The sequence below is a fragment of the Kitasatospora sp. NPDC048194 genome (assembly GCF_043202455.1).
In the GTDB taxonomy this organism is placed as follows: Bacteria; Actinomycetota; Actinomycetes; order Streptomycetales; family Streptomycetaceae; genus Kitasatospora.
In genome coordinates this window covers 1-54563 of the sequence record NZ_JBIDAK010000002.1, presented here as the reverse complement: position 1 = coordinate 54563, position 54563 = coordinate 1, and the positions used below count along the sequence as shown (strand labels likewise).

Here is a 54563-nt window from a genome sequence, read left to right as displayed (position 1 = left end):
CTTCTCCCCGGTCGCGGCCGCCTCCCCGCCGCCTGCGGCCTTCTCCGCGCCCGCGGTGCTTCCGGCGGGTTTCCCGGCAGCCGCCTTCCCCGTGGCGGCCGCCGCCGGGGCGGCCTTCCCGCCCCGGATGCCCTCGACGAACAGCGTCATCACGATGCTCAGGTACGCGACGTAGCCGACGACCTGGAGCACCGTCATGGTGACGGTCAGGTTGAGGGTGCCCTGGACGAGCGTGGCGTACCAGGAGGAGGCGTCCAGGTGCCCGCTCAGGTCGAAGGCGTACGTGCTGCCGCCGCCCACCAGCCCGGACTCCTGGAGGTCGCGCAGGCCGTAACCCAGCACGCCGGCCGCGACGATGATCAGACCGACGCCGGTGACCGTGAAGAACCGGGTGAGGTTCATCCTCAGCGCCCGGCGGTACAGCCCCCAGCACAGGCCGGCGGAGAGCACCAGACCGACGGCGGCACCGATCAGCGGGCCGGTGGACTCCCCGGCGGTGCGCACGTTGGTCCACAGGAAGAGCGAGGTCTCCAGGCCCTCGCGGGCCACCGCGAGGAAGCTGGTGAGCACCAGCGCGCCGGCGCCCATCGCCAGCGAGGCCTGCACCTTCTCCTTCAGGTCGGCGGAGAGGGTGCGCGCCGAGCGGCGCATCCAGAACACCATCGCGGTGACGAAGCCGACCGCGATCAGGCTCAGCACCCCGCCGAAGGCCTCCTGGGCGCGGCCGGAGAGGCTGGCGGCGGTGAAGGTGAGCACCGCGCCGAAGCTGAGGCTGAGGGCGACGGCCCCCGCGACGCCCGTCCACACCTGGGGCAGCCGGCCCTTCTGACCGGCCCGCACCAGGGTGGCGACCAGGATCGAGACGACCAGGCCCGCTTCCAGTCCTTCACGCAGCCCGATCAGAAAGCTGGGAAACGCCTCATCCCACATGCAGCGGGCTCCTCCCCCGGGGCGCCCCGGGTCGTACCTGTCCTCGGCGCTCCGCCGCGATGACGGCGGAACGGCATGGCGAACGCCCCGGACACGGGGTCCAGGGCGCTTCGCTTAGCTTAGGCAAACCTTAGGGTCGCCGGGGTCAACTGGACCCCTATCGCAGGTAAGGATTCGGTATGGGAACACCCATGCGGTCGCCAACCCGGCGCTCCTCGGGGGCGGAGTGAGACCGGCGTCACCCCCACCACTGCTCGGGCGCCTCCGACTCCGGAGGGACCGTCACCGGTTCGGCGCAGCACACCACCAGCGCCCCCTCCTCCGTCTCGGTGACCAGGAACCCGCACTCGCGCAGGACGAGCGCGGCCGCGGCGCGCACCGCCGCCCGCGCCTCCTCGGAGGGCGGCCCGTCGGGTGCGGCGCCGGGCGACCAGCCGACCACCACGCCGTCAGGATGGTGGCCGATCCACAGGGGCGAGCGGCCCGGTCCGCTGTCGAACCCGGCGCGGGCCAGTGCCTCGGTGACGTCCTCGAAGAGTTCAGGGTGATCCGCCATTGGCGCAGCGTAGGCCCCACCCCGGGAGACGCCCGGACGCGGCGCGCCCCGGAGCGGTCCAGCTGCACCCGAGCGCAGCATCGCCGCCCGCCGGGCCGGCCGGCGGCAGCCCGATCGGGCGTCGGCACCCCCCGTCCGGCCCGACACGCAGGGCCGGACGGGCCGATGGACGTGCACAGTCGGCCCCCTGCCGACAGCATGACAGAGTAAGCGCTCCATCACCCTGAGCAACGGGTCCAGCGGAACACCTGGTCCGCGCGCCGGTCAGACCGGCTGGCCCGTATCGAGAGGTCCCATGATCACAACACTTCGCCGGCCGGCGTTCCCGCCGGCGGGCCTCCACCACGGCACGCCGAGAACGCCGGGGAGCCCGTCGTGAGAACCGACCAGCAGTCGCAGCCGGGACCGGTGACCAGCACGCGCGCCAGGCCCGCCAACAAGGCGGAGGCCCTGGCCGACTGGACCGACGGCCGGCTCGGCATCTACGCCCTGGCCAAGTCCAACCTGCGCAAGATCTTCCCCGACCACTGGTCCTTCATGCTGGGCGAGATCGCGCTCTACACCTTCATCATCATCATCCTGACCGGCGTCTGGCTCACCATGTTCTTCAACCCGAGCATGGGCGAGGTCGTCTACGACGGGTCCTACGTCCCGCTCAAGGGCATCCCGATGTCGGAGGCCTACGCCTCGACGATCAACATCAGCTTCGAGGTCCGCGGCGGCCTGCTGATGCGCCAGATCCACCACTGGGCGGCCGTGGTCTTCATCGCCTCGATGCTCACCCACATGATGCGCGTCTTCTTCACCGGGGCCTTCCGCAAGCCGCGCGAGATCAACTGGGTCTTCGGCGCGCTGCTGCTGATCCTCGGCATGTTCGACGGCTTCATGGGCTACTCGCTGCCCGACGACCTGCTCTCCGGCACCGGCATCCGGTTCATGGAGGGCGCGATCCTGTCCGTCCCGATCGTCGGCACCTACCTGCAGTTCTTCATCTTCGGCGGGGAGTTCCCGGGCACGGACATCATCCCGCGGCTGTTCACCGTCCACATCCTGCTGATCCCGGGCATCATGCTGGGCCTGCTGGCGGCGCACCTGATCCTGGTCTTCTACCACAAGCACACCCAGTTCGCCGGGGCCGGCCGGACCAACCAGAACGTGGTCGGCATGCCGCTGATGCCGGTGTACATGGCGAAGGCCGGCGGCTTCTTCTTCCTGGTCTTCGGCGTGGTCGCGGTCATGTCGGCGATCGCCACGATCAACCCGATCTGGGCGTACGGCCCGTACCGGCCCGACCAGGTGTCCACCGACGCCCAGCCCGACTGGTACATGGGCTTCTCCGAGGGCCTGATCCGGGTGATGCCCGGCTGGGAGATCAGTGTCTGGGGCGGCCACACCCTGAACCTCGGGGTGTTCATCCCGCTGATGGTCTTCCCGCTCGTCCTGCTGGTCATCTGGTGCTACCCGTTCCTGGAGGCCTGGGTCACCGGGGACCGCGGCGAGCACCACATCGCCGACCGGCCCCGCAACGCCCCGGTCCGGACGGCCTTCGGGGCGGCCTGGATGGGCCTCTACCTGATCCTGCTGGCCGGCGGCGGCAACGACCTGCTGGCGACGCACTTCCACCTGTCGATCAACGCGATCACCTACGCGGTGCGGGCCGGCTTCTTCGCCGTACCGGTGGTGGTCTTCGTGATCACCAAACGGTGGTGCCTGGGCCTGCAGCGGCGGGACAAGGAGAAGGTGCTGCACGGCCGGGAGACCGGGGTCATCAACCGGCTCCAGCACGGCGAGTACATCGAGGTGCACGCGCCGCTGCCGCAGGGCCGGCTGTACACCCTGACCTCCCACGACCAGCCCCAACCGATGACGCTGGAGCCCGAGGTGGACGAGAACGGCGTGGTCCGCAGGGCCGGGCTGTGGCGGCGCACCCGGGCGAAGCTGTCCCGCGGGTTCTACGGCCGGGGCAGCCAGATCCCCAAGCCGACGGTGGAGGAGCACGAGGAGATCACCAGCGGCCACGGCCACCACTGACGCTCCGCCTCCGCACGGAAGGGCCCGCTGCGCCGGGATCGGCGCAGCGGGCCCTTCGTCCTGCAGGGGGGCGGGCTCAGGCCCGCAGGACCGCGGGGACCACGGCGAACAGCGCCGCCGCCAGGGTGACGGTGAGGCAGAGCGCCGCCCAGCGGGCGCAGATCCGGCGGCATTCGGCCCGGTAGCGGGCGGCGAGCCGACGGCAGCGCTCGACCGCACGGTCGACCACGTCCTCGGCGTAGTTCAACCGGTCGACCAGATAAGCCCGTTCGAGACCCTCCCGCTCGGCGTCCGGCAGCCAGGAGAACTGGGCGGCGAAGGCCCGGGCGTCCCGCTCGGCGGCCGCGACCTCCGCCTCCCAGGCGAGGAAGCCCTCCAGCCGGGCCAGCCCCACCCGGGGGTTCACCCGGCCGGCGCCGCCTGCCCCGGGCCTGCCCTGGCGAGGGGTCCGCGCCTTCGGCGGACGCTGTCTGCCACCCATGACCGCTCCTCACGTCCTGTCGAGTCGTCCCGCCGGAAAACCCGCGGGGCCCGGGCACCCGAGGGGATCGCTCCGCGACCACGCAACTACTACCAGCGACCAACCGCAGGTCGGAGGCGGCTCGCCACGGCGAACCGACCCGGGAAAAACTTGCGTGGCGCGCACTATTGCGCGGCGCGCACGTATACCCCACAGTGGAGTCCATGACGGAGGGACAGCCCGGCCTGCGGGAACGGAAGAAGGCCGCGACGCGGGAGGCACTCAGCTGGGCGGCGCTGCGCCTGGCGGTGGAACGGGGGCTGGAGAACGTCCGGGTGGAGGACATCGCGGCCGCGGCCGGGGTGTCTCCGCGCACCTACAACAACTACTTCTCCAGCAAGGCCGAGGCGATCGTCTCCCGGCACCGCGACCGGATCCTGCGGGCCGCCGAGGCACTGCGGGCGCGGCCCGCCGGGGAACCGCTGTGGGAGGCGCTCACCCACGCCCTTGTCGCTCCCTTCGAGGGGGCGGAGGAGGAGCCCGAACCGGGCTGGGTCGCCGCCGTGCGGGTGCTGCTGCGCGAGCCCTCGCTGCAGGCCGAGCTGGTCCGCGGCGGCGCGCGGGCGCGGGCCGACCTGGCGGCGGCGGTGGCCGCCCGGACCGGCACCGACGCCGAGCGCGACCTCTATCCGAAGCTGGTCGCCTCGGCGGCGCTCTCGGCGCTGCAGGTGGCCAACGAGCACTACCTGACCACCGATCCGGTGGTGCCCTTCAAACCGCTGTTCGCCGAGGCGCTGCGGCAGTTGGCCGCGGGGCTGCCCGATCCGTCGTCCCGCTGAGGCCGCCGCACGCCTCCCGTCGCCCGCCCCGCGGCCGTCACCCGGCGCGCGCACCCGAGCGCACACCGCGCCACGCGCCTGCGGCACCCGCCGCGCGCGCCCACACAGTCTCCTCCACCGGGCGAACCCGCCCCGTGGAGCCACGTGCTGACCACCGTCCCAGAGGGGGGACCCCATGCACGACGTCGTCATCGTCGGCGCCGGCCCGGTCGGGCTGTTCCTGGCCCGCGAACTGGCCCTGGCCGGAGTCCGGCCGGTGGTGCTGGACCGGCTGCCCGGACGTTCCGGCGAGCAGAAGGCCAACGGACTGGTCGGCCAGGTGCTGCGCCTGCTCGACCACCGCGGCCTCCACGAACCGCTCAGCGGCAGCCCGGACGCGCCCCGGCCGGTCCCCCGCTTCGTGTTCGGCGCCTTCCCGCTCGACCTGGCGCTGCTGCCCGGGAACCCGCTGTACGCCCTGCCCGTACCCCAGCAGCGGATCGAGGAGGTCCTGGAGGGCAGCGCCGGAGAGCTCGGCGTCACCGTGCGCCGCGGCTGCGAGGTCACCGGGTTCACCCAGGACGCGACCGGGGTGACCGTCGAGTACCACGGCCCCGACGGCACCGGGCGTCTGCGCGCCCGCTACCTGGTCGGCGCGGACGGGGGCCGCAGCACCGTCCGCAAGCTCGCCGGCATCGGCTTCCCCGGCGTCACCTCGCCCGACCCGGTCTCCCGCATCGCGCACGTACGGCCGCCCGAGGGGATCCGCACCACCGACGCCGGCGAGCTGCTGCTGCCCGGCTGCCCGACCCCGTTCCGCCCGTACACCCACACCCGCACCGAGCACGGCGTGTTCGTGCTCTCCCCCTTCAACCCGGACGCCGTCATGATCGCCACCATGGAGTGGGGCGGGCCGCCGGTGGACCAGGGGACTCCACTCACCCTGGACGAACTGCGCGCCAGCATCCGCCGGGTGACCGGCGCCGACCTGCCACTCACCCCGGCGCGGACCGCCGGCCCGTTCACCCCGCGCCGCACCGTCGGCCACCACACCCGGCTCGCCGAGCGCTACCGCGACGGCCGCGTCCTGCTGGTCGGCGACGCCGCCCACGTGCACGCCGCAACGGGCGGCCCCGGCCTCAACCTCGGGCTGCAGGACGCCGCCAACCTCAGCTGGAAGCTCGCCGCCGAACTCCGGGGCTGGGCCCCGCCCGGCCTGCTGGACAGCTACCACCGGGAACGCCACCCGATCGGCCGACGGGTGTTCATGCACTCCCAGGCCCAGATCGCGCTGATGGCCCCCGGGCCCGGGACCACCGCGCTGCGCGCCCTGGTCGGCGAACTGCTCTCGCACGAGGACAACCTCGCCCGGATCGCCGCGCTGATGGCGGGCAGCGACATCCGCTACGACACCGGCTGCCCCCACCCCGCGGCCGGGCGCTTCGCGCCGGACCTCACCCTGACCACCGCCGACGGGAAGCTCCGGCTCGCCGAACTCGCCCGCAGCGGGCGGCCGTTGCTGCTCGACCTGACGGGCGGCGGCTCGCTCGGGCCCACCGGGCGAGCCGCCGGGTGGCGGGACCGGGTGGACCTGGTGACGGCCGGGTGCGCCGAGCCGCCGGCCGGGGCCCTGCTGCTGCGCCCGGACGGCTACGTCGCCTGGGCCTGCGAGGTCGGCGAGGCGGACCCGGAGGGGCTGGAGCGGGCGCTGCGCACCTGGTTCGGCGCACCGCGCCACTGAGCGCCCGCACCCGGCACCACCGAGCGCCCGCACCCGGGGCCCCGGACCGCGCTCGGATGGCCCGCACCGGATCACCGCCCGGGTGACCCGCTCGGACGGCCCACCCGGATGGCAGCTCCGGATGACCCTCCGGATGACCGGCCGTCAACTATGCTCCTCGCGGCCCGTGCCACCGGGCACGGGTCTCGACCGGACGAACGGGGATGCGGTGCGGATCGGAATCATCGGTACGGGCGTCGTCGGGCAGACGCTGGGCGGCAAGCTGGTCTCGCTGGGCCACCGGGTGACGCTGGGCTCGCGCGACAAGGACAACGAGAAGGCACTGGCCTGGGCCGGGCAGGCCGGTCCCGACGGGCACGCCGGGACCTTCGCCGAGGCCGCGGCCTTCGGCGAGCTGGTGATCAACGCGACCGGCGGGACGGTCTCGCTCGAGGCGCTGCGCGCGGCCGGGGCCGAGCACCTGTCCGGAAAACTGCTGATCGACGTCTCCAACCCGCTGGTGTTCGGCCCGGACGGCGGGGTGAGCCTCGACCCGGTGAACACCGACAGCGTCGGCGAGCGGATCCAGCGCGAGTTCCCCGAGGCCCGGGTGGTGAAGGCGCTCAACACGCTGAACTGCGCGCTGATGGTCGAGCCGGCGAAGCTGACCGGCGAGCACAACCTGTTCATCGCCGGGAACGACGCGGGCGCCAAGGCCGAGACGGTGGCGCTGCTCGGCGAGTTCGGCTGGCCGTCCGAGTGGATCGTCGACCTCGGGGACATCACAGGTGCCCGGGCGACGGAGATGCTGATGCCGTTCTGGCTCCGGATGATGGGCCACTTCGGCGACGCCGAGTTCAACTACTCCTTCCGGCGGGCCGGCTAGCCGGCGGTCCCCGGCAGCCTTCCCCGGCAGCGGGCCCCGGCGGCAGTACCGGCCGCCGGGGCCCGGCCCCGGGTACGCGACGGGGCCGGGCGCCGCGGGGGCCCAGCCGGCGGTGGGGGAGAATGGACGGCATGTCCCGACGTCGTTCCGCGCCCCGCCTCGCCGCCCCGCGGCTGCTCCCCTCCTCCCCGTGCCCCTGCGGCCTGCCCGCCGCCTACGGCGACTGCTGCGGCCGGCTGCACCGCGGCCAGGCGGCGGCCACCACCGCGGAGTCGCTGATGCGCTCCCGGTTCAGCGCCTTCGCCGCCCAGGACGAGGCCTACCTGCTGCGCACCTGGCACCCGGAGACCCGGCCGGCGGAGGTGGACTTCGACCCGGCGCTGCGCTGGACCCGGCTGGAGGTGGTCTCCACCACCGAGGGCGGCGCCTTCCACGCCGAGGGCACGGTCGCCTTCCGGGCGTACTGGACGGAGGGCTCCGAGGAGGGAGTGCTCACCGAGAACAGCCGGTTCGTCCGGCACGAGGGCGCCTGGGTGTACCTGGACGCCCTCTCGCTCGGCTGAGCCCCCGACGCCGGCCGGCTACAGGTAGTCGTCCAGCCGGCCGAGGGCGAAGCCGGCCGCGGTGACGTCGTTGAGCACCTTGCGCAGCAGGTCAGGCATGGTGGCCTTCCAGATGTCGGTGCCCCGGAAGTGGGTCAGGATGATGTCGCCCGGGTGGAGCTTCCGGTCGTCGTAACGCCACTCCATGTGGTCCGGGAAGGCCTCCTCGTTCCACAGCGGCACCGCCTGGACCCCGCAGGACCCCGCCGCGCGCAGCGTGTCGTCGTTGTACTCGCCGTACGGCGGGCGGAACAGCCGGGGGCGGGTACCGATCTGCTGCTCCAGCTGGTCCTGCTGGTTGCAGATCTCGCCGCGCTGGGTCTCGTAGTCGAGGATCTTGAGGTTGCGGTGGTTGATCGTGTGGTTGTTGATCTCCACGCCCTGGTGGTGGAGGTCGCGGAAGTAGCCGTAGTTGTCGCGGGCGAGGTAGTCGGAGACGAAGGCGCTGATCGGGACGCCCAGCTCCTCGGCCATCTTGGAGAACTGCGGGTCCTTCTCGTAGCCGTCGTCGACGGTGAGGAAGACCACCTTGTCCTCGGTCGGCACCCGGAAGACCACGGGCGGGCGGCCGTCCTTCATCTTCACGCCCTGGGCGGGGGCGAGCGCCACCCTGGTCGCCGGGCGGGGCGGCGCCTTCAGCGGCGGGCGCTCCAGGCCCCAGCGCTGGGCGGTTTCGAGCGCGGCGCGGCTCACCGCCTCCTGCCGGGCGGCCGCCTCCCTGCTGCTCTCCTCCTCCTGGCGGGCGAGTCCCGGCAGGGGTGCCGCGGCCGGCGGGCGGCCCGCGGCGCGGTCAGCCGCGGGCGCCCCGGCGGCGGGTGTGGCGCCCGTCCCGGCCTGGACGGGCTTCGGCTGGGCGGGGCCGGCGGGCCCGGCGCAGCCGGCGACGACGGCGGAGAGGCACACGGTGGCCAGCAGGCCGGTCCGCAGTCCGTTCCGCTTCGGCTGACTCCACCTCAGACCCCCACTATTGCGACAAACTGATGGTCCGTTCATAGCTGCACTGCTCCCCCGCCGCGCACCCCCGCCAATCCCCCCGTCACCCGCGCGGGGCAACGCCGCGCCGGTCGCCTTGCCGTTCCTTTGCCGGGGGGCTCCGCCGAACCCTTGCCCCGGGCACCCTTGCCGGGCTTCTGCCGGGGCCCGGGGGCCGAAGCGGCCACTGCCGGGGCGAAAATCCTTTGCGGCGCGGCCACCCCGGAGCGGATCATGCGCCCATGACGAACACCGCGCCCCACCGCACCGACCTCTGGGCCGTCACCCCGGCCGACGTGACCACACCCGAGGCCGGAGAGCTGCTGCGCGACTACTACTACGACGTGGCCGACCGCTACTACCGCCTGCACCTCGGCCGCGAGGGCACCCCGGAGGAGCTGGAGAGCGGCCTGGCCGACTCCCCCAGCGACGACCTCGCCGCCCCGAGCGGCCTCTTCCTGATCGGCCGCTACGACGGAGTCGCCCACGCCTGCGCCGGCCTGCGCCGCTACGACGACACCACCGTCGAGCTCACCCGCGTCTTCGTCCGGCCCGCCCTGCGCGGCACCGGCGGCGGCGGCCGCCTGCTCGCCGCCGTCGACGCGGCCGCCCGGGCGATGGGCGCCGACCGGATCGTCCTCGACACCCGCCTCGACCTGGTCGAGGCCCGCGCGCTCTACCTGCGCAACGGCTACCAGGAGATCCCCGCCTACAACAGCGGGCCGTACGCCCAGGTCTGGTACGGGAAGGACCTCGGCGCGCCGACCCGGTGAGCGGGTCGGCGACTCGGCCCGCGCCGGCGCCTACGGTGCTTCCGGCTGCGGCCGGCGGGCCAACGCCGCCGTGAGCTCGGCGGCCGAGGGCGGGTTCGCCCCGGGCCGGGAGACGGTCAGGGCGGCGGCGGTGACGGCCTGGACGAGGCAGCCGGTGAGGTCGGTGCCGGCCATCCGGGCGTGCAGGAAGGCGGCCATGAAGGAGTCTCCGGCGCCGACGGTGTCGGCGACCGCGACCGGGACGGCCGGTACCTGCCGGCGTCCGCCCCGGCGGCTGAGCCCGAAGGCGCCACCGGCGCCCAGCGTGACGGCGACGACGGCCGGGCCGAGGGCGAGCCAGCGCTCGGCGACGGCCTCGGCGGCCTCGCCCGGGTAGAGCCAGGCGAGGTCCTCGTCGCTCGCCTTGACCAGGTCGCTCAGCGCGACCAGCCGCTCGACCCGCCGCACGGCCTCCGCCCGGCGGCCCATCAGCGCGGGGCGCACGTTCGGGTCGTAGCTGATCTGCGCCCGGCCGCGCCAGCGCTCCACCAGGGCCAGCGCCGACGCCGCCCCCGGATCGGTGACCGCCCCGATCGAGCCGAGGTGGACGGCCGCGGGGGGCGCGTCGAGCTCGGTCGGCGGGAGGGTCCAGCCGATGTCGAAGGTGTACTCCGCCCGCCCGTGCCCGTCCAGCCGGACCACCGCCGAAGGCGTGCGCGCGACCTCGGCGGCGCGCACCTCCACCCCGGCGGACTCCAGGTGGGCCCGGATCAGCCGCCCGTTGGCGTCCGGTCCGAGTTCGGTGAGCAGCACGGCCGGGCGGCCCAACCGGGCCAGGCCGTAGGCGAGGTTGGCAGGACTGCCGCCGGGGTGCACGACGTCCGGTGTCCCGTCCGTGCGGACGATGTCGGCGACGCACTCGCCGATCACCAGGACGGGTGAAGCGGGGCTGGTCACTGCGGCTCCTGGCCTCCGGTGCGAGGGCGTCGTCTCGACCGCCAGCCTACGGGGTCGTCCGGGCCGTCAGCCTGCGGGGCTGACGCCGGGGGCGTCAGGGCATGAAGTACGGCCGCCGGACCTGGCCAGGTTCTCCGACGGCCGTGGCTCCGTCCGTCAGGGGGCGAAGCACTTCGAACCCTAGGCGCCGGGTCAGCGCTCCGCCACCACCGTGCGCCGTCCGGGCGATGTCCGGATGTGGTCACGGTCCTGGCCGCTCGGTCTCCCGTAGCTCTAGCCTGCCTGCGCGGTGCGTCCGGCACGCGCCGTCCGCACCGCCTCCGAGGTGTCGGGGCAGGACCTCGGTGGTTTCCTCACCGACTGGCTGTACGAGCTGCGCACCCCGCCGATGCCGGGGCACCCGGACTGGACGGTCGGGCCGGTCACACCGCCGTCGGCCGCCTCTCGCCCGGCCGGGACGGGAGCCCCGCAGGGCTCGGGGACGGTCTGAGCCCTTTCGTGCCCTCTGTCCTCCTCCACCCGCCCCGTCGCGCCGACGAGTGCGTCCGGGCGCTCCCCGCGCGCCCCTGGCCGGACGGCGCCGAGCGGTCCATGGTGGTCCTCACGGCCCGCCTGCCGCCCGGCCGAGTCCCGGCCGGCTCGCGGGCCGTCCAACGTTCCCGCTCCGACCGGTTCCGCGCCCGTGGGAAGATTTCCCGGCGGAGAGGCAACCCGCACCGCCGCCCATCGCGTTCAGCAGCCGTGAGCACGACACCAACGAGGACGCGGCCCGCCCGGCCGCCACGGCTGACAGGAACGGTGCGGACACCATGGCAAGGGCGGCGGCAGGATGAGGGACGCGACACCGGACTTCGCGGAGTTCGTCGCCGCCTGCGGCCCGAAACTGCTGCGCGTGGCCTGGCTGCTGACCGGCGACCCGCACCAGGCCGAGGACCTGCTGCAGACCGCGCTGGCCAAGGTCTGGCCCCGCTGGGACCGGATCGCCCCCGACCGGCCCGAGGCGTACCTGCGCAAGGTGCTGGTCAACTGCCACATCTCCTGGTGGCGGCGGCGCTGGACCGGGGAACTGCCGCACGGCGACCTGCCCGAGCCGCCCTCGGCGCAGGCCGACCCGTTCGAGGGGGTGGTGCTCGGCCAGGTCGTCGCCGAGGCCGTCCGGGCGTTGCCACCCCGCCAGCGGGCGGTGGTGGTGCTGCGCTTCTTCGAGGACCTGAGCGTGGAGGAGACCGCCGAGGTGCTGCGCTGCACCACCGGCACGGTCAAGAGCCAGACGCACCGGGCGCTGGCCGCCCTGCGCGGAAAGCTGCCGGCCCGGGAACTGCTGTCGGACGGAGGACACCGTGAACGGGGCTGAACCGGCCGACGGCACCGAGGAGATCGAGGAGGAACTGCGCGTCCTGCTGCACCGGGCCGTCCCCGTACTGGCCGAGCCGGAGGACCGGATGGAGCGGGTGCTCGAGCGCGCGGACCGGGCCAGGCGGCGACGACGGGCCACCGCCCTCGGGCTCGGGCTCACCGGCGGGCTGGTCGCGGCCGCGCTGGCCGCGGCACCGGCGCTCGCTCCGGCTCCGGACCACGGCGCGGTCGGACCGGCCGCGCCCGGCCCGGCCCGTACGTCGTCGCCCTCGCCCGGCGCGGTGACGCCCCGCCCGTCCACGGCCACGCCGTCCGTCTCGCCGTCCGTCTCGCCCGCGGTCTCGCCGCCGGCGACCGGGGAGTTCGTCCACTTCCTGCAGATCGGCGGGCTCGCCGTCACCGTGCCGCCCGGCTGGTACTCCGACGTCGCCGCCTTCAGGGACGGGAACCGGCTCCTCGGATACCTGGCCAACCAGCCGTTCGACGTGACGGCCCCCTGCACCCAGGTGATGGGCGTCTGCACACCGATCGGGCCGCTGGCGCCGGACCGGGCCTACCTCATCCTGCGGCTCGTCGACGTCCCCGACCAGGCCAAGGCGGCCGCCGGGGGGACCACCGGCCCGGTGGACGTCGCGCTCGACAAGGAGTGCTTCGGCCACGGCGGGAACCGGGAGACGGTCAGCAGCCGCAACGTCGACGGGCCGCAGGTCACCGTGCGGATCGAGCTGACGGCCTGCGCCCGGGAGCCCTCGGAGGCGACGCTGCGGCAGGTGCGGCAGGTCCTCGACTCGCTCCGGTTCGCCGGCTGACCCCGGCCCCGGCACCGTTCACCTGCAGGCCCCGGTGGATCCGGCGGATCCGGCGGATCCGGAACGGACCGTAACCCTTGCGGCGCAACGTCGTTGGACCGGCCATGAAGAAGCGCAGCATGCTCGCCGTCGCCTCGCTCGCCGTGGGCTTCGTGGCCTCCCTCACCGCACCGAGTGCGCACGCCAGCGCCGTCGGCGGCCAGGAGGGCCTGCCGGGCTCGCTGACCAGTGCCCCGGACGCGTTGCCCGAGCAGGTCGGGGACGCGGGTGGCGTGGTCGGCCACGCCACCGGGTACGTGACCGGGCCGGCGGACGGCCTCGTTCCGGTCACGCCCGCCTAGGCCCTCTCCGGCCGAACCGTCGGGCGGCACCGCGGTCCGGCTGCGGTGCGCCGACGGAACGGCGGTACGGCGGCGGCGCGGTTCGGCGTCGCCGTGGGTCAGGACAGCGGTGCGCCGAGGTCCTGGGTCCACAGGGTGCCGGCGGGGCTCGTGGCCACCCCGACGCCGACGTCCTTGAAGCCGCAGTCGAGCATGTTGGACTGGTGGATGCCTCCGTCCATCCAGTGCGAGAGGACGGCCGACGGGGCGGTCGAGCCCCGGTCGAGGTTCTCGCCCCACTGGGACCAGCGGTAGCCGGCGGCGGTGATCCGGGCGTCGGGGTGGAGGCCGTCGGGGTTGACGTGGTCGAAGAAGTTGCGCGCGGCCATGTCGTCGGCGTGCTTCTGGGCGGCGCTGTGCAGCCGGGGGTCGATCCGCAGCGGGGCGCAACCCGCCTTGGCGCGTTCGGCGTTGACGAGGTCCACCAGCTGCCGTTCCGGGGTGGGCGGCGGTGCTGCGGTGGTCTGCCGGGCGGCCGGCGTGGGGGTCGGGGCCACAGTCTCGGTGAGGGTGGGAGTCGGTGTCGGGGTCGGCGTCGCCGTGGGCGTCGGAGTCTCCGGGGCGGTCGCGACCAGGGTCGGCAGGGCTTCCAGGGCGGCGGCCGGGGCGCTGGGTTCGGGTGCCGTCACGCGCGGGGGCTCGCCGGGGTTCGGCCAGACCAGGGCGAGCGTGGTCACGGCCACCGCTGCGGCCGAGCCGCCCACCAGGACGGCCTTGCGGGCCGCGCTGCCGGCCCAGCCGCCGTGCGCGCCGGGGCCGCCGCCCGTCCCGGTGCCGGTTCCCGCGCCCGCTCCGCCACTTGGGCCCGCGCCCCCTGCACCGACCCCGCCACCCGCACCAACCGCAGTGGCGGTCGAGTGCGCGGCGGTCGTCGCCGCGGTGGCCGCCGTGTGCTGGAAGTGGAGCAGGGCGGGCGAGTCCAGCGGGATCGGGACCAGGACGAGACCGGCGAGCAGTCCTTCGGCCGGGAAGAGGTCGCGACCGAGGCCGTCGCAGCCGGCGCAGCCGCGGATGTGCCGGGCGATGCGCTTGCGCCAGACCGAGTTGGGGGTGCCGTCGAAGCCGGCCGTGACGTCGGCCAGGCCAGGGCAGCGCGGGTACGCGCCGAGGGCGCGGACCACCACCCGGCCCGCCTCGAGCTGCTTCTTCATCCGCTGGACGCGGACGGCGGCGTGCTGGGGGCTCAGGTCGAGGGCTTCGGCGAGTTCCGCGCGGCTGAGTTCGCCGCAGGCCTCCAGCCACCACAGTGCGAGCAGCTCGCGGTCGTCCGGGTCCAGCCACCGGGTGGCTTCGGCCACCTCGCGGCGCTGGCCGGAGAGTCCGAGGCGCAGGATGGTCAGATCGGTGAAGTCGGCACGCGGGTCGGGTACTTCCCAGGTCTCGTCCAGGCCGCCGACGGTGGGCTGCTGCTGCCCGACGGCATGCCGGCGGCGCACCTGGTTCATGGTGATGGCGACCAGCCAGGAGCGGAAGGCCTCCGGATCGCGGAGCCCTTCCAGGCCGTCCAGGGCGCGGATCATGGTCTCCTGGGCCACGTCGTCCACGTCGGCGTGGCCGCCGAGGGCGCGGCCGGCCACGTTGTAGACGAGCGGCATCCAGGCGGCGACCAGCGCCTCCTGGGCCTGCCGGTCGCCGGCCTGGGCCGCGCGTACCAGGGTCGTCCCGGCCCTGTTCTGCACATCAGCGTTCATGGTCCGCACTCCGTCTTGCCGTGTTTCCGTCCGCCGCTGCCTCCTCGGAGACCGGCGGGGAGTGATCAGATAACAACAATGTGCACGGAATCGGAAAATCGCACCGGTTAAGGGCCGGTGACGGGGCCTTGACGGCTGTGCGCCGCCGGGCTGCCACCGGGGACGGTCAGGCCGGTGCGGCGAAGACCTGGGTCCACCACGGGCCGCCGGAACCGGTCCGCACGCCCACGCCGAGCTGCTTGAACGCGCAGTTCAGGATGTTGGCGCGGTGGCCGGGGCTGTTCATCCAGGCGTCCATCACGGCCGCCGGGTCCTTCTGGCCGCGGGCTATGTTCTCGCCCCAGGTGCTCCAGCGGTAGCCGGCGGCCTCGATTCGGTGGTCGGCGTGGTAGCCCTCGGGGCTGGCGTGGTCGAAGTAGTTGCGGTCGGCCATGTCGTCGCTGTGCGACTGGGCGGCGCTCGCCAGCCGGGGCTCGGCGGTCACGGGAGCGCAGCCGGCCTTGGCGCGCTCCGCGTTCACCAGGTCCACCACCTGCTGGGCGTAGGAGGCGGACGGACCGCCGCCGGCCGGAGCGGCCGCCGCACCGGCCGTGGCCCGCTGGGCGGTGGCGGCGGACCCGGCTCCGGTGCCGGCGCCGTTCGCGGCGGTGCGGGTCGCGGTCGGGCTCGGCTTGGCGGTGGCGGTGGCGGTGGGCTGGGCGGTCGCGGTGGCCGTCGGCGTGGGCTGGGCGGTCGGCGAGGCGGAGGCGGTCGCGGTGGGGGCGGCCGACGTGCTCGGGACGGCGGAAGGATCGCCGGCCCCCGGACTGCCCGCCACCGCGACGGCTCCGCCGGCGCCCGGCACCTGGATGCCGTCGTGCGTCCCGAGCTCGGCGGCTATCAGCGCGTCCGCCGCGACCGCCTGGCCGGCGAGGTCGCGGTCGGACTGCTTGCCGCCGTACGCCGCGTACCCGGCGCCGGCCAGCGCCGCGACCAGGCCCGTCCCGGCCACGGCGGCGACGACCGCCGTCACCGGCACCAGCGCGCCGCGCTTCCGGGCCCGACGGCCCCGACCGCCCGTCCGCTGGGCGGCCCGCCGCGCGGCCCGACCGCCCGGGCGGTCGTCCGTCCCCTCGGGGCCGTGGATGCCGTCGGTGTCGTACGTGCCCTGGGTGCCGTGGGTGCCGCCGTTCGGCGGGATGATGATCGTCCTGTCGTCGCTGTTCACGTGGCCACTGCTTCCTGTCCGGGTCGGCGGTGTCGGGGTGCCGACGGTTGGGAGACCTCCCGGAGGCGCGCCGATAACAGAAAGTCCGAACGGATGTCCGCGGGCCAGGTCGCGGCCTCAGTGGGCGGGGGCGTCCGGGGCCGTCTCGTCGGGGGCCATGTCGTAGGTGACGAACATGGTGCGGACGGCCACCTGGTCGTACTTGGCGCGCGCCCGGTGGTTGTCGTCCGCGGTGATCCACCGCACAGTCGTCCAGCCGCGCTCGGCGGCGATCTCCCGCAGCCGGGCCAGCAGCAGGTCCACCGCGCCGCCGCCCCGCACGTCCGGAGCGACGAACAGGTCGTCCAGGAACCCGCCGACGGCGCCGTGCAGCGGCCGGGAGAACGGGCGGAAGTGCGCGAGGCCGACCGGCGTCCCGTCCGCGTCCCGGACCAGCAGGCCCTCCACCTCGTGCGCCGGGTCGGTCAGCCACGACCAGACCAGCTCGGCCTTCTCCTCCGGCATCGGCACCCGGTAGAACGCGCAGTAGCCGCGGAAGAGTTCGCGCCAGGCGGGATAGTCGTCGGCCGTCGGCCCGGTGACGCTCCAGCGGTTCACGGCGGTGGTGGTCAACGCGGTCTCCCTCGGTCGGGCGGGCGGATCCGCCCCAGGATGACGCGCCGTCGACTCCGCCGCCGATCTCCACCGCGGACAACGGCGGTGGCCCGGCGCTCCACTCCGGCGGCTTCCCGGCTGCCGGAGTGGAGCGCGGCGGCGGGCGCGGGAGGCGGGCGGTCAGGACGTCAAACCGCCGATCCCCTCGGTCAGGCCGTCAAGCTGCCGACCACCTTCGTCGGGCTGATGCGGATGACCAACCGGAGCACCTCGGCGGGGAGGTCGAGGTACTCCTTGCCGGCACCGGGGCCCTCGTACTGTTCGGCGAGGGCGACCGCCAGGGACCGGCCGGTGTCCTCGGTGACCGTGGCGAGTCCGCGGATCTCGGCGTAGCGCAGCGGGTCCGCCGGATCGAAGACCGTGAGACTGGCGCGCGGGTCGCGGCGCAGGTTGCGCTCCTTGCGGCGGCCGGCGGCGGTGGAGACCAGGAGGTCGTCCCCGTCGCGGCCGACCCAGACCACCGACGTCTGCGGGCCGCCGTCCGGGTTGACGGTGGCGAGGACGGCGGGGACGGGCGCGTCGAGGAGCGCGCGAACGGAATCGTTCAGCAGGGCTGTCATTCGGGCGAGGCTACCGGCCGCCCGACCGCCCCGCAGCCGGATCCGCCGGTCTCGAGGTCCTGTTCCGGCTCCCGGTCCCCGCCGTCACGGACCGGGAGGACGGCGAGGAGGGGGACGGCGGGGAGAACCGGGAGGGCGGGGCACCGCGCCGGGGCCCGGATGCGGGAGCCGGGGCGGCCGCCGATGCTGGACGGGTGGCGGGGGTCGGGCCCGGCGGAGGAGCGGCGGATGGGGTTGCGGCGGTTGGCTGAGGTGTCGGGGGCCGTGGCGGCGGAGGGCGGGCGGCGGGCGAAGGTGGCCCTGCTGGCCGAGTGCCTGCGCGAGTTGGGGCCGGAGGAGGGGGCGGCCGCGGTGGTGCTGCTCTCCGGTGAGGCGCAGCGGCTGCGGACGGGCGTGGGGTGGGCTTCGCTGCGCGATCTGCCGACGCCGGCCGACGAGGCGTCACTGGGGGTGCGGGAGGTCGAGCGGGAGCTGGAGCGGATCGCCGGGGTGCACGGCGCGGGGGCGCAGGCGGAGCGGCGGCGGCTGCTGGCGGGGCTGTTCGGGCGGGCGACGGCGGTGGAGCAGGGGTTCCTGCGGGCGGTACTGGTCGGTGATCTGCGGCAGGGTGCGTTGGACGCGCTGGTGGGGGACGCGGTCGCGCAGGCGGCCGGGGTGCCGGTGGCGGCGGTGCGGCGGGCGTTGATGTTCCGGGGGTCGGCGCGGGCGGTGGCGGAGGCCGCGCTCGGCGGCGGGGCGCCGGCGCTGGCGGCGTTCCGCCTGGAGGTGGGGCGGCCGGTGCGGCCGATGCTGGCGGCTTCGGCGCCGGACGTCACCTCGGCGCTGGAGCGCACGGGCCCGGCGGCGGTGGAGTGGAAGCTGGACGGGATCCGGGTGCAGGTGCACCGTGCGGGCGGGGAGGTCGCGGTGTTCACCCGCAGCCTGGACGACATCACCGCGCGGGTCCCCGAGGTGGTGGAGGCGGCGCTCGCCCTGCCGGTGGAGACGGCGGTGCTGGACGGCGAGGCGATCGCGCTCGGCCGGGACGGGCGGCCGCGCCCGTTCCAGGAGACCGCCGCGCGCACCGCCTCCCGGCAGGACCCGGAGCGGCTGCGGGCCGAAGTCCCGTTGAGCGTCTACTTCTTCGACCTGCTGCACCGGGACGGCGAGGAGCTGGTGGACCGTCCGGGCCGGGAGCGCTGGGCGGCGCTGGCCGAGGCGGTGCCGGACGGCCTCCGGGTCGCGCGCATCGAGACCGGGGACCTCGACGAGGCGCTGGCGTTCTTCCGCGGCACGCTGGCGCTCGGCCACGAGGGCGTGCTGGTGAAGGATCCGGCCGCCGGGTACGCCGCGGGGCGGCGGGGTGCCGGCTGGATCAAGGTGAAGCCCCGACACACCCTGGACCTGGTGGTCCTGGCCGCCGAGTGGGGCAGCGGTCGGCGGCGCGGCTTCCTGAGCAACCTGCACCTGGGCGCCCGGGCGTCGGAGGAGCCGGGCCCCGGCGAGTGGGTGATGCTCGGCAAGACCTTCAAGGGCCTGACGGACGAGACGCTCGCCTGGCAGACCGCCGAGTTGCTCGCCCGGGAGACCGAGCGGGACGAGTGGACGGTGCGGGTCCGTCCGGAACTGGTCGTCGAGATCGCCTTCGACGGCCTCCAGCGCAGCCCCCGCTACCCCGCCGGCCTGGCCCTGCGCTTCGCCCGGGTGGTGCGCTACCGGCCGGACAAGCGCGCCGACGAGGCCGACACCGTCGCCACGGTACGGGAGCTCGCCGCCGCCGAAGGGCTCTGAGGCGGGGCCGTCAGGGGCCGTCGGGGGCCGCCGGGGCCATCGCGTTACGCCGTTCGGCGCAGTGCTGCCGCCTCAAACCTGTCGGGCCGCGAAAGAGCTCGGACGGGGGGCGAATCGGCCATTCTCGGCAATCCGGCCACCGCGCCCTCCGCGGGCGGATCAGCGGCGGTTAGGTTGGCAATGACAACGAGAGGCGGCCGCCGGGCAGCCGGCGGCGTACTGGCGAGAGGTGCCCGACATGCGGGTGAGCGTCGACCGGGACCGCTGCTGCAGCTCCGGGATGTGCGTCATGAACGTCCCCGACGTCTTCGACCAGGACGACCAGGACAGCCTGGTGAGGCTGCGTCGGACCACTGTCCGGCCCGACCAGGCCGCCGACGTCAGGCTGGCCTCCGAGCTCTGCCCCGGCGGTGCGATCACCGTCGTCGAGGACGAATCCGGGCCGGCGTCCGCCTGAGGCCCACCGCACCACGAACCCGCGCTGTCAGCTAGCTTGACGGACCGTCACCGAGTCGAAGCCCCCCACCCGAGGACACCGCGACGCGAGGAGACCCCGCCTTGACCAGCACGCCCGCCACCGAGGCCGTCCGCCTCCCGGCCCCGCACTCCAGCGGCTGCCCGTTCGCCCCGCCGCCCGCGTACACCGCGGCCGCCGCGGCCGGCCCGGTCACCCGCGCCGACCTGCCCGACGGCCAGTCCTGCTGGCTGGCCACCGGGTACGCCGAGGTCCGCACCGTCCTGTCGGACCGCCGGTTCAGCGCCGACGTGCGCCACCCGTCCTTCCCGCTGCTCGTGGCCGGCCGCCGGGAGCTGATCACCGCCAACCCGAGCTTCCTGCGGCTCGACGACCCCGAGCACGCCCGGCTGCGCCGGATGGTCACCGGAGACTTCCTGGTCAAGCGGATCGAGGCGCTGCGCCCGGCCATCCAGCGGATCGTGGACGAGACGCTGGACGCGATGACCGCCGGCCGGACGGAGGCCGACCTCGTCGCCGACTTCGCGCTGCCGGTGCCCTCGCTGGTGATCTGCCTGCTGCTCGGCGTGCCCTACGAGGACCGCGACCGCTTCCAGGGCCTGAGCCGGACCCTGCTGGACAACCGGAGCAGCATCGAGCAGCTCACCGCCGCGCAGCGCGAGATCCTGGACTACCTGCGCGGCCTGGCCGCCCGCAAGCGGGAGCACCCGGAGGACGACATCCTCAGCCGGCTCGCCGCACGGGACGACCTGACCGTGGACGACGTCGCCAGCACCGGGGTGCTGCTGCTGGTCGCGGGGCACGAGACCACCGCGAACATGATCTCGCTCTCCACCGCCCTGCTGCTGGAGCAGCCCGAGCAGATCGCCAGGCTGGCCGACCCGGCCGCGCTGCCCGGCGCGGTGGAGGAGCTGCTGCGCCTGCTGACCATCGTGCACACCGGGGTGCCCCGGGTGGCGCTGGAGGACGTGGTGCTCGGCGGCCGGACCATCCGGGCCGGGGAGGGCGTGATAGCGATGCTCTCCACCGCCAACCGGGACGAGGCGGTGTTCGGCGGCGGCGCCCGGCCGGTGGACGAGCTGGACCTGGAGCGGGACGCCCGCCGGCACCTCGCCTTCGGCTTCGGCGTGCACCAGTGCCTGGGACAGCCGCTGGCCAGGGCCGAACTCCGGATCGCGCTGGAGACCCTGTTCCGACGGCTGCCCGGGCTGCGGCTGGCCGTCGCGGAGGAGGAACGGGAGTTCCGTACGGACTCCTTCATCTACGGGATGCGCTCGCTCCCCGTGGCGTGGTGACCGGTGGCAGGGTGACCGGTGGCGTGGTGACCGGTGGCGAGGTGACCGCCCTTCGCTGAGGCCCGTGCGGCGGCCGCACGGGCCTCAGGGGCCGGGAGGCCCGCGGGATCGGCGGAATCCGGCCGTTTCCGGAAGGCCCGACGGGTCACCCGGGCGGCCGGCGGGTCACTCGGCTGGCCCTGGCGCCGGGCCGGGGGCAGGCTTGAAGGGCGAAGACAGATCCGGCCTGCCGCGCCCGCGTGCAGGCGCGCCCGGACCGGCCGAGGAGACGGAGCCCCCGATGAGCGACATGAGCCAACGCTCCCAGGTGAGCACCGATCGCGAGGAGGACGTCCGCGCCGCCGATCCCGAGGAGGGCATCACCTCGATGCAGAACCTGCACGCCCAGGACACCTCCCCGGCGGAGGGCGACTCCATGCTGGAGGAGCCCGGCATCGCCGGCTGACCCGTCCGCCACACCGATTCGACCGCCCGGCGGGACCGGGCGGTCACTGCGACCGCAGGTGTCGCTGCCCGGGCGGCGGTCCACCGGCGGGGGAGGATAGGCGCATGACCGAACACGATCAAACGAGCCGGCAGGCCCGGCCGCCCGTCGATCCGCGCACCACGTGGGCGACCTGGACCACCCAGTCGATCATCAGCGGCCCCGGCGGGGTGGCCACCGCCGAGGTCGGCCCGATCTCCGGGGACCTCACCGTCCACACCACCTGGGTGGACGGCGAGGCGCGGCTGACCGTCCAGTACACCGGCGCGCTCGACTGGTACACCGTCTCGGGCAGTCCGGTGCCCGCGGCGGACGAGATCACCGCGCGGGCGATACACCAGGCCATGGTCAACGGCGTCAAGGCCGGGCGCGGGGCGAAGGCGCCGACCTCGCCCGCCGGTTAGGCCGCAGCCGGGACGCCCCCTGCGGACGTCCCGCTGCGGGCCGTCCACAGAGGGACGCCCGCAGGGCGACGTCCGCAGGGGGACGTCCAACCGCAGACCTCCGGCCTCCGACCGCAGAAAGCCCGGCGCCCGACTGTGACTGCAAAAAGGCGTCCGACCGCGGAGGGCGTCCGACGCCGCCCCACGGCCGGCTGCGGTCCGCCCCTCTCCTACCGGACGACCCGGCCTCCGACCGTCGGCCCGGCCGCGGCCCAGTAGCCGCGGTCGGCCGGCGTCCGCGAGCGCAGATCGGCGCGGACCTGCTCGGCCAGCCGCCGGGTGTCACGGCGGTTGACCGTCGCGCCGATGCCCGCGCCGAGCATCAGCGGGGCCACCGACGGCATCCGGCGGATCCAGCTGCGGGTGAGCCGGCGGCGCACCTTGCGGCGCACCTCCGAGCCGAGTGCGAGGGCCGCGAAGCCCGCCGGGCGGATCAGCAGGGTCGAGTCGATCCCCCGGCGGTTCGCCCAGGCGGCCAGGTAGGCCCCGCCCCGCTGGGCGGTGCTCCCCTGCGCCGGCATGCCGTAGACCTGGTGCAGCTCGGCGAGCAGCTTGATCTCCACGGCCGCCACGGCGAGCACCTCGGCCGCGATCTCCACCGGCATCGCGGGCGGCACCGGCAGCATCGCCATCGCGCCGACGCCCGCGCCCAGTGCGCCCGAGGCCCGGGTGGCGCCGGCGACCAGCAGGTCCGCCAGCTGCTCCGGGTCGGCTGCGCCCGGGTGCTGGGCGCGGAGGGTGGCGAGGTCGCGGACCGGGATCCGCGGCGCCGCCCGCACCAACCGCTCGGTCAGGGCCTTGCCACCGAGCGACGCTCCCCGGGTGGCGGCCCGCCCGCCGTCGACGAGCCGCCGTGCCCCGGTCGCCACCAGCGCCCGGCCGCGGCCGCGCTCGGCGTGGTAATCGGCGACCCGCCAGGCGCCGGTCGGCCGCTCGGCGCCCTCGACCAGCTCGGCGAGCTCGTCGGCCAGGTCGGGCGCGGCCGCCGTCTGCGGCCCGCTCCCTGGGGCGGCCGGGCCGGGGTCGACCGCGGGCCCGCCGGCACGGGCGGGCTCGTGCGTGGAGAGCCCGGGTTCCGAGGGCCCGGGCTGCGGACGTTCCGGCCGCTCCGCGCGGCCTTGTCTGCGGAAGAGTCCCATGCGTCTGCGGTTACCCCTTCCGTCCGGCGGTACGCCCCACTCGTTGCGTCCGGCGGTACGCCCCTTCGTTCCGTCCGGCGCCGCGCCCTACTCGGCGATCTCCACCCCGCGCCAGAACGCCACCCGGCCGCGCACGTGCTCGGCCTCCGGCTTCGGGTCGGCGTAGAACCAGGCCGCGTCCGGGTTGGTCCGTCCGGCCACCTCCAAGGTGTAGTAGCCGGCGGTGCCCTTCCAGCCGCACACCGTGGTCGTCCCGGAGGGCCGGAGGAACTCGGCCCGGACCGATTCGACCGGAAAGTAGTGGTTGCCCTCGACGACGACGGTGTCATCGCTCTCGGCGACGACGACTCCCTGCCAACTCCCTGTGGTCATGGCCCGATTGTGCCCCACGAACGGGGTGCCGCCCGCAGGACCGGGAAAGGCCGGGCGCACGGCCGCGGCCCGGCCGCACGGCAACCGGGCCCGCCTCACGGCAGCGGCTCGGCACTGACCGGCAGGTGCGGGGTCTGGTGGCCGCCGCTGGCGAGCATCCGGACCTCGCCCGCGTCGCTGATCTCGGCGCGGACGATCCCGGTGGCGTCCTGGTAGACGGGATGGCCCCCCGGGCCCTTGGCGTCGGTCCGGCTGACCTCGACCACGTCCTGCGGGGCGTGGGTGCCCGGGGTCCCGGGAAAGGTGAGGGCGTAACGGTCGACGGTCTTCATCACCGGCTCCTGATCCTTGTCGGCGGCCCCGCCCGCGATCCTTGTCGGCGGCCCCGCCCGCGATCCTTGTCGGCGGCCCCGCCCGCGTCAGGCGGTGGCCCCGGAGGCCCGGGCGTGCGAGCCCCGGACCTCCAGCTCGGCGAGCAGCCGGGAGGTGGCCTCGGCCACCGCGTCCACGGCCCGGTCGAAGGCCTCGCGGTTGTGCGCCGCCGGGGCGCGGAAGCCGGACACCTTGCGGACGTACTGCAGCGCGGCCGCGCGGTAGTCGTCCTCGTCGGCGTCGGGCGTCACGGGCGGTCGCAGCGTCTTGATGTTGCGGCACATGCCCCCAGTCTCGCGCGCGGGCGCCCCTTCGGCGACCTCCTCCCGTCACGTCCGCCTCACGGGAGCGTCATCCGGCCGGATTAGGATGCCGGACGAACCAATAGCCCGCCACGCGTCCGCACCAGGCGCGGGCACCACACCGGAGTCCCCCTTGCCCCTCGCGCTGGTCGCGCTGGCCGTCACCGCGTTCGCCATCGGCACCACCGAATTCGCCGCCATGGGGCTGCTGCCCCAGGTCGCCGACAGCCTGCACGTGTCCGTCCCGCAGGCCGGCTGGCTGATCTCGGCCTACGCGCTGGGCGTGGTGGTCGGCGCGCCGCTGCTCACCGCACTGGCCGCCGGGCGGCCGCGCAAGGCGGTGCTGGTCGCGCTGGCCGCGCTGTTCGCCACCGGCAACCTGCTGTGCGCGGTGGCACCGGACTTCTGGACGCTGGCCGCCGCCCGGCTGATCACCGGGCTGCCGCACGGGGCCTTCTTCGGGGCCGGGGCGGTGGCCGCCGCCGAACTGGTGGCGCCGGACCGGCGGGCCCGGGCGGTGGCGGTGATGTTCTTCGGGCTGACCGTCGCCAACATCGTCGGCGTCCCGGCCGCCACCCTGCTCGGCCAGCACCTGGGCTGGCGGGCGACCATGCTGGTGGTCGTGGTCGTCGCCGCCGGCGGCACGCTCGCCATCGCACGGCTGGTGCCGGCCCTGCCCTCCGCCGAGCAGGCCGGGCTCCGGCACGAGCTGCGGGCCTTCCGCAGCGGCCAGCTCTGGCTGGCGCTGGCCACCGTGGTGTTCGGCTGCGGCGGCATGTTCGCCTGCTACAGCTACATCGCGCCGCTGCTCACCGAGGTCTCCGGTTTCGCCACCGGCTCGGTCACCCTGGTGCTGGCGCTCTTCGGGGCGGGCATGACCATCGGCAACGTGCTCGGCGGGTTCGCCGCCGACCGGGCGCTTCGGCCGACCGTCTGCGCCGCCTTCGTGCTGCTCGCGGCCGCGCTCGCGCTGTTCGCGGTGACCGCGCACGCCCGCTGGTCGGCGGCGCTGACGGTGGTGCTGATCGGGCTGTTCGGCTTCGCGACCGTGCCGGCGGTGCAGACCCTGGTGATGCAGAAGGCGCGCCGCGCGCCCACGCTGGCGTCGGCGACGGTGCAGGGCGCCTTCAACCTGGCCAACGCCCAGGGCGCGTACTTCGGCGGCCTGGCCCTGGACGCGGGCTTCGGCTGGACCTCACCCACCCTGGTCGGCTCGGGCCTGGCCGCCTCCGGCGCGCTGATCGCGGCACTCGCCTGGGCGGCCGACCGCCGCCGACCGGCACCGGTGGCGGTGGAGCCGGCGGCGGCAGAACCGACAGCCGCGGTGGAGCCAGCCGCGGCCGCGCTGGTCACGGCGCCGATGCACTGAAGCTCGTGCGGAACACCGGGCAGGGGCCGCTCGAGGTGTCGTCCGACCTGCTGGTTCATCCGGTTCGCGCGAGCCCGTGCGTGTGGGCGACGGCCCGCACCGCGTGGTGCGGGCCCTCGCCGTTCCGTCTCCCGGAGGACCGACCATCCAGGCCCTCTGCCGGGTGAGTTCCCGCCGTTTCGGCTCCGGGGTGGCGAGCACGCCATCGCCGAACGGCGCCGACCGGGCTCCGGACCGGCTAGATCTCCCGGTGGGCGTCGGCCAGCAGCAGGTAGCCCTCGCCGTTGAGCTTGATGCCCGCCTTCTCGTCCTCGGTGAGCTCCCGCCGGACCTTCGCCGGGACGCCCGCGACCAGTGAGCCGGGCGGGACGGTCATGCCCTGCGGCACCACGGCGCCGGCGGCGACCAGCGAGCCGGTGCCGATCCGGGCGCCGTTGAGGACGGTGGCGTTCATGCCGACCAGGGTGTCGTCCTCGACGGTGCAGCCGTGCAGGACGGCGTTGTGGCCCACCGAGATCCGCTCGCCGAGCACCAGCGGGAAGCCGGGGTCCGCGTGCAGGGTGCAGTTGTCCTGGATGTTGCTGCCCGCGCCGACGGTGATCGACTCGGCGTCCCCGCGCAGCACCGCGCCGTACCAGACGCTCGCGCCGGGCCCCACCGTCACGTCCCCGACCACCACGGCGTTGGGCGCGACGAAGGCTCCCGGGTCGACGACGGGCACCCGGCCCCCGACTGCGGCGATCATCGGCTCCGCCATGTCTCGTCCTCTTTCTGCTGACGTCGGCCGTGCTCGGCCGTCAGCGTAGGGGGTGGCCGGGACCGGACGGCGACCCGGGGGTGATCGCCGGGGCACCGGCGCCGCACAGGGCGGCGGTGGTCAGCCGGTCCCAGGCCGCGTCGGTCGCGTGCGCGGCCGCGTCCGTGACGTCGTACGCGGTGACGGCGGTGGCGAACTGCCGCCTGCCGTCCGCCGAGCCGAGCACCAGGGTGCGGTAACCGGGGACACCGCCCGCGGCGCCCCAGGAGGTGCCGCACGGGGTGTCCACGCGCAGCAGGCCGAGGCCGCGGTCCGGGCCGTCGCCGAGGCGGGTGGTCCGCTGCATCTCGGCGAGTTGGGCCGGGTGCAGCAGGCGGCCGTCGAGCAGGGCTCCGATGAAGGTGGTGAGGTCGGCGGTGGTGGAGATGCCGCCGCCGGAGGGGCCGGCCTCCGACGGGTCGAGCAGGGTGACGTCCACCGGGCCGGCGTCCGTCCTGAGGTAGCCGTGGGCGTGTGAGCCGGGGACGAAGGGCGAGTCGCCGGGCATCGAGGTGCCGGTGAGGTGGAGCGGGCGGATGATCCGGCGGGTGACCTCATCCTGCCAACTGCGGCCGGTGAGCTTCTCGATGACCATCCCGGTCAGGACGTCGTCGGTGGCGGAGTCCCGCTGATCCTGGCCCGGCGGGAAGGCGGGCGGGTACCTGTCGGCGATGTCGACGAGGTCCTGGAGGGAGTACGGCTCGAAGCGGCGGATCGTCAGCCAGTCCTGGCCGGAGGGGTCGAAGGCCGGGTCCTTGCGGTAGTCGGCGACGCCGCTGGTGTGGTCGAGCAGTTGCCGGACGGTGATCCGGGTGCTGTTCGGGACGACGCCGGGCAGCAGGCACTCGAGCCGGTCGTCCAGGTCCAGCCGCCGCTCGCCGACCAGTTGGAGCAGGGTGGTGGCGACGAAGGCCTCGGTGGCGCCGCCGATCCGGAAGCGGCCTTCCGGGTCGGCGGGCAGTCCGGTGGCGAGGTCGGCGACACCGGTGGCGTCGCGCCACAGCAGCCGGCCGTCCTCGCGGACGGCGGCGAGGGCGGAGGTGCCGTAGCCGTGGCCGGGGCCGGTGAGGCCGGCGAGGGCCGCGTCGGCGGCGGCCCAGTCGGCGCGGCCGGCTGCGGAGTCGGTCCGGTCGCCGCGGTCGGCGGCGGTGAGGTGGACGGCGCCGTGGCAGCCGGAGGCCGGCGAGCGGCCCGCGGGCGCGGCGACGGCGGCCGGGGCGAGCAAGGCGAGCAGGACGGCGGCCACGGCGGTCACCAGGACGGCGAGCAGGGCCGGTCGGCGGTGCCGGGCGGTGCGGTCGGTGGCGGTCATGCCGTCCTCCCCGGTACGGGCGGCCCGGGGCGGTGCGTCCGGCCGCTTCCATGGCTCCGGACACCATGGCAGGCCGGCGGCGGGCCGTCGTCGCCCTGGCGGAGGAGGCGACCCCGGTCGGCCCCGGGGGCGCTACCCCGAGGCGGGTCGGGGTAACGCCCCCGGGGACCGGCCGGTCCCGGGCCCTCGCCGACCGGGCGGCAGCGCCCGGCTGCGGCGGCGGGGCGCCCGGGTCCTAGACTCCTGCTGCCCGTTGCCGTTCGCCTGCCGGAGGAGCCCATGCCGGACCGCACCACCTACCTGATCCTGCCCGGCTACCAGAATTCCGGCCCCGGCCACTGGCAGTCCCGCTGGGAGGCCGCCGAGCCGGAGGCCTTCCGCCGGGTCGAGCAGGCGGACTGGGACCACCCGGAGCTGACGGACTGGGTGGCCCGGGTGGACGCGGCGGTGGCCGGGGCCGCCGCCGAGGGGCCGGTGGTGCTGGTCGCGCACAGCCTGGGGTGCGTCACGGTGGCCCGCTGGGTGGCCGGGGCCCCGGCCGGGCGGACGGCCGCCGTGCGGGGTGCCCTGCTGGTGGCCCCGGCCGACATCGACACGGCCGAGGTGCCGGAGCTGTTCGGCTTCCGCCCGGTGGCGCTGGATCCCCTGCCGTTCCCGACCGTGGTGGTCTCCTCCGCCGACGACCCGTGGGTGAGCCCGGAGCGGGCCCGGGAGTTCGCCCGCGCGTGGGGCGCCCGGCACGTCGAGGCGGGCGCCTACGGGCACCTCAACGCGGACTCCGGGCTGGGTGATTGGCCGGAGGGCCGGAAGCTCCTCGCGGAGCTGTGACGACATGACCGGGGGGACGATGAACGGCCGCGTGGGCAACGGGATGGGCTGCCGCCCGGACGACGGGGCGGGTCGGCGGACACGGCGGGCCAGGCGCGTCCTGGTCCGGGTGCTGGCGGCCTGCGGGGCGCTGGCCGTCCTGCTGTACACCTGGGGGCAGTGGGAGAGCCGCTCGGGCGGGCTGATGCTGGTCGCCGACCTGCTCAACCAGCCGGAACCGCTTCTCGGCGGGGCACTGGGCGCGCTGATCGCCGCCGCCTGGCTGGGCGACCGTCGCACCGCCGTCCGGACGGCCACCCGGACGGTGACGGTGACCGCCGGGGTGGTGTTCGTGCTCGGCGCGCTGGCCGTGCACAAGGTGTCGGCGGCCGAGACCCGCAGCCGGGAGGCGGCGCCGGCGGGGGCGGAGCGGGTCCTGGTGGTGGTGCACCGCTCGTACGGCTCCGGGCCGGAGGCCGGGGACCACTGGCAGGTGCTGCTGGAGAGCGGCGAGGGCTGGTCGGCCCGGCGCTGGCTGCTCACGGACGTCGGCGGCGGGCCGGACGACGCCCGGCTGGTGGAGGCGAGCTGGACCGGGCGGTCGCAGGTGACGGTGGTGACCGACTCCTACCGGCGGGTGTTCAACGTCGACCAGGACAGCGGCGAGCCGGTCGAGGCCCGGTAGCCGGTCGAGGCCCGGTAGCCGGTGGAGGCCCGTTGGCCGGCCGCCGCCCCGCGGCCCTGGGTGGAGCGCCCACCCCGGGTCCGTGCCCGACGGGTTACCGCCCGAAGGGCCGGCGCGCTACGGGCGGTCCCCCACCTGGCGGTGCCCTACGGGTTGGCGCCCGGTGGGTTCGTGCCCGAGGAGTTGCCGCCCGAAGGGCCGGTGGCCGGGGCGCTGGTGCCACGCGGCCGGACCGGCGCCGTACCGGCGGAGCCCGGGTTCGTGGAGCCGGGGTTGGTGCCGCCGGCGCAGGTGGCCTGGCCCGGGCTGCCGCCGGAGGCGCCGCAGCCGAGGTCGCGCCTGATCGGGTCCGGGATGTGGACCGTGGTGAACTCCTGCTCCGGCATGGACCTCACGGCGTCGCTCATCGCGCGCTGCCAGATCGGCCCGGGGCCCGTCGCGCCGAAGACCTCCGGCTGGTACTGGCCGCCGATCCGGATGTTGCGCATCGGCACCTTGGTGCCCGGGCTGCCCAGCCAGACCGAGGCGGCCAGGTTGCCGGTGTAGCCGGTGAACCAGGCCGACTTCTTCTCGTCGGTGGTGCCGGTCTTGCCCGCGATCTGGCGGTCGTCGTCCAGCCGGAGGTCGCGCGCGGTGCCGCCCTTCTCGGTCACCCCGAGCAGCACCGTGTTGATCACGTCGGCGGTGTCCTGGGACATCACCTGGTCGCAGCGGACCGGGCTCACCGGGACGTCCTTGCCGTCCACGGTGGTGATCCGGTTGATCGCCAGCGGTGCGCAGTGGCTGCCCCGGGCGGCGAAGGTCGCGTACACGTTGGCCATGGTCAGCGGGCTGACCTCCTGGGTGCCGAGGCCGAGGGCGGGCACCTCCTGGAGCGGGTCGCCGCTCGCCTTGCCGGTCACGCCCAGCTTGTTCGCCATCTGCTTGACGGCGCAGAGCCCGATCTCCTGCTCCATCTGCACGAAGTAGGTGTTGACCGAGAGGGCCATCGCCTCCTTGAGCTCGTACGGGCCGACCTCGCGGGCGCTCTCGTTGGGGATGGTGCCGTCCTTGGTGCCCTTGTTCAGGTTCTTCCAGGTGCCGTCGCAGGTCCTCATCGTCGGCCAGTCCATCCGGTTCGGCGAGTCGTACCGCTGGGTGGGCGGCAGACCGGCCTCGAGGGCGGCGGCGGCCACGATCGGCTTGAAGTTGGAGCCGGGCTGGAAGCCGATGCCGCCACCCATCGCGGCGTCCACGTTGAGGTTGACGACGGTCTGGTTCTGCTCCTTCGCCAGGCCGTACGGGCGGGTCTGGGCCATCGCCAGGATCTTGCCGGTGCCGGGCTCGACCATGGTCATGGCCGCCGAGACCGGGTCGGAGACGTACACCTTGGTGGAGACGGCGTTCTGCGCGGCGGCCTGCTTGTCCGGGTCCAGGGTGGTGTAGATGTTCAGACCGCCGGTGTCCCAGAGCTTCTTGCGCTCGGCGGCGCTCTTGCCGTACACCGGGTCCTGCTTGACGACGTGCCGCACGTAGTCGCAGAAGAAGCCCATGCCGGCGCGGGCGGTGATGCAGCCGTTCTGCGGCTCCTTGTAGTCGAGGCCGAGCGGGGCCGCCTTGGCCTGCGCGGCCTGGTCGGCGGTGATGTGCTTGTTCTCCACCATCTTGTCGATGACGGTGTCCCGGCGCTTCCGGGCGGCGACCGGGTGCAGCTTCGGGTCGTACTGGGACGGGTTCTGCACCAGCCCGGCGAGCATCGCCGCCTCGGGCAGGGTGAGTTCCCTGGCGGACTTGCTGAAGTAGCGCTGGGAGGCGGCCTCGATGCCGTACGCCTGGTGGCCGTAGAAGGTGATGTTCAGGTAGTTGGTGAGGATCTGGTCCTTGGTCAGGTCCTCCTCCAGCTTGATGGCGTAGCGGAGTTCCTGGATCTTGCGGCCGAGCGTCTTGCGCTGGGCCTCGCGCACCGCGACCGGGTCGTCCCCGGCCATCTCGACGTTGACGTTCTTCACGTACTGCTGGGTCAGGGTGGAGGCGCCCTGGACGGTGGCGCCGCTCTCGGCGTTCTTGGTGACGGCCCGCAGGACGCCCTTGAGGTCCACCGCGCCGTGCTCGTAGAAGCGGGCGTCCTCGATGTCCACCTGGGCCTGGCGGATCAGCGGGGACATCTGGTCGGCGGTCAGGATCGTGCGGTCCCGTTCGTAGACCTTGGCGATCAGGCCGCCCTTGGCGTCGAAGATCTGGGTGGCCTGGGTCAGCGGCGGGGCCTTGAAGTCGTCGGGGATGTTCTGGAAGCTCTCGGCGCCGCTCTTGGCGGCCAGTCCGACGGCGCCGGCCGCGGGGAGCAGCAGGCCCGCCAGCAGTACGCCGCCGAGCACGCAGGAGCCGAGGTAGCCCGCCGCGTGGCGCAGCATTCCGAGGGGGGTCTCACGGCGCCTCGGGCGCGGCACCCAGGTGTCGCCCGGGTCCGGGGAAGGTATGCGGCTCTTCGGTGGCATGGTTCGAACACTAGGGCCGTGAAACCCCTGCGTGGGCGGCTTGTTGGCGAACGATTGTCACAAAATCGCGACGGCTTCGACTCTTCCGCGCGGGCCCGAAGCGGTGTACGCGGAGGCAAGGACCGTTCGCCCACGGCTCGTTCCCCCCGCGTACGGCCCCCCTCGCTGCGCCTCGAACCTCAGCTCGCGGGGCAGAACACGTCGTCGGACGGGCGGCGGCCGGTCACCAGGAAGTCCGTCACCGCCGCGTCGCCGCAGGCGTTCCCGTTCGCCCGGTAGACGTCGTGGCCGCCGGAGTCCACGGTGACCATCCGGGCGCGGTCGCCGAAGGCCTTCCGCAGCTCGAGCGCCCCGCGGTACGGGGTGGCGGGGTCGCGCAGGTTCTGCGCCAGCAGGACGTTCGCCGGGCCCCGGCCGCTCACCCGGACCGGCGGCTCGGCGGGGGCGAACGGCCAGAAGGCGCACGGCATCGCGTTCACCGGCATGCCAGCGGTGAGCGGACGGGCGGCGCGCTCGGCGGCCACGTCCTTGGCGTAGGCGGCCGGGTCGGTCGGCCAGGCGACGTCGTTGCAGAGGGTGCCCGCGGAGGCGGCGATGTGGTTCTGCAGCACCTCGTCGGGCGCCGCCACGGGGGTGGGCAGCGGGCGGCGGCCCTGGGCCGCCAGCATCATCCGGGCCAGGTCGGGGAAGCGGGCGTCCGCGTACAGACTGGTCAGCATGGTCTCGCGGAGCCCGTTGCCGTCGAGTTCGGCCGGGTTGGCGCCGGGCCAGGGCAGCGGGTTGCGGTCCAGGCGGGCGGCGAGGTCGAGGAAGAGCGGGCGGACCTGCTCGGGGGTGTCGGCGACCCGGTCCGGATTGCCGGGCGCCGAGGCCCACGCGGCGAAGTCGGGGAAGCGGTCCTCCACCCCCTGGCCGAAGGCCGCCAGCCAGCCGCGGCCGACCCGCGACGGGTCCGGGTCGTCGTTGCTGTCCAGCACGATCCGGTCGGTCCGCTGCGCGAACAGCGTGGCGTAGACGGCGCCCGCGTAGGTGCCGTACGAGGTGCCCCAGGCGGAGAGGCGGCGCTCTCCCAGGGCGCGCCGGATGCTGTCGATGTCCCGGGCCTCGTTGGCGGTGGAGATGCTGCGGAGCACCGGGCCGCCGTTGCGGGCGCAGGCTTCGGCGAAGCGGCGGCCGTTGGCCAGGTTGGCGTCGATCGAGCCGTCCGCGGCGGGCCAGGGGCGGAGCTTGACCATCGCCAGGTCGGCGTGGTCCAGGCCGCAGCTGACGGGGGTGGAGCGCCCGACGCCGCGCGGGTCGAAGCCGACCAGGTCGAAGCGGTCGAGCACCTCCTGCGGCATCCGGTCGACCGCGCTGCTCGGGCGGTCCAGGCCGTCGTCACCGGGGCCGCCGGGGATGATCAGCAGCACCCCGTGGCGCAGGCCGGTTTTGGCGGTCGCGATCCGGGAGACGGCGACCGTGATCCGTTGGCCGTCCGGGTCGTTGTAGTCCAGGGGGACGCTGAGGTCGGCGCACCGCTGGCGCGGGTCGGCGTGCCCCTGGCAGGCGGACCCGTGGAGGTGGTCCCGGTCGGCGTGCTGCGGTTCGGCGACGGCCGGCAGGGCGGTGAGCGCGGTGACGGCGATGGCGGCGGCCGCGGTGGCGGCGGCGGTTCGGCGGATGCTCTTCGTCATGGCCAGGAGTCTTCCGTGGTGGCGGACTTGGGGCCCATGCGGGCAGCCGGTCGGTCGGGGGTGGGGGAATCCCCCGGCCCCGGGGTGGGCCCGTGCCACCCCGCGGCGCGCCCACGTTCGCGCCCTGCGCCGCAACGGCGGGCCGGGCCCCGATGATTTCGGAGGTCGCGGTGGATCGGGCGCCGCGGCCCGGTGACTGAGGAGGCGTGAGGTGACGACAGGGACGCTGGCGGACGAACGCGCGGGCGGCGACGGCACGGCCGAGGGCCCGGCGCAGGGTGTGGCGGCGGGCGTGGTGGCGGGGCACTCGCACGCCCACGGGCCCGCCGCGCCGGTCTCCGCCAGGCTGCGCACGGTGATCGCGGCCGTGCTGATCCCGTTCGCGGTGGCCGTGGTGGTCGGGCTGGTGCTGCTCTGGCCGGGTGGGGTCCCGGCGCACCCGCACACCGGCCCGGGCCTCGAGCAGCACCTGCGCTCCAGCGCGGTGGACCACGGCCGCAGAGTGCCGCTGGGCGTCCTGGCCGGGCTGTTCGCGGCGATCGTGGTGCTGGTCGGGCGGTGGCGCGGGGCGGCCGCGCTGGTCGCGCTGGTGATCAGCTTCGCGGTGCTGTCGCTGTTCATCCTGCCCGCCGTGCTGCACGGCGCGGACCCGCTGCTGGTGGCGGTCGTCGGCGCCGGCGCCATCATGCTGATCGCGCTCTACCTGTGCCACGGGCTCTCCGCGCGGACCTCGGTGGCGGTGCTCGGCACGCTGGTGTCCCTGGTGCTGATCGGGGCGCTCAGCCTGGCGTTCGCCGCCTGGGCGCACCTGACCGGGAACACCTCGGAGGAGACGGGGCTGGTCCACCTCCTCTACCCCGGGATCGAGACCCGCGGCCTGCTGCTGGCCGGGTTCGTGATCGGCTCGCTGGGGGTGCTGTTCGACGTGACGGTCACCCAGACCTCGGCGGTCTGGGAGCTGCACCAGGCCGACCCGACCATGGGCGCCGGCCGGCTCTACCGGACGGGCATGCGGATCGGGCGGGACCACATCGCCTCCACCGTCAACACCCTGGTGCTCGCCTACGCGGGCGCCGCGCTGCCGTTGCTGCTGCTGTTCTCGATCGCGCACCGGGACGTGGTGTCGGTGGCCACCAGCGAACTGGTGGCCGAGGAGGTCGCCCGCGCCCTGGTCGGCAGCATCGGGCTGGTGGCCTCGGTGCCGGTGACCACCGGACTGGCCGCCCTGATCGCCGCCGCCGACCATCCTCGGACGGCGGCGGACGCCGGGCGGCACCGGCACGGGCGGGAGGACTGAGCGGGGATCAGAGGCCGAGCAGGCCCGGGTCCGAGGCCAGGGCGCGCAGCGGCTCGCGCGGGTCCAGGACCAGCCGGCGCTCCGCCAGGTCGAGGATGCCGCCGACCCCGGTGATCTCGGCGGCGAGCACGCCGTCCTCCCGGACCAGCCGCTGCACCACCTGGAAGGTCTTGCCGTCCCGCCAGGCGAAGGTGCAGGTGATGTCCACGGCGTCGCCGGCGCGCAGCTCCCGCAGGTACTTGATCGTGGTCTCCAGGACGACCGGGCCGACGCCCTTGGCCACCAGGTCCGCCTGCCGGATCCCGGCGGCGTGGAGGTACTCCCAGCGGGCGTGCTCGGCGTACTGGAGGTAGACGGACTGGTTCAGGTGGCCCTGGGTGTCGGTCTCATAGCCGCGGACGGTGACCCGCGTGGTGAAGTCCTGGTCTGTCATGCCCCGCACAGTACTCCGGGGGAGGCGGCGGCACCGCGTGTCGTCCGTCACCCGCGGGGCCCGTGGTGCGCGTGCGGCCACGGCCGGGCGGCGGTCCCCCACCGGTGGCGGGCACGGCCGCTCCACGTGCTACGGCTTCGGCTACGGCTACGGCTACGGCGGGGCACGGCTACGGCTACGGCGGTACCGCGGTCACGGCAGGGTGAGGATGCGCGGGCCGTCCTCGGTGACGGCGACGGTGTGCTCCATGTGGGCGGCGCGACTGCCGTCGGTGGTGCGCAGGGTCCAGCCGTCCGGGTCGGTGCGGTAGTCGCCGCGGCCGCCGGCGGTGAGCATCGGCTCGATGGCCAGCACCAGGCCCGGGCGCAGCGGGAAGCCCCGGCCGGGGCGGCCCTCGTTGGGCACGTGCGGGTCCTCGTGCATCCGGCGTCCGATGCCGTGGCCGCCGAAGCCCTCCAGCATCCCGTACCGCCCGGCGCGGGCGACGGCGCCGACGGCGTGGCCGAGGTCGCCGAGCCGGTTGCCGACCACCGCGGCGGCGATCCCGGCTTCCAGGGCCCGCCGGGCGGCGGCGATCAGGGCGGTGTCCTCGGGCCGGGCGGTGCCGACGGTGAAGCTGACGGCGGCGTCACCGCACCAGCCGTCCAGCACGGCGCCGCAGTCGATGCTCACCAGGTCGCCGTCGCGCAGTCGGTAGCCGTCGGGGACGCCGTGCACCACGGCGTCGTTGACGGAGGCGCAGATGACCGCGGGGAAGGGGACGGGCGCGAAGGACGGCCGGTAACCGAGGAAGGGCGAGCTCGCCCCGGCGGCGGCCAGGACGCCCCGTGCCACCTCGTCCAGCTCCAGCAGGCTGACGCCGATCGCGGCCTCCTGCTGCACGGCTGCCAGCGCGTTGCCGACGACCCTCCCGGCCTCCCGCATCGCGGCGAGGGCGGTGTCCGACTTGAGCTCGACCATGGTGAACCACTCCCTGGATCCAATTCTTATACCGGTATTTGTATCACGGCTCGGAACGATGGAGCCGCGCCCCTCCGGACCCGCCGGGCACGCCGTAGACTCGGCGCCATGGTGAGGACTCCGTTGACCCCGTGGGAGCGCGAGCGCGGGGAGCGCTTCGGTGCGCTGCTGCGCGAGGCGCGTGGTGAACGCAGCATGGTCGAGGTCGCGGCGGTGGCCGGGGTCTCGGCGGAGACGCTGCGCAAGATCGAGACCGGCCGGGCGCCGACGCCGTCCTTCTTCACCATCTCGGCGCTGGCGTACGCGCTGGGCCTCTCCCTGGACGAGCTGGCGGCCGCCTGCTTCCTGCCCGAGGACGGCCAGGCGCTCTCCGCGTGAGGCGAGCCGCCCCGGGAACGGCGAAGCGGCCGCCCGGCGGGCGGCCGCTTCTACTCGGTCGAACCGGTCAGCCGACCGAGCTGTTGTAGCTCTCGATGGCGGGCTGGAGCTCCTTGGCCGCGTCCGCGAGCGCCTGCTGGGCGGTCTTGCTGCCGGCGATGGTCTGCTCGATGGCGGTCTCCACGCCCTTGCGGGCCTGCGGCATCACGCCGAGCAGGCAGCCCGCGGTGGCCGGGGTGGGCTTGGTCGCCTTCAACTGGTCGATCGCGGTCCGGAACTGCGGGTACGCGGCCACCCACTCCTTGTCCTTCGGGTCGTCCAGGGACTTCCGGTTGACCGGGAAGTAGCCGGTGCCGGTGTGCCAGGCGGCCTGCTGCTCGGGGGAGGTGAGGAACTTCTCGAACTCCCAGGCGGCGCGCTTCTCGGCGTCCGAGTGGCCGGGGCCGCTGATCCACAGCGAGGCGCCGCCGATCACCGGGCCGCCCTGGTCGGCGGCGGTGACCTTGGGGAACGCCGCGGTGCCGACGCCGAACTTCGCGGCCTCGGTGTAGCCGCGCAGGACGCCGGTGGACTCCAGGTGCATCGCGACCGTGCCGGCCTTGAAGGCGGCCTGGGCGTCGTCGGTGACCCGGCCGGTGTTGGCCGCGTACCCGCCCTTGACGAGGTCGGCCCACCACTGGACGATCTGCGCGCCCTGGGCGGAGTCGAACACGACCTTGCCGGCCTTGCCGCCCCGGCCGTTGTCGTTGTCGCAGTACATCGTGCCGGACTCGGCGAGCAGCTGCTCGACGAACCAGCCGTAGATCGCGGCGCCGAAGCCGTAGCGGACGGTCTTGCCGTCGGCGTCCTTCTTGGTCAGCTTCTTGGCCGCCTCGGCCAGTTCGGCGAGGTCCCGGGGCGGCTGCGCCGGGTCGAGACCGGCCTCCTTGAAGGCGTCGGTGTTCAGGTACAGCAGCGGCATCGAGGAGTTGAACGGCATCGAGACCAGCTTGCCGCCGACCGAGTAGTAGTTGCGGATGTTGGGGTCCAGGTCGTCCAGCGCGTAGCCGTCCTTGTCCGCGAAGGCCTGGGCGGGGACGGTCTGCCTGGAGTCGATCATGAAGCGGGTGCCGATGTCGTAGACCTGCACCAGGGCGGGAGTGCCCTTCTGCTGCACCGCGGCCTTGTACTTGGCGACCAGTTCGTCGTACTTGCCCTGGAACTGGGCCTTGACCTCGATCTTGCCCTGGTGGGCCGCGTTGAACCGGCTGACCAGCCCGTTCAGCACGTCGGCGTTCTTGCCGGTCATCGAGTGCCAGAACTCGACGGTGGTGACGCCCTGGGCCTGGTCGAGCGCCTGGGCGCCGGGGGCGGCGGCGTCGGAGGAACCGCCCGGGCCGGACCCGGAGCCGGAGGAGCTGCAGGCGGTCAGGGACAGGCCGGCCACCAGCAGGGCCGCGAGCGCGCGGGCACTCTTGTTCACGGGGGTTCTCTCTTTCCGGTAGCGGGACGGACGGTCCAGCGGAGGACGACTCGGGGGGCGGGTCAACGGCGCCCGGGGGATCAACGGCGCGGCCGGTCAGCTGCGGGGCGGATCAACGGCGCCGCGGATCAACGGCGGGCGGGTCAACGGCGCGTCGGGTCAACGGCGGGCGGGTCAACGGACGGCACCCGCGGTGAGGCCGCGGACGATGAAGCGCTGGCCGAACACCACCAGGGCGAGGGTGGGCAGCAGGGAGAGCACGACCCCGGCCAGGATCAGGCCCGGGTCGGCCATCTCGGAGTCCCGCAGCGAGGTGAGGCCGATCTGCAGGGTCTGCATGTCCGCCGTGCGGGTGATGATGAGCGGCCAGAAGTACTGGTTCCAGGCGGACAGGAAGACGTAGACCGACAGCGCGGCCAGCGCCGGCTTGTTCAGCGGCACGACGATCCGCCACAGGAAGCGCCAGTGCCCGGCACCGTCGATCCGGGCGGCGTCGCGCAGTTCGCCGGGCAGCTGGCGGAAGGACTGGCGCAGCATGAAGGTGCCGAACCCGGAGGCGAGGAAGGGCAGCACCAGGCCGAAGTAGGTGTTGCCGAGGCCCCAGTCCGACAGCGTCAGGTAGTTGGGGATGATGATGGCCTCCCACGGGACCATCAGCGTCGCCAGGAACACCCCGAACACCGCGGCCCGCGCCTTCAGCGGCAGGAAGACGAAGGCGTACGCGGCCAGGATCGAGGTGACCAGCTGGGCGAGCGTGATGGCGGTGGCCGTGATCGCCGAGTTGGCGTACTGCCGGACCAGCGGGATGGTGTCCACGGCGCCGGAGAAGTTCCGGCCGGTGATCGAGTGCGGCACCAACGCGGGCGGGTAGGACGAGAGTTCGGCCGGATCCATGAAGGCGCCGACGACCGCGTAGTAGACCGGGAAGGCCACGGTGACGACGGCGGCGGCGAGCAGCAGGTAGACGGCGGCGCGGCCGAGCAGGTCGCGCGGGTAGCGGCCGGCGGTCAGGCGGGCGCCCGCGCGGGGGCGGGGACGGGCCGCGTCGGCGCCGGGCTCCTCGCCGGGCTCCTCGCCGGGCTCGGTGCCGGGCTCGCTGCCGGGCGAGGTGGCGATGGTGGTCATGCGTAGTGCACCTTCCGCTCCAGGACGCCGAACTGGACGGCCGTGCAGGCGAGGACGACCACGAGCAGCACCACGGCCTGGGCGCTGGCCGTGCCGAAGTCGCTGGAGTTGTAGGCGAAGGCCTTCTCGTAGACGGAGTAGACGAGGGTCCGGGTGGAGCCGTCCGGGCCGCCCTTGGTGAGGATGTGGATCTGGCCGAAACTCTGCAGTGCGTGGACGGTGGAGACCACGGTCAGGAAGAAGAGGTTCGGGCCGAGCATCGGAACGGTGATCGACCGGGCCAGCCGCAGTCCGGAGGCGCCGTCGATGCGGGCGGCCTCGACGACCTCGCCCGGGATCGAGCCGATCCCGGCGGAGAGCACCAGCACGTTGTAGCCGAGGTTCATCCAGACCGTGGTGACGGCCACCGAGACCAGCGCGTAGCGGGAGTCGGTGAGCCAGCCGACGGGGCCGAGCCCGAGGTGCGAGAGCAGGCCGTTGAGCACGCCGCTGGCGGGGTTGAAGAACACCGCGAAGACCACCGAGGCGCTGGCCACCGAGAAGGCGAAGGGCAGCGCGAAGGCGGAGCGGAGCAGCCGTACGCCGCGGACCCGGGTCTCCAGCAGCAGCACCAGCACGAGCGCCCCGAGCACTCCGGGCACCACGGTGAGCAGGGTGAACAGCGCCGTGGTGACCAGCGTCCGGCCGAAGTCGGCCGAGCCGAGGAGGTCGGCGTAGTGCCTGAGCCCGACGTAGCGGGAGGGCGCACCGAAGAGGTCGTTGGCGTGCCCGCTCAGGTAGACGGTGCGGCCCAGGGGGTAGCCGATGAAGAGGGCGAACACCACCAGGGAGGGCAGGAGGAAGGCCCAGGCGAGCCCGTGCTCGCTCCAGCGCCCTCCCTGGTGCGGTCGTCGGCGCCGTCCCGGCGGGGGCGCGGTGCGGGGTGCGGTCGGCATGGGGTGCGCGTCCGCCTTTCGTGTGTCGGTTCCGGCCGAAACGGTGTCCTGCCCGAACGACGGCGCGGGAACCCCGTGGTGATCGGCGGGTGTCCGCGGACTTACGCGTTCGCGTCAGATTCGGCCTGTCCCGCTCGGGGGACGTGTCCGACGACCGCGGGTGCGCGGCGGCACCGGACGGCGGGGCGCGAGGTGGCCCCAACGGCCCCACTGTCCGGGGCCGTTGGGGCCACGCCCGACTCAGGCGGTGATCCCGCCGTCCAGGACCAGGTCGGTGCCGACGGTGAAGCCGGCCTCCGGCGAGGCGAGGTACAGCACGGCGGCGGCGACCTCCGCCACCGCGCCGGCCCGCCCGAGCGGGACCTCGTCCTTCATCCGCGCGGTCTTGGCCTCGGCGTCCTCGCCGGGCCGGCTGGACATCCGGGTGTCCACCGGGCCGGGGCTGACGGTGTTGATCCGCACGCCCTCGCCGATGTGGTCGCGGGCGGCGGCGCGGGTGAGCGCGGTGACGGCGGCCTTGCTGGCGGCGTAGGCGGCGGCGCCCTCGATCCGCTTGTGGAAACCGAGGCTGGAGGAGACGTTGACGATCGCGCCCCCGCCGTGCGCCCGCATGTGGCCGATCTGGTGCTTCATCGCGAGCAGGGTGCCGGTGACGTTGACCTCGAACACCCGCCGGAAGTCCGTCTCGTCGATCTCGGCGACCGGGCCGAGCGCGCCGAGGACTCCGGCGTTGTTGACGGCGACGTCGAGGCCGCCGAACAGCTCGACGGTCTCCCAGACCAGGCGGGCCGCGTCCTGACCGTCCGTCACGTCGCCGGTCAGTGCGACCGTCTTGCCGCCGGCCCGCTCGATCAGCTCGACGGTCTCGGCCAGCGGTCCCGCGCTGCGCCCGGCGACCGCGACCCGGGCGCCCTCCTGGGCGAAGGCGAGGGCGATGCCCCGCCCGATACCGCTGCCGCCGCCGGTGACCAGGACGGACTTGTCGGCGAAACGCGTGGTCATGGTGTGAACTCCTCGGTTCGAGTGGTGTGTTCCGGTGGCGCGAGTGTGGTTCGGGGCAGGGCGGCGACCGCGAGCGCGGTGCACAGCGCGAAGCCGGACCGCCCGCCGTGGAGACGGCCACGGAAGCCCCCTTCCCTTCCGACGATCTATAAAGACCGTTCGGTTCAGAATTGGGGCAGCAAAGGACCGATCGGCCCGACGGTGCCGAAGCGGCGGCGCCGGGGGCTCATCCGCCGGACCGGCCGGGCGTCAGCCCAGCAGGGCCAGCGCCTGTTCGGCGGCGTCCCGCGCCCGCGTCCCGCTGTCGGCGGCCTTGCCGACCACCCGGATCCCCTGCAGCAGCACGACCAGCATCCGGGCCAGCGCCCGCGGCTCCCGGTCGGCGGGCAGTTCGCCCTGGGCGCGGGCCCGCAGCAGGGCCCCGGTCAGCGCGGTCTCCAGGCGGTCGAGGCTGGCCTCGACCCTGCGCGCGGCCGCCGGATCGTGCGGGGCGAGCTCCACCGCCGTGTTGGTGATGAAACAGCCCCGCTTGCGGTCCTCCTCCCCCGCCGCCGCGTACTCGCGGACGAGGGCACGGACGGCCGGCAGCACCGGACCGGGCTGGGACAGGTCGTTCAGCCGGGCCGGGTCCTGCTGCTCGCCGTAGCGTTCCAGCGCCCGCAGGTACAGCTCGCGCTTGCTGCCGAAGGTGGCGTAGATGCTGGCCCGGGCGATGCCGAGCCCCTCGACCAGGTCGGCCATCGAGGTGGCCTCGTAGCCGCGCCGCCAGAACAGCTCCAGGGCCGCCTGCAGCGCCGCGTCCGGGTCGAATTCCTTCGTTCGCGCCATGACGGGAACGCTAGCCGTCATGAGACCGAACGGTCAAGAAAGGTGGCTGGCCACTTGTTGACAGATACCCGACGGAGCGTTGTCCAGCCGCCCGGGGGAACCCTAGCCTTACCGGCCCTTGCCCCTCCTCCCCCACAAGAGGCGTTGCCGCATGTCCGCACCGTTCCCCGCGACACCCCGTCAGGCGGCCGAGGCCGCCCGTCCCTACGTCCTGGCGGCCTTCCGGGCCGTCGTCGGCCTGCTCTTCACCTGCCACGGCGCCGCCTCGCTCTTCGGCGTGTTCGGCGGCGCCAAGGGCGGCGGCACCATCCCGCTCGGCGAGTGGCCCGGCTGGTGGGCCGCGCTGATCCAGCTGGTCGGCGGCGCCCTGGTGCTGCTCGGCGCCGGCACCAGGTCGGCCGCCCTGCTCTGCTCCGGCTCGATGGCGTACGCCTACTTCACCGTCCACCAGGAGCACGCGCTGCTGCCGCTGCAGAACGGGGGCGAACCGTCCGTCCTGTTCTGCTGGGCCTTCCTGGCCATCGCCGTGCTGGGCTCCGGCCCGTACGCCCTGGACCGGCTCCTCACCGCCCGCACGCCGCGGGCCCGGGCGGCCGAACCGGTCGCCCAGCCGACCTCCCGGGGCTGAGGGTCAGCCCTCGGCCAGATGGCGTTCGACCGAGGCGACCTTGGCGGTGAGGCCGTCGGTGACCCCGGCCCGGTCGTCGATCTTGATGACCGTGCTCACCCGGCCGCTGTAGGCCTTCACCGCCTCGATCGCCTCCCGGATCACCGGCATCACCTCGTCCCACTCCCCCTCGACGCTGGTGAACATGGCGTCCGTCCGGTTGGGCAGTCCGCTCGCGCGGACCACCCGGACGGCGGCGGCCACCGCCTCCCCCACGTCCTCGCCGATCCCCAGCGGGGTCACCGAAAAGGCTGCGATCACGGCTCTGCACTCCTCGTGTCGACGGCACTGTCGCCGGTCCGGGCACTCCCGGACCGGCGACCAGGCTAGACGGAGCCGCCAGGATCGCTCGGGCATCAGGGACCTGCCACCGGACGATCGCGTGCCGCAGCGCCCCCAGCGAGGCACGCGCCGCGCTCGCGCCCACGCTCCCGCTCTCCCGCCCTCCCGCTCTCCCGCCCGCCCGGCCCGCGGCGGCGAGTAGGCCGATCCGGCCCCACGGCAGCGCGCGAGCCCGACGCCGACCGGCCCGCCGACCGCGGCCGGGTGCCGTGCACCGCTGCGGCGGACACCGCCCGCGACCAGCGGCCCAGCCCGCCGGCGCCCGCCGCCGGCCGGAGCGTCCGGGCCCCGAGCGCCATCGGCACACCCGCGTCCGGCTTCCACATTCTGTTGAAACGCCCCTTGACGCCCTGACGGGCCCGACTCTACCGTGCTTCCACATACAGAAACCGTTCTTCCGTATGGTGGAATTCAGGAGATGAGCCCTCCGAGCCACTGCGGGCCGACGCAGGAGAGACCCGATGCCTCGTATGACAGCCGCCCGCGCGGCCGTGGAGATCCTCAAGCTCGAAGGCGTTGAGGTCGCCTTCGGCGTGCCGGGCGCCGCCATCAACCCCTTCTACGCCGCGCTCAAGGCCTCCGGCGGGATCCGGCACACCCTGGCCCGGCACGTCGAGGGCGCCTCCCACATGGCCGAGGGCTACACCCGCGCCAAGGCCGGCAACATCGGCGTGTGCATCGGCACCTCGGGCCCGGCCGGCACCGACATGATCACCGGCCTGTACTCGGCCATCGCCGACTCCATCCCGATCCTGTGCATCACCGGCCAGGCGCCCGTCGCCCGGCTGCACAAGGAGGACTTCCAGGCCGTCGACATCGCCTCGATCGCCAAGCCCGTCACCAAGGCCGCCACCACCGTCCTGGAGGCCGCGCAGGTCCCGGGCGTGTTCCAGCAGGCCTTCCACCTGATGCGCTCCGGCCGCCCCGGCCCGGTCCTGATCGACCTGCCGATCGACGTCCAGCTGACCGAGATCGACTTCGACCCGGAGGCCTACCAGCCGCTGCCGGTCTACAAGCCGGCCGCCAACCGGATCCAGATCGAGAAGGCCCTCGCGCTGCTCCAGGAGTCCGAGCGCCCGCTGATCGTCGCCGGCGGCGGCGTCATCAACGCCGACGCCTCCGACCTGCTGCTGGAGTTCGCCGAGCTGACCGGCGTCCCCGTCGTCCCGACCCTGATGGGCTGGGGCATCGTCCCCGACGACCACGAGCTGAACGCCGGCATGGTCGGCCTGCAGACCTCGCACCGCTACGGCAACGAGAACTTCCTCGCCTCCGACTTCGTCCTCGGCATCGGCAACCGCTGGGCCAACCGCCACACCGGCGGCCTGGACGTCTACACCGCGGGCCGCACGTTCGTCCACGTCGACGTCGAGCCCACCCAGATCGGCAAGATCTTCGCCCCCGACCTCGGCATCGCCTCCGACGCCAAGGCCGCCCTGGAGCTGTTCGTCCAGGTCGCCAAGGAGCTCAAGGCCGACGGCCGGCTCAAGGACCGCAGCGAGTGGGCCGCCTCCACCCAGGAGCGCAAGGCCCGGCTGCAGCGCCGCACCCACTTCGACAACGTGCCGCTCAAGCCGCAGCGCGTGTACGAGGAGATGAACCGCGCCTTCGGCCCGGAGACCCGCTACGTCACCACCATCGGCCTGTCCCAGATCGCCGGCGCGCAGATGCTGCACGTCTACCGGCCGCGCCACTGGATCAACTGCGGCCAGGCCGGCCCGCTCGGCTGGACCATCCCCGCCGCGCTCGGCGTCGCCACCGCCGACCCCGAGGGCCAGATCGTCGCCCTCTCCGGCGACTACGACTTCCAGTTCATGATCGAGGAGCTGGCCGTCGGCGCCCAGCACCGGATCCCCTACGTCCACGTCCTGGTGAACAACTCCTACCTGGGCCTGATCCGCCAGGCGCAGCGCAACTTCGACATCGACTTCCAGGTCAACCTGGAGTTCGAGAACGTCAACTCCCCCGAGCTCGGCGTCTACGGCGTGGACCACGTCAAGGTCGTCGAGGGCCTGGGCTGCAAGGCGATCCGGGTCACCGAGCCGGAGGGCCTGCTGCCCGCCTTCGAGGAGGCCAAGAAGCTGGCCGCCGAGTTCCGCGTCCCGGTCGTGGTCGAGGCCATCCTGGAGCGGGTCACCAACATCTCGATGGCCGCCGCCGACATCGACAAGGTCAACGAGTTCGAGGAGCTCGCCACGCTCCCCGAGCACGCGCCGACCGCCATCAAGCCGCTGGCGCTCTGACGCGGGCGGTGCGCGGGGGCGTACGAGCCGCTCCGTACGCCCCCGCGCAGGCGGAACACCGGCGGCGCCGGCGCGGTTGAGCCGTCCGGGGCCGCTACCGTGTGCCCGGACGACTTCCTCTGCCACGCTGCCGAAAGGACCACCACCGTGAGCCTGTACGACATCCCGCTGCGCACCCTGGCCGGCGAGGCCACCTCGCTGGCGGACCACAAGGGCAAGGCGCTGCTGATCGTCAACGTCGCCTCCAAGTGCGGCCTGACCCCTCAGTACACCGGCCTGGAGAACCTCCAGAAGCGCTACGCCGGGCGCGGGTTCACCGTGCTGGGCTTCCCGTGCAACCAGTTCGCCGGGCAGGAGCCGGGCAGCGCCGAGGAGATCCAGAGCTTCTGCTCCACCACCTACGGCGTGACCTTCCCGCTGTTCGAGAAGATCGACGTCAACGGCGAGGACCGCCACCCGCTGTACCGGCAGCTGACCGAGGTCGCGGATGCCGAGGGGCAGGCCGGGGACGTCAGCTGGAACTTCGAGAAGTTCCTGATCTCGCCGGACGGCGCCGTCGTCGCGCGCCTGCGTCCGCGCGTCGAGCCGGAGTCGCCGGAGCTGACCGCCGCCATCGAGGCCGTGCTGCCGGCCTGACGCCGTCCGCCCGTCCGCCCGTCCGCGTGCCCGCGCATCCGCTCGGGCGGCAGGGGCCGTCCCCGCCGGGGGCGGCCCCTGCCGCTGTCAGAGCAGCAGCCGGGTGCCCGGCGGCAGTTCTCCGTCCCGGGCGGCATCGCGCAGGTGCGCCAGCAGGGTGCCGTGCAGCGCCTCGGCGGCGCGGGTGAGCGGCACCTCGTGGCCGTGCGCGACGGCGATGGTGCGGCCCAGGCCCGGCCCGGCGAACGGGGTGACCGACAGGCCCGAGCGGGCCGCCACCATGCCGGGCAGCACGGCGGGGCCGAGCCCGGCCCGGACGAACCCCAGCACCGCGTCCATCTCGCCGCCCTCGACCGCGAACTCCGGCTCGAAGCCGGCCGCCCGGCAGGCCGCCAGGGTCGCCTCGCGCAGGTCGTACCCCTCCCGGAACATCACCAGCGGCCGCCCCCTCAGCTCTGCCACCCGCACCCGGGGCCGGGCCGGGCCGGCGGCGGACACCAGCACCAGTTCCTCGTGGAGCAGCTCGGTGACGGCGAGGGCGGGCGCCGCCTCCCCGCTCGGCGGGGTGATGACCAGCGCGAGGTCCAGCTCTCCGGCCGCCAGCCAGCGCACCAGGTCGCGCGAGCCGCCCTCGCGCACCCCCAGCGCCACCCCCGGGTAGCGGTCCCGGAAGGCCCGCAGCACGTCCGGCACCAGGCTGGTGCACAGGCTCGGCGGCGCGCCCAGTCGCACCCGGCCGCGGCGCAGCTGCACCGTCTCCTGGACGGCGAGGCGGGCGCTCTCGGTGTCGGCGAGGATGCGCCGGGCCAGGGGCAGCAGGGCGTCGCCCGCGTCGGTGAGTGCGATGTTGCCGCGCGTACGGTGGAACAGCTCGGCGCCCAACTCCCGTTCCAGGGCCCGGATCTGCTGGGAGAGCGAAGGCTGTGCGACGTGCGCGGCCTCGGCCGCCCGGGTGAAGTGGCGGGTCTCGGCGACGGCCAGGAAGTAGCGGAGTTGCTGGAGCTGCACATGCCCAGGGTAAGCCGCATCGATAGGCCCCGGCTATCGTCACCAGCCGCAGCATGTCTTGGACGCACCCCCGCGGCCGTCCCTACCGTTGCCGACATGACAACCGCGACGCGGACGGGCCGGCATCCGTCCACCCTGGCGACCCTGTGGCGGTCGACCGTCGGCAAGAAGGCGGTCATGGCCGTCACCGGACTGGTCATGCTGCTGTACCTGGTCGCGCACATGCTGGGCAACCTCAAGGTCTTCTTCGGCCCCGACGACATCAACGGCTACGCCGCCTGGCTGCGCACCGTCGGCCAGCCGTTCCTCGGCCACGAGTGGTTCCTGTGGATCGCCCGGCTCGGCCTGGTCGCCGCCGTGGTGCTGCACGGCGTGTCCGCGTACCAGCTCAGCCGCCGCGACCTGGCCGCCCGGCCCAGCAAGTACGTGCACCAGCGTCGGCGCGCCAGCTACGCGACCCGGACCATGCGCTGGGGCGGGGTGATCCTGGGGCTGTTCGTCGTCTGGCACATCCTCGACCTCACCACGCTGACGGTGAACCCCGTCGCCGAGCACGGACACGTCTACCAGAACGTCGTGGGCACCTTCGGCCGCTGGTACAGCGACGTGATCTACATCGTCGCGATGCTGGCGCTGGGCCTCCACATCCGGCACGGCTTCTGGAGCGCCGCGCAGACCCTCGGCGCCAACAACGCCCGCCGTGACAAGGCGCTGAAGCTGGCCGCCAACGGCCTGGCGCTGGTGCTGACCGCCGGCTTCCTGTCCGTCCCCGTGGCCGTGATGTTCGGAGTGGTGAAGTGAGCTACCTGGAGTACACCGTCGGCGAGCCGATCGCCGACACCAAGGCCCCCGACGGCCCGATCGAACAGCGCTGGGACCAGCGGCGGTTCGACGCCAAGCTGGTCAACCCGGCGAACCGGCGCAAGCACACCGTCATCGTGGTCGGCACCGGCCTGGCCGGCGGCGCGGCCGGCGCCACCCTCGCCGAGCAGGGCTACCACGTCGTCCAGTTCTGCTTCCAGGACTCCCCGCGCCGGGCCCACTCGATCGCCGCCCAGGGCGGCATCAACGCGGCCAAGAACTACCGCAACGACGGCGACTCGGTCCGCCGGCTGTTCTACGACACCGTCAAGGGCGGCGACTTCCGCGCCCGGGAGTCCAACGTGCACCGGCTCGCCCAGGTGTCGGTGGAGATCATCGACCAGTGCGTGGCCCAGGGCGTGCCCTTCGCCCGCGAGTACGGCGGGCTGCTGGACACCCGCTCCTTCGGCGGCGTGCAGGTCTCCCGGACCTTCTACGCCCGCGGCCAGACCGGCCAGCAGCTGCTGCTCGGCGCCTACCAGGCGCTCTCCCGGCAGATCGCCGCCGGGAACGTGGAGATCCACCCGCGCACCGAGATGCTCGACCTGCTGGTGGTGGACGGCCGGGCCCGCGGCATCGTCGCCCGCGACCTGGTCACCGGCCGGATCACCAGCCACACGGCGGACGCCGTGGTGCTCGCCACCGGCGGCTACGGCAACGTCTTCTACCTCTCCACCAACGCCAAGAACTCCAACGCCACCGCCATCTGGCGGGCCCACCGGCGCGGCGCCTACTTCGCCAACCCGTGCTTCACCCAGATCCACCCGACCTGCATCCCGCGTTCCGGCGAACACCAGTCCAAGCTCACCCTGATGAGCGAGTCGCTGCGCAACGACGGCCGGATCTGGGTGCCCAAGGCCAAGGGCGACACCCGGCCGCCGGCCGAGATCCCCGAGGACGAGCGGGACTACTACCTGGAGCGGATCTACCCGTCCTTCGGCAACCTGGTGCCGCGCGACATCGCCTCCCGGGCCGCCAAGAACGTCTGCGACGAGGGCCGCGGCGTCGGCCCCGGCGGCCAGGGCGTGTACCTCGACTTCGCCGACGCCATCCGCCGACTGGGCCGGGACGCCGTCGAGGCCAAGTACGGCAACCTCTTCGAGATGTACGAGCGGATCACCGCCGAGGACCCGTACCGGGTGCCGATGCGGATCTACCCCGCGATCCACTACACGATGGGCGGCCTGTGGGTCGACTACGACCTGCAGACCAGCATCCCGGGCCTGTTCGCGATCGGCGAGGCCAACTTCTCCGACCACGGAGCCAACCGGCTCGGCGCCAGCGCCCTGATGCAGGGCCTCGCCGACGGCTACTTCGTGCTGCCGCCCACGCTCAACGACTACCTGGCCCGCAACCCCCTGGCCGCGGTGCCCGCCGACCACCCGGCACTCACCGAGACCGAGGCGGAGGTCGAGGACCGGCTCAACCTGATCCTGTCCGTCGACGGCGACCGCACCCCGGACTCCTTCCACCGCGAACTCGGCGAACTGCTCTGGGACGAGTGCGGGATGGCCCGGGACGAGGCCGGGCTGAAGCGGGCGCTGGCGCGGATCCCGCAGCTGCGCGAGGAGTTCTGGCGCCGCATCAAGGTGCCGGGCACCGGCCAGGAGCTCAACCAGTCGCTGGAGAAGGCCAACCGGCTGGTCGACTACTTCGAGCTGGCCGAGCTGATGTGCCTGGACGCGCTGCACCGCGCCGAGTCCTGCGGCGGCCACTTCCGCACCGAGAGCCAGACCCCCGAGGGCGAGGCCGCCCGGCGCGACGAGGAGTTCTCCTACGCCGCCGCCTGGGAGTTCACCGGCACCGGCGAGGCACCCGTCCTCCACCGCGAGGCGCTCGACTTCGAGTACGTCCACCCCACCCAGCGGAGCTACGCATGAACCTCACCCTGCGCATCTGGCGCCAGGCGGGCCCGGACGCGCCCGGGTCGATGACCACCTACCAGGTCAGCGGGATCAGCCCCGACATGTCCTTCCTGGAGATGCTCGACACCCTCAACGAGGAGCTGATCACCCGCGGCGACCAGCCGGTCGCCTTCGACCACGACTGCCGCGAGGGCATCTGCGGCGCCTGCGGCATGGTCATCAACGGCCAGGCCCACGGCCCGGAGCGGACCACCACCTGCCAGCTGCACATGCGGCACTTCGAGGACGGCGACACCATCGACGTCGAGCCCTGGCGGGCGGCGGCGTTCCCTGTGGTCAAGGACCTGGTGGTGGACCGCTCGGCCTTCGACCGGATCATCGGCTCCGGCGGCTACATCACCGCGCCCACCGGCAGCGCCCCCGAGGCGCACGCCACGCCCGTCCCCAAGGAGGCCGCGGACACCGCCTTCGAGCACGCCGAGTGCATCGGCTGCGGGGCCTGCGTGGCCGCCTGCCCGAACGGCTCGGCGATGCTGTTCACCTCCGCCAAGGTCGTGCACCTCAACGTGCTGCCCCAGGGCGCGCCCGAACGCGGCGCCCGGGTGCGGAACATGGTCGCGGCGATGGACGCCGAGGGCTTCGGCGGCTGCACCAACACCGGGGAGTGCGCCACCGCCTGCCCCAAGGGCATCCCGCTGCCCAGCATCGCGGCGATGAACCGGGAGTTCCTGCGGGCCGCCCGCGGCTGACACCCGCCCGCCCCCCAGTCGGTCGGCCCCTCGCACAGGTGCTCGTGCGGGGGGCCGACACCGTTTCGGACGGAGCGCGCGCGGGCATTCCACGCTCCCCGTACGGGTGGTGGATCGGGAGGAGCGGTGCTGCCGGGCGGGAAATCGCGCTACGGTGGTGCTCCGCTACGGAAGGACGGCATATGCCCGAGGTTCAGTCCTGTTCCGGTTGCGGCGGGTCCGGCGGGACCCAGAAGACCGAGGCAACGGTCGAACGGGACGAGGAAGGAAGCATGGTGCCCAGGATCCACACCTTCTGGTCGCCCTGCGGTCGGTGCCACGGCTCCGGGACGGTGATCGTCGGATGAGGTTGGTCTTCGAATGCGTCGAGTGCGGCGGGCACTACCTGCCGCCCGAGGGCATGGTCTACCCGGACGGACCGGCCTCGCCGGTCTGGTGCTCCTCCTGCCAGGCGGCCAAGCAGGCGGCGGGCGAGCAGGAGGACCCGCTGCTCGCCCGGGTCGCGTTGGCCGCCGCCCGGGCCGCCCTCGCCCGGCGCGCCAACGAGCCCACCGAGCCGGCCGCCGGCCGCGGTGACGTCCGCCCGTCCCGGCCGCCGCTGTCCCGCCGGGCCCGCTCGGGGCCGGGCGGGGTGCGCGGCAGGCTGGGCTGACCCCGCCGGAACCCTCGCCCCGGCGCCTGCCCGCGCTGCGGCCCTGCCGCTCGGGCGCCCCGTGGCGTGCCGGCCGGGCGTCGATCGGCGCGGCAGGTCAGAACAGCGCCTCCTGGGTGTCCGGCTCCGGCGGACGGACCCGCTCCTCCAGCGCCAGGCCGGTGGAAGCCCGGCCGGTCACGGGCGTGAGCGTCCAACCGGTGAGCCGGCGGGTGTCCAGCAGCAGCGGGCCGGAGCCGTCCGGCTGGTCGAGGAAGAGGTGCCGCCCGACCGGTGGACGCAGGGTGCCCGCGACCACCGCCCCGGCGGGCAGACCGGTGATCTCCCGGTAGGCCTCGGGGGCGCCCGCGCCCAGGCCGTAGCGCTCGACGTGGTCGACCACCGGGCGCTCGGCGAGCAGTTCCACGGCGTGGCCCTCCAGCAGCCGGTGCGCCCGGGCGCGGGCCTCCGTGAGCACCGTACGGCGGTGCGGGGCGTCCCCGTGCGCCCACCAGTGGTCCGTCTTGACCCGGGACGTGAACCGCTCGCGGGCCATCCCCGAGGCGGCGACGGTGAGTTCGGCGCGGCGGACTGCGGGCAGGCCGCCGCGCGCGGTGAACGCGTAGGCCAGGGCGCCCTGTTCGAGCAGTCGGCTGTCACCGCGCTGCTCGGCCGTCAGGCCCACCTTCAGCAGGCCCTCGCCGAACCAGGCGAGGTAGAGCAGGTAGGTGCGGCCGTCGTCCAGGATCTGGTCCCGGGCCAGGGCCAGGCCGCGGTCCACGCTCTGGCAGGCGGGGCACTGCGTCGCGCCGCCGTCCGGGTCGATCACCGCGTGGTGCGGGCACGGCGTGCGCTCCGTCGCGCCGGCCAGCCAGGCGCCGACGCAGCGGCGCGGGCCGCCGAGCAGCCAGCCGACCTCCGTACCCGGTGCCACGGCGCGTTCGTGCACCTGGGTGCCGCGCACGGCGCCGAGCAGGGCGCGGCCGTCCTGCCAGCTCAGTCCGGTGGAGATCCAGCCGGACGGCCGGTCCGGGTGCTGCGGTGCGGGGATCGTCACGGGCATCCCTCCCTGGAGGTCCTCGATCCGGTCCGGTCCCGGTTCGGTCCCGGTCCGGTGAGGCTACCTGCCGCCACCGACAACGGCGGGATCGGCCCGGAGGACCGCGGAGGGTTCCGCAGGTCCCGGAGGTCCCGGAAGGCCCTGAGGGCCTGAGGGCCTGGGAGGCCGGGCGCGCCGGGTCGCGGGTCGCCGGGGTCGGGGCCGGGGGCCGCCTGCGGCGCGGGCCGGAAGCCCGCAGCTCGCGGGTACTTGGCCGGGTGGGGTGTCCACGCTCTATTGTGGCGGGCGCGGTCGGCGGTGTCGCCGGGAGGTGGCGCAGGCGGCCGGTCGGTGCGGAGCGCGAAGGGGTGGACGTGGCGGGGCGGCGGAACAGCGGGGTGCTGGCGATCTGGGCGGAGGCGCAGCGGCAGCAGCAGCGCCGGGAGGAGGCCCGGTGGCGCGCCGAGGAGGCCGAACTGCGCCGCCGCGAGCGCGAGCAGCGGGAGGCGCAGCGGGAGGCCGCCCGCACCGAGCGGGAGGCGCAGCGGGCGTACCAGCAGTCCCGGGAGGCCGAGGCGGCCCGGCGTACGGCCGAACTGGAGGCCCGGGTCCAGGAGTTGCGCGGGCTGCTGGCGGCGGGGCTGGCCTCGCCGGGGTTCGGCCCGCAGGCGCTGCTGGCGCCGCGCCCCGTACCGCCGTTCGATCCGGGCCCGTTGGGCACGCCCGTGCCGATGCCCGACCAGGCCTCCGCCGTCTACCACGTGCCGCCGCCGGACGCGGTGCAGGCCCGCAACCCCGGGGTGCGCCGGCAGTACGAGCAGTACCTGGCCCAGGCGCGCGCCCGGTTCGAGCAGGACTGGTACGCCGCGCAGGCCCGGGAGGCGGACCGCCAGCAGCGGCTGGCCGCGTACCACCGGGAGTACCTGGCGTGGGCGGAGCGCTTCCGCCGCGAGGAGGACGAACGCGCGGCCCGCACCGAGGAGTTGCTGCGGCGGCTTCGGGCGGGTGAGCCGGAGGCGGTGCAGGAGTACTTCACGGCCGGGCTGTACGCCTCGGCGGCCTGGCCGGAGGGCTTCCCGCACCGGCTCGCGGCGGCCTGGGACGTGGCGGGCCGTCAGCTGGTGGTGAACTGGGAGCTGCCCGGCCCGGACGTGGTGCCGTCCGCCTCCCGGGTGCGGTACGTGAAGACCGACGACCGCGAGGCCGAGGTGGCCCGCCCCGCGACGGAGCGCAAGGCGCTGTACCGGGAGGTGCTCGCGCAGTCGGCGCTGCGGGTGGCGGCGGAACTGTTCCGGGCGGACCAGGGCGGGGTGCTGGACTCCGTGGTGCTGAACGGCTTCGTGCTCGGCATCGACCCGGCGACCGGCCGGGAGGCGGAGCGGTTCCTGTCCACGCTGACCGTGGGCCGGGCCGACTTCGCCGAGCTGGCACTGGACCGCGTGGCTCCGGTGGAGTGCTTCCTGGGGCTGGGCGGCAAGCTGTCCGCGCGGCCCGAGCGGCTGGACGAGGTGAAGCCGGACCGGCTGCCGGAGTCCGTCGGCGGTGCCTCGGCGGGGCACTTCGGCGAGGACGAGCCGGACCTCTTCGAGATGGACCCGATCGAGTTCGAGGAGCTGATCGCCGAGCTGTTCCGGCTGCGCGGGTTCCGGGTGATGACCACGGCCCGCAGCGGCGACGTCGGGGTGGACGTGATCGCCGAGGACCTGGACCCGGTCACCGGTGGCCGGATCGTGATCCAGGCCAAGCGCTACAAGAGGACCGTTCCGCCGACGGCCGTGCGGGACCTGGAGTCCACCGTCCGCCACCACGGCGCGATCAAGGGCATCCTGGTCACCACCGCGGGCTTCGGCCGCGGCTCGTACAGCTACATCGAGGGCAAGCCGCTCACGTTGGTGAGCGGTCCCGAGCTGGTCGAGCTGCTGGCCGAGCAGGGGCTGCGCGGCCGTCTCGGCGGCGGCACGGGCGGCGCGAAGGCCGCCGGCACGAGCGGCGGGAACGGCAGCGACTCGGGCGCCGGGACGGGCCGCGAGTCGGGCGCCGGGACGGGCGGCCGCAGCAGCGAGGGCGCGGGCGGGACCGCACCGGCGGGCGCCGGGGAGGCCGCCGCGAGCAGCGCGCTCACGGTGAGCTGGCAGAGCCGCACCGCCGGCGGGGACCCGGTCGAGCTGGACGTCACCGCCTTCCTGTGCGCCGGGGGCCGGGTGCTGAGCGACGAGCACTTCGTGTTCTTCAACAACCCGCAGGACCCGGACGGCACCGTCCGGCTGCACCCGACCCGCTCGGTGCCGGGCGAGCCGACCCGGTCGGCCCGGCTGGCCCTGGACCTGCGCCGCCTCCCGGCCGCCGTCGACGAGGTGGTGGTCGCCGTCTCCGCCGAGGAGGACGAGCACCCGGCGCTGCCGCTCGGCCAGGTGTACGGGCTGTCCGTGGCCGCCTCGTACGGGCCGGGCGCGGCCGGGCCGGCCCGGTGGCCGGGCGCCAACGGCGGCCTGGCGGACTCCGCGATGCTCCTCGGATCCTTCCGGCGCGCCGACGGGGGCTGGCGGTTCACCCCGTCCGGCCGGGCGGTGACGAACGGTCTGGCCGGGTTGGCCACGGCCTTCGGTGTCGCGGTGGAGTGACACGGGGCGCCCGTCGGGCACGGGGGTCCGGCACGGGGTCTGCCGCGGAACCGTCACGGAGTTCTGCCACGGGGACCGTCACGGGGACCGGGCACGGAGAGCCGTCACGGGGACCGTCAGGGAAGTCCGTCATACCTGAGAAGGAGACGCTCCCGGCCGCACCGCCGGGTCGGCGGGGGTCGTCCGCCTTCCGGGCATACGCATCGCGTTCGAACGGCTTGGGAGGATGGAACGGCACGACATCCCGATTCGTCCCCTGGAGCCCCCGTGACGTTCCCCGCCACCGCCGTCCGCACCGCGGCCGCCCGCGCCACCGGCCTGAACAAGGTCTACGGGGAGGGGGAGACCCGCGTCGTCGCCCTCGACGACGTC

The 54563-nt window shown here is 74.3% G+C and carries 55 protein-coding genes (1 of these 55 running past the window's edge); 28 read left to right on the top strand and 27 right to left on the bottom strand.

Going from position 1 to position 54563, the window contains the following annotated elements; genetic code table 11:
• Both efeU and ACGF07_RS02795 read right to left on the bottom strand, forming a co-directional pair.
• Positions 1-930 carry the start of an iron uptake transporter permease EfeU gene (gene efeU, locus ACGF07_RS02800; protein ID WP_392894773.1) on the bottom strand. 1242 nt of this gene lie to the left of the window's left edge, so 930 of the gene's 2172 nt are visible here — the first part of the coding sequence; the start codon lies at positions 928-930; its stop codon lies off the left edge, out of view.
• Between the two features lie 238 nt (positions 931-1168).
• The gene (locus ACGF07_RS02795) at positions 1169-1486 is read right to left on the bottom strand and encodes a hypothetical protein (RefSeq protein ID WP_392894771.1); all 318 of its coding nucleotides are present in this window, start codon (positions 1484-1486) and stop codon (positions 1169-1171) included.
• A 408-nt stretch (positions 1487-1894) separates the two neighbouring features.
• Here ACGF07_RS02795 and ACGF07_RS02790 point away from each other — a divergent pair, with 408 nt between their 5' ends.
• A complete protein-coding gene (locus ACGF07_RS02790; RefSeq protein WP_392895523.1) occupies positions 1895-3517 on the top strand; it encodes a cytochrome bc complex cytochrome b subunit in 1623 nt (540 codons plus the stop codon).
• Between the two features lie 76 nt (positions 3518-3593).
• On the opposite strand, the gene ACGF07_RS02785 is transcribed toward ACGF07_RS02790, so the two are convergent.
• Positions 3594-3998 carry a hypothetical protein gene (locus ACGF07_RS02785; protein WP_350747689.1) on the bottom strand — a complete coding sequence of 135 codons (405 nt, stop codon included), beginning with the start codon at positions 3996-3998 and terminating at the stop codon, positions 3594-3596.
• 203 nt (positions 3999-4201) lie between these two features.
• On the opposite strand from ACGF07_RS02785, the gene ACGF07_RS02780 reads away from it, so the two are divergent.
• The 4 genes from ACGF07_RS02780 to ACGF07_RS02765 all read left to right on the top strand — a co-directional run bounded on the left by ACGF07_RS02780 (position 4202) and on the right by ACGF07_RS02765 (position 7964).
• Entirely contained in the window at positions 4202-4816 is a 615-nt protein-coding gene (locus tag ACGF07_RS02780; RefSeq protein WP_350747687.1) for a TetR family transcriptional regulator, read from the top strand.
• A gap of 175 nt (positions 4817-4991) precedes the next feature.
• The gene (locus ACGF07_RS02775) at positions 4992-6536 is read left to right on the top strand and encodes an FAD-dependent monooxygenase (protein WP_392894769.1); all 1545 of its coding nucleotides are present in this window, start codon (positions 4992-4994) and stop codon (positions 6534-6536) included.
• Between the two features lie 208 nt (positions 6537-6744).
• On the top strand, positions 6745-7401 hold the full coding sequence (locus ACGF07_RS02770) for an NADPH-dependent F420 reductase (protein ID WP_392894767.1): 657 nt from the start codon (positions 6745-6747) through the stop codon (positions 7399-7401).
• Between the two features lie 131 nt (positions 7402-7532).
• Positions 7533-7964, top strand: a complete 432-nt coding sequence (locus tag ACGF07_RS02765; protein ID WP_392894766.1) for a YchJ family protein — start codon at positions 7533-7535, stop codon at positions 7962-7964.
• 18 nt (positions 7965-7982) lie between these two features.
• Here the strand turns inward: ACGF07_RS02765 and ACGF07_RS02760 are convergent, their stop codons facing one another.
• Positions 7983-8906: a polysaccharide deacetylase family protein gene (locus tag ACGF07_RS02760; RefSeq protein WP_392894764.1), complete on the bottom strand. Its 924-nt coding sequence runs from the start codon at positions 8904-8906 to the stop codon at positions 7983-7985.
• Between the two features lie 311 nt (positions 8907-9217).
• Here ACGF07_RS02760 and ACGF07_RS02755 point away from each other — a divergent pair, with 311 nt between their 5' ends.
• The gene (locus ACGF07_RS02755) at positions 9218-9748 is read left to right on the top strand and encodes a GNAT family N-acetyltransferase (RefSeq protein WP_392894763.1); all 531 of its coding nucleotides are present in this window, start codon (positions 9218-9220) and stop codon (positions 9746-9748) included.
• Positions 9749-9778: 30 nt separating this feature from the next.
• Here ACGF07_RS02755 and ACGF07_RS02750 read toward each other — a convergent pair whose 3' ends face one another.
• Entirely contained in the window at positions 9779-10684 is a 906-nt protein-coding gene (locus ACGF07_RS02750; protein WP_392894762.1) for a carbohydrate kinase, read from the bottom strand.
• Between the two features lie 289 nt (positions 10685-10973).
• Here ACGF07_RS02750 and ACGF07_RS02745 point away from each other — a divergent pair, with 289 nt between their 5' ends.
• The 4 genes from ACGF07_RS02745 to ACGF07_RS02730 all read left to right on the top strand — a co-directional run bounded on the left by ACGF07_RS02745 (position 10974) and on the right by ACGF07_RS02730 (position 13190).
• Complete coding sequence (locus ACGF07_RS02745; RefSeq protein ID WP_392894761.1) at positions 10974-11174, top strand: hypothetical protein; 201 nt, start codon at positions 10974-10976, stop codon at positions 11172-11174.
• 339 nt (positions 11175-11513) lie between these two features.
• Positions 11514-12038, top strand: a complete 525-nt coding sequence (locus ACGF07_RS02740; protein ID WP_392894760.1) for a SigE family RNA polymerase sigma factor — start codon at positions 11514-11516, stop codon at positions 12036-12038.
• Positions 12025-12849 (top strand): hypothetical protein, encoded by an 825-nt coding sequence (locus ACGF07_RS02735; protein WP_392894758.1) that lies wholly within the window; start codon positions 12025-12027, stop codon positions 12847-12849. The genes ACGF07_RS02740 and ACGF07_RS02735 overlap by 14 nt, the downstream gene beginning before the upstream one ends.
• A gap of 104 nt (positions 12850-12953) precedes the next feature.
• Positions 12954-13190, top strand: a complete 237-nt coding sequence (locus ACGF07_RS02730; RefSeq protein ID WP_392894756.1) for a hypothetical protein — start codon at positions 12954-12956, stop codon at positions 13188-13190.
• 98 nt (positions 13191-13288) lie between these two features.
• Here the strand turns inward: ACGF07_RS02730 and ACGF07_RS02725 are convergent, their stop codons facing one another.
• From ACGF07_RS02725 to ACGF07_RS02710, 4 genes are all read right to left on the bottom strand, one after another.
• On the bottom strand, positions 13289-14920 hold the full coding sequence (locus ACGF07_RS02725) for a sigma-70 family RNA polymerase sigma factor (RefSeq protein ID WP_392894754.1): 1632 nt from the start codon (positions 14918-14920) through the stop codon (positions 13289-13291).
• Between the two features lie 166 nt (positions 14921-15086).
• On the bottom strand, positions 15087-16127 hold the full coding sequence (locus tag ACGF07_RS02720; RefSeq protein ID WP_392894752.1) for a CAP domain-containing protein: 1041 nt from the start codon (positions 16125-16127) through the stop codon (positions 15087-15089).
• A gap of 117 nt (positions 16128-16244) precedes the next feature.
• On the bottom strand, positions 16245-16739 hold the full coding sequence (locus ACGF07_RS02715; RefSeq protein ID WP_392894751.1) for a GNAT family N-acetyltransferase: 495 nt from the start codon (positions 16737-16739) through the stop codon (positions 16245-16247).
• A gap of 191 nt (positions 16740-16930) precedes the next feature.
• Entirely contained in the window at positions 16931-17341 is a 411-nt protein-coding gene (locus tag ACGF07_RS02710) for a PPOX class F420-dependent oxidoreductase (RefSeq protein WP_350744001.1), read from the bottom strand.
• Positions 17342-17569: 228 nt separating this feature from the next.
• Here ACGF07_RS02710 and ACGF07_RS02705 point away from each other — a divergent pair, with 228 nt between their 5' ends.
• The 5 genes from ACGF07_RS02705 (at position 17570) to ACGF07_RS02685 (ending at position 21769) form a co-directional block, all read left to right on the top strand.
• Positions 17570-19111 (top strand): ATP-dependent DNA ligase, encoded by a 1542-nt coding sequence (locus ACGF07_RS02705; protein ID WP_392894748.1) that lies wholly within the window; start codon positions 17570-17572, stop codon positions 19109-19111.
• A 238-nt stretch (positions 19112-19349) separates the two neighbouring features.
• Entirely contained in the window at positions 19350-19568 is a 219-nt protein-coding gene (locus ACGF07_RS02700) for a ferredoxin (RefSeq protein ID WP_392894746.1), read from the top strand.
• A 101-nt stretch (positions 19569-19669) separates the two neighbouring features.
• A complete protein-coding gene (locus ACGF07_RS02695; RefSeq protein ID WP_392894745.1) occupies positions 19670-20881 on the top strand; it encodes a cytochrome P450 in 1212 nt (403 codons plus the stop codon).
• Positions 20882-21161: 280 nt separating this feature from the next.
• A complete protein-coding gene (locus ACGF07_RS02690) occupies positions 21162-21326 on the top strand; it encodes a hypothetical protein (RefSeq protein ID WP_350744005.1) in 165 nt (54 codons plus the stop codon).
• A 104-nt stretch (positions 21327-21430) separates the two neighbouring features.
• On the top strand, positions 21431-21769 hold the full coding sequence (locus tag ACGF07_RS02685) for a hypothetical protein (RefSeq protein ID WP_350744006.1): 339 nt from the start codon (positions 21431-21433) through the stop codon (positions 21767-21769).
• 209 nt (positions 21770-21978) lie between these two features.
• Here the strand turns inward: ACGF07_RS02685 and ACGF07_RS02680 are convergent, their stop codons facing one another.
• From ACGF07_RS02680 to ACGF07_RS02665, 4 genes are all read right to left on the bottom strand, one after another.
• Positions 21979-22947 (bottom strand): hypothetical protein, encoded by a 969-nt coding sequence (locus ACGF07_RS02680; protein WP_392894742.1) that lies wholly within the window; start codon positions 22945-22947, stop codon positions 21979-21981.
• 87 nt (positions 22948-23034) lie between these two features.
• Positions 23035-23319 (bottom strand): DUF427 domain-containing protein, encoded by a 285-nt coding sequence (locus ACGF07_RS02675; RefSeq protein ID WP_392894740.1) that lies wholly within the window; start codon positions 23317-23319, stop codon positions 23035-23037.
• 95 nt (positions 23320-23414) lie between these two features.
• Positions 23415-23651 (bottom strand): DUF6296 family protein, encoded by a 237-nt coding sequence (locus tag ACGF07_RS02670; RefSeq protein ID WP_350744009.1) that lies wholly within the window; start codon positions 23649-23651, stop codon positions 23415-23417.
• Positions 23652-23738: 87 nt separating this feature from the next.
• Positions 23739-23975, bottom strand: coding sequence for a DUF2277 domain-containing protein (locus tag ACGF07_RS02665; RefSeq protein ID WP_350744010.1), 237 nt, complete (start codon positions 23973-23975; stop codon positions 23739-23741).
• A 151-nt stretch (positions 23976-24126) separates the two neighbouring features.
• Here ACGF07_RS02665 and ACGF07_RS02660 point away from each other — a divergent pair, with 151 nt between their 5' ends.
• Complete coding sequence (locus tag ACGF07_RS02660; protein ID WP_392894739.1) at positions 24127-25362, top strand: MFS transporter; 1236 nt, start codon at positions 24127-24129, stop codon at positions 25360-25362.
• Between the two features lie 238 nt (positions 25363-25600).
• Here the strand turns inward: ACGF07_RS02660 and ACGF07_RS02655 are convergent, their stop codons facing one another.
• Both ACGF07_RS02655 and ACGF07_RS02650 read right to left on the bottom strand, forming a co-directional pair.
• The gene (locus ACGF07_RS02655; RefSeq protein WP_392894737.1) at positions 25601-26119 is read right to left on the bottom strand and encodes a gamma carbonic anhydrase family protein; all 519 of its coding nucleotides are present in this window, start codon (positions 26117-26119) and stop codon (positions 25601-25603) included.
• A 40-nt stretch (positions 26120-26159) separates the two neighbouring features.
• Entirely contained in the window at positions 26160-27470 is a 1311-nt protein-coding gene (locus ACGF07_RS02650; protein ID WP_392894735.1) for a serine hydrolase domain-containing protein, read from the bottom strand.
• Positions 27471-27749: 279 nt separating this feature from the next.
• Between ACGF07_RS02650 and ACGF07_RS02645 the strand changes: the two genes are divergently transcribed.
• Positions 27750-28298 carry an RBBP9/YdeN family alpha/beta hydrolase gene (locus ACGF07_RS02645; protein WP_392894733.1) on the top strand — a complete coding sequence of 183 codons (549 nt, stop codon included), beginning with the start codon at positions 27750-27752 and terminating at the stop codon, positions 28296-28298.
• A gap of 4 nt (positions 28299-28302) precedes the next feature.
• Positions 28303-28962: a hypothetical protein gene (locus ACGF07_RS02640; RefSeq protein ID WP_392894731.1), complete on the top strand. Its 660-nt coding sequence runs from the start codon at positions 28303-28305 to the stop codon at positions 28960-28962.
• A 146-nt stretch (positions 28963-29108) separates the two neighbouring features.
• Here ACGF07_RS02640 and ACGF07_RS02635 read toward each other — a convergent pair whose 3' ends face one another.
• Together ACGF07_RS02635 and ACGF07_RS02630 are read right to left on the bottom strand one after the other, a co-directional pair.
• Positions 29109-31436, bottom strand: coding sequence for a transglycosylase domain-containing protein (locus ACGF07_RS02635; protein ID WP_392894729.1), 2328 nt, complete (start codon positions 31434-31436; stop codon positions 29109-29111).
• Positions 31437-31615: 179 nt separating this feature from the next.
• Positions 31616-33109, bottom strand: coding sequence for an alpha/beta hydrolase (locus ACGF07_RS02630; protein ID WP_392894727.1), 1494 nt, complete (start codon positions 33107-33109; stop codon positions 31616-31618).
• 211 nt (positions 33110-33320) lie between these two features.
• Between ACGF07_RS02630 and ACGF07_RS02625 the strand changes: the two genes are divergently transcribed.
• Positions 33321-34406 (top strand): YibE/F family protein, encoded by a 1086-nt coding sequence (locus ACGF07_RS02625; RefSeq protein WP_392894725.1) that lies wholly within the window; start codon positions 33321-33323, stop codon positions 34404-34406.
• 7 nt (positions 34407-34413) lie between these two features.
• Here the strand turns inward: ACGF07_RS02625 and ACGF07_RS02620 are convergent, their stop codons facing one another.
• Both ACGF07_RS02620 and map read right to left on the bottom strand, forming a co-directional pair.
• A complete protein-coding gene (locus ACGF07_RS02620; protein ID WP_350748219.1) occupies positions 34414-34839 on the bottom strand; it encodes an acyl-CoA thioesterase in 426 nt (141 codons plus the stop codon).
• Between the two features lie 192 nt (positions 34840-35031).
• Positions 35032-35799 (bottom strand): type I methionyl aminopeptidase, encoded by a 768-nt coding sequence (gene map / locus ACGF07_RS02615; RefSeq protein WP_392894723.1) that lies wholly within the window; start codon positions 35797-35799, stop codon positions 35032-35034.
• A 108-nt stretch (positions 35800-35907) separates the two neighbouring features.
• On the opposite strand from map, the gene ACGF07_RS02610 reads away from it, so the two are divergent.
• Positions 35908-36177 carry a helix-turn-helix transcriptional regulator gene (locus ACGF07_RS02610; protein WP_350748213.1) on the top strand — a complete coding sequence of 90 codons (270 nt, stop codon included), beginning with the start codon at positions 35908-35910 and terminating at the stop codon, positions 36175-36177.
• Positions 36178-36244: 67 nt separating this feature from the next.
• On the opposite strand, the gene ACGF07_RS02605 is transcribed toward ACGF07_RS02610, so the two are convergent.
• The 5 genes from ACGF07_RS02605 to ACGF07_RS02585 form a co-directional block, all read right to left on the bottom strand.
• Positions 36245-37639 (bottom strand): ABC transporter substrate-binding protein, encoded by a 1395-nt coding sequence (locus tag ACGF07_RS02605; RefSeq protein WP_392894721.1) that lies wholly within the window; start codon positions 37637-37639, stop codon positions 36245-36247.
• A gap of 174 nt (positions 37640-37813) precedes the next feature.
• Positions 37814-38764, bottom strand: coding sequence for a carbohydrate ABC transporter permease (locus ACGF07_RS02600; RefSeq protein WP_392894719.1), 951 nt, complete (start codon positions 38762-38764; stop codon positions 37814-37816).
• Positions 38761-39699: a carbohydrate ABC transporter permease gene (locus ACGF07_RS02595; RefSeq protein ID WP_392894717.1), complete on the bottom strand. Its 939-nt coding sequence runs from the start codon at positions 39697-39699 to the stop codon at positions 38761-38763. The genes ACGF07_RS02600 and ACGF07_RS02595 overlap by 4 nt, the downstream gene beginning before the upstream one ends.
• Positions 39700-39939: 240 nt before the next feature.
• Entirely contained in the window at positions 39940-40701 is a 762-nt protein-coding gene (locus ACGF07_RS02590) for an SDR family NAD(P)-dependent oxidoreductase (protein WP_392894715.1), read from the bottom strand.
• Positions 40702-40950: 249 nt separating this feature from the next.
• Complete coding sequence (locus tag ACGF07_RS02585; RefSeq protein WP_392894713.1) at positions 40951-41529, bottom strand: TetR/AcrR family transcriptional regulator; 579 nt, start codon at positions 41527-41529, stop codon at positions 40951-40953.
• 151 nt (positions 41530-41680) lie between these two features.
• Here ACGF07_RS02585 and ACGF07_RS02580 point away from each other — a divergent pair, with 151 nt between their 5' ends.
• Positions 41681-42157, top strand: a complete 477-nt coding sequence (locus tag ACGF07_RS02580) for a DoxX family protein (RefSeq protein WP_350749048.1) — start codon at positions 41681-41683, stop codon at positions 42155-42157.
• Between the two features lie 3 nt (positions 42158-42160).
• Here ACGF07_RS02580 and ACGF07_RS02575 read toward each other — a convergent pair whose 3' ends face one another.
• Positions 42161-42457 carry an MTH1187 family thiamine-binding protein gene (locus tag ACGF07_RS02575; protein ID WP_350749046.1) on the bottom strand — a complete coding sequence of 99 codons (297 nt, stop codon included), beginning with the start codon at positions 42455-42457 and terminating at the stop codon, positions 42161-42163.
• Positions 42458-42999: 542 nt separating this feature from the next.
• On the opposite strand from ACGF07_RS02575, the gene gcl reads away from it, so the two are divergent.
• Positions 43000-44781, top strand: coding sequence for a glyoxylate carboligase (gene gcl, locus ACGF07_RS02570; protein ID WP_392894711.1), 1782 nt, complete (start codon positions 43000-43002; stop codon positions 44779-44781).
• Between the two features lie 147 nt (positions 44782-44928).
• Positions 44929-45417 (top strand): glutathione peroxidase, encoded by a 489-nt coding sequence (locus tag ACGF07_RS02565; protein ID WP_350747393.1) that lies wholly within the window; start codon positions 44929-44931, stop codon positions 45415-45417.
• 87 nt (positions 45418-45504) lie between these two features.
• Here the strand turns inward: ACGF07_RS02565 and ACGF07_RS02560 are convergent, their stop codons facing one another.
• Positions 45505-46425, bottom strand: coding sequence for a LysR family transcriptional regulator (locus ACGF07_RS02560; protein ID WP_392894708.1), 921 nt, complete (start codon positions 46423-46425; stop codon positions 45505-45507).
• A gap of 96 nt (positions 46426-46521) precedes the next feature.
• Between ACGF07_RS02560 and ACGF07_RS02555 the strand changes: the two genes are divergently transcribed.
• The 4 genes from ACGF07_RS02555 to ACGF07_RS02540 all read left to right on the top strand — a co-directional run bounded on the left by ACGF07_RS02555 (position 46522) and on the right by ACGF07_RS02540 (position 50552).
• Positions 46522-47226, top strand: a complete 705-nt coding sequence (locus ACGF07_RS02555; protein WP_350747398.1) for a succinate dehydrogenase cytochrome b subunit — start codon at positions 46522-46524, stop codon at positions 47224-47226.
• On the top strand, positions 47223-49166 hold the full coding sequence (locus ACGF07_RS02550) for a fumarate reductase/succinate dehydrogenase flavoprotein subunit (RefSeq protein ID WP_392894706.1): 1944 nt from the start codon (positions 47223-47225) through the stop codon (positions 49164-49166). Before ACGF07_RS02555 ends, ACGF07_RS02550 begins: the two co-directional genes overlap by 4 nt.
• The gene (locus ACGF07_RS02545; protein ID WP_350747404.1) at positions 49163-49900 is read left to right on the top strand and encodes a succinate dehydrogenase/fumarate reductase iron-sulfur subunit; all 738 of its coding nucleotides are present in this window, start codon (positions 49163-49165) and stop codon (positions 49898-49900) included. The genes ACGF07_RS02550 and ACGF07_RS02545 overlap by 4 nt, the downstream gene beginning before the upstream one ends.
• Before the next feature lie 343 nt (positions 49901-50243).
• The gene (locus tag ACGF07_RS02540; RefSeq protein WP_392894704.1) at positions 50244-50552 is read left to right on the top strand and encodes a hypothetical protein; all 309 of its coding nucleotides are present in this window, start codon (positions 50244-50246) and stop codon (positions 50550-50552) included.
• A 97-nt stretch (positions 50553-50649) separates the two neighbouring features.
• Here ACGF07_RS02540 and ACGF07_RS02535 read toward each other — a convergent pair whose 3' ends face one another.
• The gene (locus tag ACGF07_RS02535) at positions 50650-51588 is read right to left on the bottom strand and encodes a DUF2797 domain-containing protein (RefSeq protein ID WP_392894702.1); all 939 of its coding nucleotides are present in this window, start codon (positions 51586-51588) and stop codon (positions 50650-50652) included.
• 356 nt (positions 51589-51944) lie between these two features.
• On the opposite strand from ACGF07_RS02535, the gene ACGF07_RS02530 reads away from it, so the two are divergent.
• A complete protein-coding gene (locus ACGF07_RS02530; protein ID WP_392894700.1) occupies positions 51945-54191 on the top strand; it encodes a restriction endonuclease in 2247 nt (748 codons plus the stop codon).
• Positions 54192-54563: the final 372 nt, after the last annotated feature.

What these genes read in the sequence shown, in the direction of transcription:
- ACGF07_RS02665 (WP_350744010.1), bottom strand. Translation starts at nt 23,975, where the DNA reads ATGTGCCGCAACATCAAGACGCTGCGACCGCCCGTGACGCCCGACGCC.
- ACGF07_RS02640 (WP_392894731.1), top strand. Translation starts at nt 28,303, where the DNA reads ATGACCGGGGGGACGATGAACGGCCGCGTGGGCAACGGGATGGGCTGC.
- ACGF07_RS02685 (WP_350744006.1), top strand. Translation starts at nt 21,431, where the DNA reads ATGACCGAACACGATCAAACGAGCCGGCAGGCCCGGCCGCCCGTCGAT.
- ACGF07_RS02740 (WP_392894760.1), top strand. Translation starts at nt 11,514, where the DNA reads ATGAGGGACGCGACACCGGACTTCGCGGAGTTCGTCGCCGCCTGCGGC.
- ACGF07_RS02730 (WP_392894756.1), top strand. Translation starts at nt 12,954, where the DNA reads ATGAAGAAGCGCAGCATGCTCGCCGTCGCCTCGCTCGCCGTGGGCTTC.
- ACGF07_RS02620 (WP_350748219.1), bottom strand. Translation starts at nt 34,839, where the DNA reads ATGACAGACCAGGACTTCACCACGCGGGTCACCGTCCGCGGCTATGAG.
- ACGF07_RS02680 (WP_392894742.1), bottom strand. Translation starts at nt 22,947, where the DNA reads ATGGGACTCTTCCGCAGACAAGGCCGCGCGGAGCGGCCGGAACGTCCG.
- ACGF07_RS02780 (WP_350747687.1), top strand. Translation starts at nt 4,202, where the DNA reads ATGACGGAGGGACAGCCCGGCCTGCGGGAACGGAAGAAGGCCGCGACG.
- ACGF07_RS02775 (WP_392894769.1), top strand. Translation starts at nt 4,992, where the DNA reads ATGCACGACGTCGTCATCGTCGGCGCCGGCCCGGTCGGGCTGTTCCTG.
- ACGF07_RS02700 (WP_392894746.1), top strand. Translation starts at nt 19,350, where the DNA reads ATGCGGGTGAGCGTCGACCGGGACCGCTGCTGCAGCTCCGGGATGTGC.
- ACGF07_RS02785 (WP_350747689.1), bottom strand. Translation starts at nt 3,998, where the DNA reads ATGGGTGGCAGACAGCGTCCGCCGAAGGCGCGGACCCCTCGCCAGGGC.
- ACGF07_RS02600 (WP_392894719.1), bottom strand. Translation starts at nt 38,764, where the DNA reads ATGACCACCATCGCCACCTCGCCCGGCAGCGAGCCCGGCACCGAGCCC.
- ACGF07_RS02670 (WP_350744009.1), bottom strand. Translation starts at nt 23,651, where the DNA reads ATGAAGACCGTCGACCGTTACGCCCTCACCTTTCCCGGGACCCCGGGC.
- gcl (WP_392894711.1), top strand. Translation starts at nt 43,000, where the DNA reads ATGCCTCGTATGACAGCCGCCCGCGCGGCCGTGGAGATCCTCAAGCTC.
- ACGF07_RS02585 (WP_392894713.1), bottom strand. Translation starts at nt 41,529, where the DNA reads ATGGCGCGAACGAAGGAATTCGACCCGGACGCGGCGCTGCAGGCGGCC.
- ACGF07_RS02795 (WP_392894771.1), bottom strand. Translation starts at nt 1,486, where the DNA reads ATGGCGGATCACCCTGAACTCTTCGAGGACGTCACCGAGGCACTGGCC.
- ACGF07_RS02610 (WP_350748213.1), top strand. Translation starts at nt 35,908, where the DNA reads ATGGTGAGGACTCCGTTGACCCCGTGGGAGCGCGAGCGCGGGGAGCGC.
- ACGF07_RS02705 (WP_392894748.1), top strand. Translation starts at nt 17,570, where the DNA reads ATGGGGTTGCGGCGGTTGGCTGAGGTGTCGGGGGCCGTGGCGGCGGAG.
- ACGF07_RS02540 (WP_392894704.1), top strand. Translation starts at nt 50,244, where the DNA reads ATGAGGTTGGTCTTCGAATGCGTCGAGTGCGGCGGGCACTACCTGCCG.
- ACGF07_RS02580 (WP_350749048.1), top strand. Translation starts at nt 41,681, where the DNA reads ATGTCCGCACCGTTCCCCGCGACACCCCGTCAGGCGGCCGAGGCCGCC.
- ACGF07_RS02765 (WP_392894766.1), top strand. Translation starts at nt 7,533, where the DNA reads ATGTCCCGACGTCGTTCCGCGCCCCGCCTCGCCGCCCCGCGGCTGCTC.
- ACGF07_RS02635 (WP_392894729.1), bottom strand. Translation starts at nt 31,436, where the DNA reads ATGCCACCGAAGAGCCGCATACCTTCCCCGGACCCGGGCGACACCTGG.
- ACGF07_RS02555 (WP_350747398.1), top strand. Translation starts at nt 46,522, where the DNA reads ATGACAACCGCGACGCGGACGGGCCGGCATCCGTCCACCCTGGCGACC.
- map (WP_392894723.1), bottom strand. Translation starts at nt 35,799, where the DNA reads ATGGTCGAGCTCAAGTCGGACACCGCCCTCGCCGCGATGCGGGAGGCC.
- ACGF07_RS02630 (WP_392894727.1), bottom strand. Translation starts at nt 33,109, where the DNA reads ATGACGAAGAGCATCCGCCGAACCGCCGCCGCCACCGCGGCCGCCGCC.
- ACGF07_RS02595 (WP_392894717.1), bottom strand. Translation starts at nt 39,699, where the DNA reads ATGCCGACCGCACCCCGCACCGCGCCCCCGCCGGGACGGCGCCGACGA.
- ACGF07_RS02655 (WP_392894737.1), bottom strand. Translation starts at nt 26,119, where the DNA reads ATGGCGGAGCCGATGATCGCCGCAGTCGGGGGCCGGGTGCCCGTCGTC.
- ACGF07_RS02710 (WP_350744001.1), bottom strand. Translation starts at nt 17,341, where the DNA reads ATGACAGCCCTGCTGAACGATTCCGTTCGCGCGCTCCTCGACGCGCCC.
- ACGF07_RS02725 (WP_392894754.1), bottom strand. Translation starts at nt 14,920, where the DNA reads ATGAACGCTGATGTGCAGAACAGGGCCGGGACGACCCTGGTACGCGCG.
- ACGF07_RS02690 (WP_350744005.1), top strand. Translation starts at nt 21,162, where the DNA reads ATGAGCGACATGAGCCAACGCTCCCAGGTGAGCACCGATCGCGAGGAG.
- ACGF07_RS02675 (WP_392894740.1), bottom strand. Translation starts at nt 23,319, where the DNA reads ATGACCACAGGGAGTTGGCAGGGAGTCGTCGTCGCCGAGAGCGATGAC.
- ACGF07_RS02755 (WP_392894763.1), top strand. Translation starts at nt 9,218, where the DNA reads ATGACGAACACCGCGCCCCACCGCACCGACCTCTGGGCCGTCACCCCG.
- ACGF07_RS02650 (WP_392894735.1), bottom strand. Translation starts at nt 27,470, where the DNA reads ATGACCGCCACCGACCGCACCGCCCGGCACCGCCGACCGGCCCTGCTC.
- ACGF07_RS02590 (WP_392894715.1), bottom strand. Translation starts at nt 40,701, where the DNA reads ATGACCACGCGTTTCGCCGACAAGTCCGTCCTGGTCACCGGCGGCGGC.
- ACGF07_RS02545 (WP_350747404.1), top strand. Translation starts at nt 49,163, where the DNA reads ATGAACCTCACCCTGCGCATCTGGCGCCAGGCGGGCCCGGACGCGCCC.
- ACGF07_RS02645 (WP_392894733.1), top strand. Translation starts at nt 27,750, where the DNA reads ATGCCGGACCGCACCACCTACCTGATCCTGCCCGGCTACCAGAATTCC.